Origin of the sequence: Pseudomonas shirazensis, assembly GCF_014268785.2 — a bacterium.
Taxonomy (GTDB): Bacteria; Pseudomonadota; Gammaproteobacteria; order Pseudomonadales; family Pseudomonadaceae; genus Aquipseudomonas; species Aquipseudomonas shirazensis.
Genome location: NZ_JABWRD020000001.1, coordinates 2,365,108 through 2,421,121 on the forward strand (window position 1 = coordinate 2,365,108; position 56,014 = coordinate 2,421,121).

General features: G+C 62.6%; 55 protein-coding genes, 1 pseudogene and 1 riboswitch (2 of these 57 running past the window's edge). Of the genes and pseudogenes, 20 read left to right on the top strand and 36 right to left on the bottom strand.

All coding sequences use genetic code 11. The features are described 5' to 3' along the window. On the top strand, positions 1-2,576 hold the 3' portion of the coding sequence (locus HU736_RS10855; RefSeq protein ID WP_186701508.1) for a hybrid sensor histidine kinase/response regulator. 901 nt of this gene lie to the left of the window's left edge; 2,576 of the gene's 3,477 nt are visible here — the last part of the coding sequence; its start codon lies beyond the left edge, outside the window; the stop codon is at positions 2,574-2,576. On the opposite strand, the gene HU736_RS10860 is transcribed toward HU736_RS10855, so the two are convergent. Next, the gene (locus tag HU736_RS10860; RefSeq protein WP_178080838.1) at positions 2,548-3,906 is read right to left on the bottom strand and encodes a DNA recombination protein RmuC; all 1,359 of its coding nucleotides are present in this window, start codon (positions 3,904-3,906) and stop codon (positions 2,548-2,550) included. The genes HU736_RS10855 and HU736_RS10860 overlap by 29 nt on opposite strands. Positions 3,907-4,087: 181 nt before the next feature. Beyond that, a pseudogene (locus HU736_RS10865) lies at positions 4,088-4,417 on the bottom strand (sel1 repeat family protein); the annotation flags it as partial. Positions 4,418-5,373: 956 nt separating this feature from the next. On the opposite strand from HU736_RS10865, the gene HU736_RS10870 reads away from it, so the two are divergent. The 3 genes from HU736_RS10870 (at position 5,374) to HU736_RS10880 (ending at position 7,771) form a co-directional block, all read left to right on the top strand. After that, complete coding sequence (locus HU736_RS10870) at positions 5,374-5,598, top strand: hypothetical protein (protein ID WP_101321718.1); 225 nt, start codon at positions 5,374-5,376, stop codon at positions 5,596-5,598. 248 nt (positions 5,599-5,846) lie between these two features. Further along, complete coding sequence (locus HU736_RS10875; protein ID WP_103438260.1) at positions 5,847-6,329, top strand: hypothetical protein; 483 nt, start codon at positions 5,847-5,849, stop codon at positions 6,327-6,329. A 146-nt stretch (positions 6,330-6,475) separates the two neighbouring features. Beyond that, positions 6,476-7,771 carry an OmpP1/FadL family transporter gene (locus HU736_RS10880; protein WP_103438261.1) on the top strand — a complete coding sequence of 432 codons (1,296 nt, stop codon included), beginning with the start codon at positions 6,476-6,478 and terminating at the stop codon, positions 7,769-7,771. Between the two features lie 35 nt (positions 7,772-7,806). Here HU736_RS10880 and HU736_RS10885 read toward each other — a convergent pair whose 3' ends face one another. Beyond that, positions 7,807-8,736, bottom strand: coding sequence for a LysR substrate-binding domain-containing protein (locus tag HU736_RS10885; RefSeq protein WP_186701507.1), 930 nt, complete (start codon positions 8,734-8,736; stop codon positions 7,807-7,809). 122 nt (positions 8,737-8,858) lie between these two features. On the opposite strand from HU736_RS10885, the gene HU736_RS10890 reads away from it, so the two are divergent. Next, positions 8,859-9,119 (top strand): DUF2798 domain-containing protein, encoded by a 261-nt coding sequence (locus HU736_RS10890; protein ID WP_186701506.1) that lies wholly within the window; start codon positions 8,859-8,861, stop codon positions 9,117-9,119. A gap of 2 nt (positions 9,120-9,121) precedes the next feature. Here HU736_RS10890 and HU736_RS10895 read toward each other — a convergent pair whose 3' ends face one another. The 15 genes from HU736_RS10895 to cobO all read right to left on the bottom strand — a co-directional run bounded on the left by HU736_RS10895 (position 9,122) and on the right by cobO (position 21,662). After that, entirely contained in the window at positions 9,122-9,673 is a 552-nt protein-coding gene (locus tag HU736_RS10895) for a glutathione peroxidase (RefSeq protein ID WP_186701529.1), read from the bottom strand. A 45-nt stretch (positions 9,674-9,718) separates the two neighbouring features. Then, positions 9,719-9,841, bottom strand: coding sequence for a hypothetical protein (locus HU736_RS21955; protein WP_256585591.1), 123 nt, complete (start codon positions 9,839-9,841; stop codon positions 9,719-9,721). Next, positions 9,838-11,040 carry an MFS transporter gene (locus HU736_RS10900; RefSeq protein WP_150572528.1) on the bottom strand — a complete coding sequence of 401 codons (1,203 nt, stop codon included), beginning with the start codon at positions 11,038-11,040 and terminating at the stop codon, positions 9,838-9,840. Before HU736_RS10900 ends, HU736_RS21955 begins: the two co-directional genes overlap by 4 nt. Before the next feature lie 65 nt (positions 11,041-11,105). Next, positions 11,106-11,510, bottom strand: a complete 405-nt coding sequence (locus HU736_RS10905; RefSeq protein WP_186701505.1) for a MarR family winged helix-turn-helix transcriptional regulator — start codon at positions 11,508-11,510, stop codon at positions 11,106-11,108. A 54-nt stretch (positions 11,511-11,564) separates the two neighbouring features. Continuing rightward, on the bottom strand, positions 11,565-12,764 hold the full coding sequence (locus HU736_RS10910; RefSeq protein ID WP_437180452.1) for a glycoside hydrolase family 5 protein: 1,200 nt from the start codon (positions 12,762-12,764) through the stop codon (positions 11,565-11,567). Between the two features lie 126 nt (positions 12,765-12,890). Then, positions 12,891-13,631 carry an adenosylcobinamide-GDP ribazoletransferase gene (locus HU736_RS10915; protein WP_186701504.1) on the bottom strand — a complete coding sequence of 247 codons (741 nt, stop codon included), beginning with the start codon at positions 13,629-13,631 and terminating at the stop codon, positions 12,891-12,893. A gap of 1 nt (position 13,632) precedes the next feature. Continuing rightward, entirely contained in the window at positions 13,633-14,199 is a 567-nt protein-coding gene (cobC, locus tag HU736_RS10920; protein WP_186701503.1) for an alpha-ribazole phosphatase family protein, read from the bottom strand. Next, positions 14,196-15,251, bottom strand: coding sequence for a nicotinate-nucleotide--dimethylbenzimidazole phosphoribosyltransferase (gene cobT / locus HU736_RS10925; protein WP_186701502.1), 1,056 nt, complete (start codon positions 15,249-15,251; stop codon positions 14,196-14,198). The genes cobC and cobT overlap by 4 nt, the downstream gene beginning before the upstream one ends. After that, the gene (gene cobU, locus HU736_RS10930) at positions 15,248-15,769 is read right to left on the bottom strand and encodes a bifunctional adenosylcobinamide kinase/adenosylcobinamide-phosphate guanylyltransferase (protein WP_186701501.1); all 522 of its coding nucleotides are present in this window, start codon (positions 15,767-15,769) and stop codon (positions 15,248-15,250) included. Before cobU ends, cobT begins: the two co-directional genes overlap by 4 nt. After that, positions 15,762-17,225: a cobyric acid synthase gene (locus tag HU736_RS10935; protein WP_186701500.1), complete on the bottom strand. Its 1,464-nt coding sequence runs from the start codon at positions 17,223-17,225 to the stop codon at positions 15,762-15,764. The genes cobU and HU736_RS10935 overlap by 8 nt, the downstream gene beginning before the upstream one ends. Next, positions 17,222-18,214: a threonine-phosphate decarboxylase CobD gene (gene cobD / locus HU736_RS10940; RefSeq protein WP_186701499.1), complete on the bottom strand. Its 993-nt coding sequence runs from the start codon at positions 18,212-18,214 to the stop codon at positions 17,222-17,224. Before cobD ends, HU736_RS10935 begins: the two co-directional genes overlap by 4 nt. Continuing rightward, entirely contained in the window at positions 18,207-19,115 is a 909-nt protein-coding gene (gene cbiB / locus HU736_RS10945) for an adenosylcobinamide-phosphate synthase CbiB (RefSeq protein ID WP_101321732.1), read from the bottom strand. The genes cobD and cbiB overlap by 8 nt, the downstream gene beginning before the upstream one ends. Beyond that, the gene (gene bluB, locus HU736_RS10950; RefSeq protein WP_103438274.1) at positions 19,112-19,762 is read right to left on the bottom strand and encodes a 5,6-dimethylbenzimidazole synthase; all 651 of its coding nucleotides are present in this window, start codon (positions 19,760-19,762) and stop codon (positions 19,112-19,114) included. Before bluB ends, cbiB begins: the two co-directional genes overlap by 4 nt. Next, on the bottom strand, positions 19,759-21,054 hold the full coding sequence (locus HU736_RS10955; protein WP_186701498.1) for a cobyrinic acid a,c-diamide synthase CobB: 1,296 nt from the start codon (positions 21,052-21,054) through the stop codon (positions 19,759-19,761). Before HU736_RS10955 ends, bluB begins: the two co-directional genes overlap by 4 nt. Continuing rightward, on the bottom strand, positions 21,051-21,662 hold the full coding sequence (gene cobO / locus HU736_RS10960) for a cob(I)yrinic acid a,c-diamide adenosyltransferase (RefSeq protein WP_186701497.1): 612 nt from the start codon (positions 21,660-21,662) through the stop codon (positions 21,051-21,053). Before cobO ends, HU736_RS10955 begins: the two co-directional genes overlap by 4 nt. A gap of 119 nt (positions 21,663-21,781) precedes the next feature. Next, positions 21,782-21,934, bottom strand: a riboswitch (cobalamin riboswitch). Positions 21,935-22,084: 150 nt separating this feature from the next. On the opposite strand from cobO, the gene HU736_RS10965 reads away from it, so the two are divergent. Both HU736_RS10965 and HU736_RS10970 read left to right on the top strand, forming a co-directional pair. Next, entirely contained in the window at positions 22,085-22,663 is a 579-nt protein-coding gene (locus tag HU736_RS10965) for a hypothetical protein (RefSeq protein WP_103438276.1), read from the top strand. An 81-nt stretch (positions 22,664-22,744) separates the two neighbouring features. Further along, positions 22,745-24,061, top strand: coding sequence for a PQQ-dependent sugar dehydrogenase (locus HU736_RS10970; RefSeq protein ID WP_186701496.1), 1,317 nt, complete (start codon positions 22,745-22,747; stop codon positions 24,059-24,061). Positions 24,062-24,522: 461 nt separating this feature from the next. Here HU736_RS10970 and HU736_RS10975 read toward each other — a convergent pair whose 3' ends face one another. The 5 genes from HU736_RS10975 to HU736_RS10995 all read right to left on the bottom strand — a co-directional run bounded on the left by HU736_RS10975 (position 24,523) and on the right by HU736_RS10995 (position 28,965). Next, entirely contained in the window at positions 24,523-25,059 is a 537-nt protein-coding gene (locus HU736_RS10975; protein ID WP_103438278.1) for a C40 family peptidase, read from the bottom strand. Between the two features lie 134 nt (positions 25,060-25,193). Continuing rightward, positions 25,194-25,829 (bottom strand): C40 family peptidase, encoded by a 636-nt coding sequence (locus tag HU736_RS10980; protein ID WP_103438279.1) that lies wholly within the window; start codon positions 25,827-25,829, stop codon positions 25,194-25,196. A gap of 127 nt (positions 25,830-25,956) precedes the next feature. Beyond that, positions 25,957-26,661, bottom strand: a complete 705-nt coding sequence (gene hda, locus HU736_RS10985; RefSeq protein WP_101321740.1) for a DnaA regulatory inactivator Hda — start codon at positions 26,659-26,661, stop codon at positions 25,957-25,959. A gap of 157 nt (positions 26,662-26,818) precedes the next feature. Further along, a complete protein-coding gene (locus HU736_RS10990) occupies positions 26,819-27,892 on the bottom strand; it encodes an AI-2E family transporter (RefSeq protein WP_103438837.1) in 1,074 nt (357 codons plus the stop codon). A 17-nt stretch (positions 27,893-27,909) separates the two neighbouring features. Further along, on the bottom strand, positions 27,910-28,965 hold the full coding sequence (locus tag HU736_RS10995; RefSeq protein WP_186701495.1) for a DUF2066 domain-containing protein: 1,056 nt from the start codon (positions 28,963-28,965) through the stop codon (positions 27,910-27,912). Between the two features lie 336 nt (positions 28,966-29,301). Between HU736_RS10995 and purM the strand changes: the two genes are divergently transcribed. The 3 genes from purM to HU736_RS11010 are packed head-to-tail and all read left to right on the top strand — an operon-like array spanning position 29,302 to position 31,729. Then, positions 29,302-30,360 carry a phosphoribosylformylglycinamidine cyclo-ligase gene (purM, locus tag HU736_RS11000; protein ID WP_101321742.1) on the top strand — a complete coding sequence of 353 codons (1,059 nt, stop codon included), beginning with the start codon at positions 29,302-29,304 and terminating at the stop codon, positions 30,358-30,360. Continuing rightward, entirely contained in the window at positions 30,360-31,010 is a 651-nt protein-coding gene (gene purN, locus HU736_RS11005) for a phosphoribosylglycinamide formyltransferase (RefSeq protein WP_186701494.1), read from the top strand. Before purM ends, purN begins: the two co-directional genes overlap by 1 nt. 8 nt (positions 31,011-31,018) lie before the next feature. Next, positions 31,019-31,729 (top strand): DUF3108 domain-containing protein, encoded by a 711-nt coding sequence (locus tag HU736_RS11010; RefSeq protein ID WP_101321744.1) that lies wholly within the window; start codon positions 31,019-31,021, stop codon positions 31,727-31,729. Positions 31,730-31,826: 97 nt separating this feature from the next. On the opposite strand, the gene HU736_RS11015 is transcribed toward HU736_RS11010, so the two are convergent. Then, entirely contained in the window at positions 31,827-33,023 is a 1,197-nt protein-coding gene (locus tag HU736_RS11015) for a DUF6708 domain-containing protein (RefSeq protein WP_186701493.1), read from the bottom strand. Further along, positions 33,023-35,671, bottom strand: coding sequence for a T6SS effector BTH_I2691 family protein (locus HU736_RS11020; RefSeq protein ID WP_217862382.1), 2,649 nt, complete (start codon positions 35,669-35,671; stop codon positions 33,023-33,025). Before HU736_RS11020 ends, HU736_RS11015 begins: the two co-directional genes overlap by 1 nt. 450 nt (positions 35,672-36,121) lie before the next feature. On the opposite strand from HU736_RS11020, the gene HU736_RS11025 reads away from it, so the two are divergent. Continuing rightward, complete coding sequence (locus tag HU736_RS11025; RefSeq protein WP_101321746.1) at positions 36,122-36,301, top strand: hypothetical protein; 180 nt, start codon at positions 36,122-36,124, stop codon at positions 36,299-36,301. A gap of 104 nt (positions 36,302-36,405) precedes the next feature. On the opposite strand, the gene HU736_RS11030 is transcribed toward HU736_RS11025, so the two are convergent. The 7 genes from HU736_RS11030 to HU736_RS11060 form a co-directional block, all read right to left on the bottom strand. Next, positions 36,406-36,945, bottom strand: coding sequence for a DUF2058 domain-containing protein (locus HU736_RS11030; RefSeq protein WP_103438285.1), 540 nt, complete (start codon positions 36,943-36,945; stop codon positions 36,406-36,408). Between the two features lie 26 nt (positions 36,946-36,971). After that, positions 36,972-37,805: a nucleoside triphosphate pyrophosphohydrolase gene (mazG, locus tag HU736_RS11035; protein WP_186701635.1), complete on the bottom strand. Its 834-nt coding sequence runs from the start codon at positions 37,803-37,805 to the stop codon at positions 36,972-36,974. Between the two features lie 115 nt (positions 37,806-37,920). Continuing rightward, on the bottom strand, positions 37,921-40,161 hold the full coding sequence (gene relA / locus HU736_RS11040; protein WP_101321749.1) for a GTP diphosphokinase: 2,241 nt from the start codon (positions 40,159-40,161) through the stop codon (positions 37,921-37,923). A gap of 99 nt (positions 40,162-40,260) precedes the next feature. Beyond that, entirely contained in the window at positions 40,261-41,616 is a 1,356-nt protein-coding gene (gene rlmD / locus HU736_RS11045) for a 23S rRNA (uracil(1939)-C(5))-methyltransferase RlmD (RefSeq protein ID WP_186701634.1), read from the bottom strand. After that, positions 41,616-42,515: a cysteine synthase CysM gene (cysM, locus tag HU736_RS11050; RefSeq protein ID WP_186701633.1), complete on the bottom strand. Its 900-nt coding sequence runs from the start codon at positions 42,513-42,515 to the stop codon at positions 41,616-41,618. Before cysM ends, rlmD begins: the two co-directional genes overlap by 1 nt. A 90-nt stretch (positions 42,516-42,605) precedes the next feature. Continuing rightward, positions 42,606-43,988 carry a sensor histidine kinase gene (locus tag HU736_RS11055; RefSeq protein ID WP_186701632.1) on the bottom strand — a complete coding sequence of 461 codons (1,383 nt, stop codon included), beginning with the start codon at positions 43,986-43,988 and terminating at the stop codon, positions 42,606-42,608. 3 nt (positions 43,989-43,991) lie between these two features. Continuing rightward, positions 43,992-44,705 carry a response regulator transcription factor gene (locus HU736_RS11060; RefSeq protein WP_103438289.1) on the bottom strand — a complete coding sequence of 238 codons (714 nt, stop codon included), beginning with the start codon at positions 44,703-44,705 and terminating at the stop codon, positions 43,992-43,994. A 221-nt stretch (positions 44,706-44,926) separates the two neighbouring features. On the opposite strand from HU736_RS11060, the gene HU736_RS11065 reads away from it, so the two are divergent. The 4 genes from HU736_RS11065 to HU736_RS11080 all read left to right on the top strand — a co-directional run bounded on the left by HU736_RS11065 (position 44,927) and on the right by HU736_RS11080 (position 49,628). After that, positions 44,927-47,683: a response regulator gene (locus tag HU736_RS11065; protein ID WP_103438290.1), complete on the top strand. Its 2,757-nt coding sequence runs from the start codon at positions 44,927-44,929 to the stop codon at positions 47,681-47,683. Between the two features lie 85 nt (positions 47,684-47,768). Beyond that, on the top strand, positions 47,769-48,758 hold the full coding sequence (locus HU736_RS11070) for a 2-hydroxyacid dehydrogenase (RefSeq protein ID WP_186701631.1): 990 nt from the start codon (positions 47,769-47,771) through the stop codon (positions 48,756-48,758). A gap of 31 nt (positions 48,759-48,789) precedes the next feature. Next, positions 48,790-49,227 (top strand): hypothetical protein, encoded by a 438-nt coding sequence (locus HU736_RS11075; RefSeq protein ID WP_101321755.1) that lies wholly within the window; start codon positions 48,790-48,792, stop codon positions 49,225-49,227. Beyond that, positions 49,224-49,628, top strand: a complete 405-nt coding sequence (locus HU736_RS11080) for an META domain-containing protein (RefSeq protein WP_101321756.1) — start codon at positions 49,224-49,226, stop codon at positions 49,626-49,628. Before HU736_RS11075 ends, HU736_RS11080 begins: the two co-directional genes overlap by 4 nt. A 45-nt stretch (positions 49,629-49,673) precedes the next feature. On the opposite strand, the gene HU736_RS11085 is transcribed toward HU736_RS11080, so the two are convergent. Further along, positions 49,674-50,141, bottom strand: coding sequence for a TlpA disulfide reductase family protein (locus tag HU736_RS11085; protein WP_186701630.1), 468 nt, complete (start codon positions 50,139-50,141; stop codon positions 49,674-49,676). 87 nt (positions 50,142-50,228) lie between these two features. Here HU736_RS11085 and arsC point away from each other — a divergent pair, with 87 nt between their 5' ends. Genes arsC through HU736_RS11100 form a run of 3 tightly spaced genes read left to right on the top strand, consistent with a single transcriptional unit; the run spans position 50,229 to position 51,584 of the window. After that, positions 50,229-50,582, top strand: a complete 354-nt coding sequence (gene arsC / locus HU736_RS11090) for an arsenate reductase (glutaredoxin) (protein WP_101321758.1) — start codon at positions 50,229-50,231, stop codon at positions 50,580-50,582. Then, positions 50,579-51,184 carry an NAD(P)H:quinone oxidoreductase gene (gene wrbA / locus HU736_RS11095; RefSeq protein ID WP_186701629.1) on the top strand — a complete coding sequence of 202 codons (606 nt, stop codon included), beginning with the start codon at positions 50,579-50,581 and terminating at the stop codon, positions 51,182-51,184. The genes arsC and wrbA overlap by 4 nt, the downstream gene beginning before the upstream one ends. Next, positions 51,177-51,584, top strand: a complete 408-nt coding sequence (locus HU736_RS11100; protein ID WP_186701628.1) for a DUF2069 domain-containing protein — start codon at positions 51,177-51,179, stop codon at positions 51,582-51,584. The genes wrbA and HU736_RS11100 overlap by 8 nt, the downstream gene beginning before the upstream one ends. Before the next feature lie 24 nt (positions 51,585-51,608). Here HU736_RS11100 and HU736_RS11105 read toward each other — a convergent pair whose 3' ends face one another. Next, positions 51,609-52,280, bottom strand: coding sequence for a DNA-3-methyladenine glycosylase I (locus HU736_RS11105; RefSeq protein ID WP_103438293.1), 672 nt, complete (start codon positions 52,278-52,280; stop codon positions 51,609-51,611). 3 nt (positions 52,281-52,283) lie between these two features. Beyond that, positions 52,284-53,108: a tRNA 2-thiocytidine(32) synthetase TtcA gene (gene ttcA / locus HU736_RS11110; protein ID WP_181089940.1), complete on the bottom strand. Its 825-nt coding sequence runs from the start codon at positions 53,106-53,108 to the stop codon at positions 52,284-52,286. 285 nt (positions 53,109-53,393) lie between these two features. On the opposite strand from ttcA, the gene HU736_RS11115 reads away from it, so the two are divergent. Then, positions 53,394-53,993: a Yip1 family protein gene (locus tag HU736_RS11115; protein ID WP_101321762.1), complete on the top strand. Its 600-nt coding sequence runs from the start codon at positions 53,394-53,396 to the stop codon at positions 53,991-53,993. A 124-nt stretch (positions 53,994-54,117) separates the two neighbouring features. Then, positions 54,118-54,618, top strand: coding sequence for a SprT family zinc-dependent metalloprotease (locus HU736_RS11120; RefSeq protein ID WP_347402159.1), 501 nt, complete (start codon positions 54,118-54,120; stop codon positions 54,616-54,618). Between the two features lie 71 nt (positions 54,619-54,689). Here HU736_RS11120 and HU736_RS11125 read toward each other — a convergent pair whose 3' ends face one another. Continuing rightward, a protein-coding gene (locus HU736_RS11125; protein WP_103438296.1) for a dicarboxylate/amino acid:cation symporter crosses the window boundary here: on the bottom strand, positions 54,690-56,014 show its 3' portion. Its footprint extends 1 nt past the window's final position; 1,325 of the gene's 1,326 nt are visible here — the last part of the coding sequence; only part of the start codon is in view: it crosses the right edge, with 2 bases visible at positions 56,013-56,014; the stop codon is at positions 54,690-54,692.

The following is a 56,014-nucleotide window of genomic DNA, read 5'->3' on the forward strand; positions in this document are numbered from 1 at the left end:
CTGGGCAGATGCTGCTGCCGGGCACAGTGATCTCCGACTCGTTCGTGATCAGCCTGCCACTGGCCGAAGCGCATCCAAGCCTGGCCTTGCTGGCCTTTATCGGCGGCGCCTCGGCGGCCACCGGCATGGTCATCGTCGAGGCTGTGGCGCTGTCGACCATGGTCTCCAACGACATGCTGCTGCCGTGGCTGCTGCGGCGCAAAAACGCTGAACGCCCGTTCGAAGCGTTCCGCCACTGGATGCTCTCGGTGCGCCGGGTGACCATCGTGGTAATCCTCTTGCTGGCGTATGTCAGTTACCGCCTGCTGGGCTCCACCGCGAGCCTGGCGACCATTGGCCAGATCGCCTTTGCTGCGGTCACCCAGCTGACCCCGGCGATGCTCGGCGCGCTGTACTGGAAACAGGCCAACCGCCGTGGCGTATTCGCCGGGCTGGCGGCGGGGATCTTCCTCTGGTTCTACACCCTGGTGCTGCCGATTACCGCGCACAGCCTGGGCTGGTCGCTGCAACTGTTTCCGGGCCTGACCTGGCTCGACAGCAACCCACTGAACCTGCCGATCACGCCACTGACCCAAGGTGTAGTGCTGTCGCTGGCGGGCAACTTCATCCTGTTTGCCTGGGTCTCGATTCTGTCGCGCACGCGCGTGTCCGAGCACTGGCAGGCGGGCCGGTTCATCGGCCAGCAAACCAGTGAGCGGCCAAACAGCCGTTCGCTGCTGGCGGTGCAGATCGACGACCTGCTCAACCTCGCCGCCCGCTTTGTCGGCGAAGAACGCGCCCGGCAGAGCTTCATTCGCTTCGCCTACCGCCAGGGCAAGGGCTTCAACCCCAACCAGAACGCCGATGGCGACTGGATCGAACACACCGAACGGCTACTCGCCGGCGTACTCGGCACCTCCTCGACCCGCGCCGTGGTCAAGGCTGCCATCGAAGGCCGCGACATGCAGCTGGAAGACGTGGTGCGCATCGCCGACGAGGCCAGCGAGGTGCTGCAGTTCAACCGTGCGTTGCTTCAGGGCGCCATCGAGAACATCAACCAGGGCATCAGCGTGGTCGACCAGAACCTGCACCTGGTGGCCTGGAACCGGCGTTATCTGGAGTTGTTCAACTACCCTGAGGGGCTGATCAGCGTGGGTCGGCCGATCGCCGATATCATCCGCTACAACGCCGACCGCGGCCTGTGCGGCCCGGGCGAGGCGCAGGTGCATGTGGCGCGCCGGCTGCACTGGATGCGCCAGGGCCGGGCGCACACCTCCGAGCGGTTGTTCCCCAATGGCCGGGTGATCGAGCTGATCGGCAATCCGATGCCGGGTGGTGGTTTTGTCATGAGCTTTACCGACATCACCCCGTTCCGCGAGGCCGAGCAGGCCCTCAAAGAGGCCAACGAAGGCCTCGAACAACGGGTCGCCGAACGCACCCATGAGTTGTCCCAGCTCAACCAGGCGCTGACCGAGGCGAAGAGCCGGGCTGAGGCCGTAAGCCAGTCGAAAACCCGATTCCTCGCTGCGGTCAGCCATGACCTGATGCAGCCGCTCAACGCTGCACGCTTGTTCTCGGCCGCGCTGTCGCAGCAAGCCGAGGGCATGAGCAGCGAGTCCCAGCAACTGGTGCAGCACATGGACAGCTCACTGCGTTCGGCTGAAGAGCTGATCAGCGACCTTTTGGACATCTCGCGCCTGGAAAACGGCAAGATCACTCCCGACGTGAAAGCCTTTGCCCTGAGCGATCTGTTCGACGCGCTGGGCGCCGAGTTCAAAGTGCTGGCGGCAGAAAAGGGCCTGGAGTTCCGTGTCCGTGGCAGCCGCCTGCGGGTGAACAGCGACATCAAGCTGCTGCGCCGGGTGCTGCAGAACTTCCTGACCAATGCCCTGCGTTACGGCAAAAGCCCGATCCTGTTTGGCGTGCGCCGCCAGGGTGGCCGGCTATGGCTGGAAGTGTGGGACCGCGGCCCCGGCATAACCGACGACAAACTGCAGGTGATCTTCCAGGAGTTCAAGCGCCTGGACAGCCACCAGACCCGCGCCGAAAAAGGCCTGGGCCTGGGCCTGGCGATCGCCGATGGCCTGTGCCGGGTACTCGGCCATGCCCTGGAAGTGCGCTCGTGGCCGGGCAAGGGCAGCGTGTTCCGCGTCAGTGTGCCGATTGCCAGCGGCAGCGTCGCGCCGGCTGCAGCCGTTGAACAGCAGCCAGGGCAACCGCTGGCGGGCCTGCAGGTGCTGTGTGTCGACAACGAAGACAGCATCCTGCTCGGCATGAACAGCCTGCTCAGCCGCTGGGGCTGTCAGGTCTGGACTGCGCGCAGTCGTCAGGAATGCGAAACGCTGCTGGCCAATGGCATGCGCCCGCACCTGGCGCTGGTCGACTTTCACCTGGATGAAGGCGACACCGGCACCGAGCTGATGGCCTGGCTACGCACGCGCCTCGGTGAGCCGATGCCCGGTGTGGTGATCAGCGCCGATGGCCGCAGCGAAACCATTGCCATGGTCCACGCCGCCGGCCTCGATTACCTGGCCAAGCCGGTCAAGCCAGCCGCCTTGCGCGCCCTGCTCAACCGCCATCTGAGCCTGGTTCAGTAAGCGCTTCATCACTCAAGGCGCGCTCCAGCAAGTCCGCCGGCAGGCTCTTGCTGGCCCGCGCGCCGAGCAACTTGAGCTGCTCACTTCGGCTGATCAGGTTGCCACGCCCTTCACAGAGCTTGTTGCGCGCGGCGGAGTAAGCCTTGTCGACCTGCTGCAAGCGACTGCCGAGCTCGTCCAGATCCTGGATGAACAAGACGAACTTGTCGTACAGCCAGCCGGCCCGCTCGGCGATTTCCCGCGCGTTCTGGCCCTGGCGCTCCTGCTTCCAGAGGCTGTCGATCACGCGCAGGGTGGCAAGCAAGGTGGTAGGGCTGACAATCACGATCTGCCGATCGAATGCCTCCTGGAACAGGTTCGGCTCGGCCTGCAATGCCGCGGAGAAAGCCGCTTCGATCGGCACGAACAGCAGCACGAAATCCAGGCTATGCAGCCCCTCGAGGCGGCTGTAGTCCTTGCCGGACAAGCCTTTGACGTGGCTGCGCAGCGATTGCACATGCTGCTTGAGCGCCGCTTCGTCATTGCCGCTGACCCACTGCTGATAGGCCGTCAGGCTGACTTTGGCGTCGACCACCACCTGCTTGTCGCCGGGTAGCATGATCAGCACGTCCGGCTGAAAGCGCTCGCCGTCGGCGCTTTTCAGGCTGACCTGGGTTTGGTACTCGCGACCCTTCTCCAGCCCTGCGTGTTCGAGGACCCGCTCAAGAATCAGCTCGCCCCAGTTGCCTTGAGTCTTTTGCCCTTTGAGCGCCTGGGTGAGGTTGGTGGCTTCATCCGACAGGCGCAGGTTGAGCTGCTGCAGACGCTCCAGCTCCTTGCTCAGCGAGAAGCGCTCACGGGCCTCCTGCTGGTAGGTTTCGTCGACGCGCTTCTCGAAGGCATGGATACGTTCCTTGAGCGGATCAAGTAACTGTCCGAGTTGCTGCTGGCTAGTCTGGGTGAAGCGCTGCTCGCGCTCGTCGAAAATCTTTGTAGCCATTTCGGCGAACTGCGCGCGCAGCGTGTCGCGGGCCTCTTGCAGGTCTTCCAGGCGCTGCTGATGGCTCTCCTGCTGCTCGCGCAGCTCGGCTTGCAAGCCGGCGGCATGGGCTTCCAGACGGCGTAGCTCGGACTCGCGGTTGCTGCGTTCGAGTTGCCAGGCATGGGCGGCGTCGCGGGCATTGTCACGCTCGACCTGCAGCAGCTCGACCTCGCGGCCCTGGGCGGCCAGGCTGGCCTGCTTGGCGCTATTGGCCTCGGCCAGGTCGCTGATTTCGTCACGGCTGGCATCAAGCTGGGCCTGCAGCCCTTGCTGGGCGAGCAATGCCGTGCTCAGGCGCTCTTCGAGCAAGGCCCATTGCCGTTGCTGGGCAGCATGGCGCTGCTGTAGGTGCCAGACCCAGCCCAGGCAAGGAATTGCCGCTGCTACAAGGCCCAGCACGATGCTGAGCAGATCCACCGCCATAGCTACCTCAATTGCGTCTATCCAGAGGCAGGCAGCTTAACAGGCCGGCGCAGCGGCTTCAGGAAGGATTGTGCTCGCTGGCCGGATTCAACCGGGCGTACTCGGCCTGAGCCTGCGGATCGCCGGCACGTGCGGCCTGGCGCAGCAGCTCGTGGCCGATACGCCGGTCGCGGGCATTGCCGCAGTCACGACAGAGCATCTGCCCCAGACGACTCTGGGCGACCACCACCCCTTGCCGCGCAGGCTGCTTGAGCAGGCGTCCAGCCAGGTGTTTGACGCTGTGCTTTTCGCCCAGGCGCGGGCTGTCGAGCAACCACAAGGCGACCTTCAAGGAAAAACGCTTGGGTGCGGGCGCAGATACAGGCGATGGAGCGAGGTTTTTACCGCGAAAATTCATAACCGACAGCGATGGCAATTCGTGAGGCGCGCCACTCTACCGGATTTTTCAACGGAAGGGCTGCGCCTCTGTTGATGAAATTTTCACAAAATCTGCCATTCCTTTATTGACCTTTTCAAACGGGCCACACTGCCCCGGGTATTTCGACAGGATTGTCCGACAGCAATCGAAAGTGCTGGCACGCCCGTGCTAGAGCGAACGCGCGGGACAATCCACAGAACCTGTGGATAACTCGGTGGACAACCACTTCATGATGTCTTCAAACCCTTGTGAAATGGGGGCTGCAGTCAAGTTGACGATTTTTTCACCAGCTCAAATAAGTGTTTTTTTTCATTGACTTAAGGACGCGGCCCAGGCATTGCCCGAGCTATCCGAACGAATGGCGCAGCCTGACAATAGCTGCGCTGAATGTGTACAAGTGCACCGCAATGCTGCAACCAAATGAGCCAAAGTGGCCCATCACGGCTCACGAAGGCTACACAATTGCCCCTTCACAGGCGTGTGCATAACCACCATAATGATCGGCTTCGCGGGTCATTCTCTAAATAAATTTGCTAGCCTCGGATTAATCCTGTAGGGTGGCCCTCGTTAGTACCCAGCTGAAAGTCAATTCTGGCCAGTAAGGTCCCTGCAGTGTCCGGCTCCCCCCAAGAGCACGAACTGCTGAAACAGGACCGGCCCTTTCGATGATTCACTCGGCAGCCAAAGCTGCTCAAGCGCGAATCACCCTTGCAGATTGATCGGGATCTTCACCCAGAGGCCATGAACCTTTGCCTCGGTGTGCCTGCCCGCCTTTTGACGTACCTACCAGTCAGCCAAGCGCCTACCTATTTTGATGCGCCACCTCTGGCTGCCCTGTTCCAGTCAGGTTCAGCGCCACTTTAATAAAGGCGTCACTGGAACGTTTATAAGATGCACGGATCGAATCCCGTGTCCAAAGCAGGAACCTCCACATAATGACAAATCATCATCAGTTTCACAGTGCCGTTGGCACGCTTTCTCAGGCCTTCGCTCCACTGAAGTGTCTTATCGTTGCCCCGCGTAAGGGCAGCTTCAGCTTCACCCTGGTTGACGAGCATGGCATTGCTTGCCACAGCGAACGTCTGTATCCAGAACAGTACAACCGCGCCGGCCCACTGCAGGCAGTGATCGACCGCACGCGTCAGTCGCTGGTCGCGTAAGGGCTGAATATCAGCCCATTCGCGCGCTGAATTTGCCATCGAAACTACTGCCGGTTGGCTCTTGGCTTAATTGCTGCAAAGCATATGGCCCCCAACCTCTGGCAGTAATCGATTTAAAAACAGGCCTTTACACCGTGATTATCACACTACACTTCAACTCGAGCGGTGCGATCCGCTTCCGACGGGCCTGACCCTTCCCCAGCTGCCAAGCTCCAGCGCCCGTCGGCCCTTAATTGAATGAGGGCATCATGGGTATCGCTGCCAGTGAATTGTGTCGCTATGTAATCAAACCCACCCTGGTTTACCTCGGCCGGCATTGCGCCAGCGCCGAAGCTTTGCTGCTGGGCGTTGCAGCCAGCCAGTCGGCTTTGGGCTCTGCCCTGCACGACCGCCGCGGGCACGGCCTCTACCGAATCGGCGAAAGCCGCCACCAGGCGCTCTGGGACGAATTTCTTGCCCACGACCCGGAACTAGCCAGCCTGATCCGCGGCCTGGCCAGCCAGCATGCCTTCCTGCGCGGGCCGCACCTGGAGCTGGCTGTCAACCTGCGCTACTCCACCGCCATCGCCTGGATGCTGATCGAACAGCGTGCGTTGCCCTTACCGGCGGCAGACGACCTGCTCGGGCACGCGCGAATATGGCGGCAGATTTTCCATCCGCAGGGACGGCTACGTGACTTTACCCATGCCTGGCATACCTGTATCGAGCCAGTGATGGCGCCGGAGTCGTAGGACTGCTCCTACAGAAATCGAGAAAAAACACGATTCTGGTCGGATTGTCCTACAAAACCGCTCTATCTCCTGCGTTTGGGGCTATAGCGCAGCGCGCGATTTGTTGGTAGCTTTTCGCCCCGGAGATCCCAAGGAGTTTCACAATAATGAAAAAATCAATGCTCAAAACCTCCCTCGGCGTTGCTGTTGCCCTCGCTTCCAGCCAATTGCTGGCCAGCGGCTTTGCGCTCAACGAGCAGAGCATCAGCGGTATGGGGACAGGTTTCGCGGGTCGTTCTTCTTCTGCCGAAGACGCCAGCACCGTGTTCGGCAACCCTGCCGGCATGTCGCGGCTCAAGCGCGAACAAGTCACCGTCGGTGGTGCAGCCGTGATTGCCAAGTCCAAGATCAGCGGTCAGGGCAGCTATGGCGGTGAAACCGATGGCGATATGGTGCCGGTCGTCGGCGTACCCATGGGTTACTACGTCAAGCCGATCGATGATCACTGGAGCGTCGGTTTTGGTGTCTATGTGCCGTTTGGTCTGGTTACCGACTACGGTAGCGACGACGCTGCGCGCTACTGGGGCAAGAAAAGTCACGTAGAAGTGGTCACCTTCCAGCCGACTGTTAGCTACGCCTTCAACGACAAAGTGTCGGTCGGCTTCGGCCCAACCTTCAACCGCATCGAAGGTGAACTGGGATCGAATCTGCGTAATCTGGTTCCAGGCGGCGCAGATGGTGAGGTCAAGATCAAGGGCGACGACGTTGCCGTAGGCTACAACATTGGCGTGATGGTGCAGGCGACCGATCGCACTCGCTTGGGTCTGACTTACCATTCGATGGTCGACTACAAGCTCGAGGGCAAGACCAAGGTCGGTTATTCGGTGCCGCCGCTGGGCATCAACATCGACGACAAGTTCGATGCGACTTTGAAGATCAAGACGCCTGAGTCAGTCGACTTCTCCGTTACCCACGAGTTGGACGATCAGTGGACCTTGTTCGCAGGCAGCACCTGGACTCGCTGGAGCCGACTGGAGGCCATTACCGTCAACAACGAGCTGCCAGCCGGTCTGGCTGCCAACCCGATTGGCGGCGCCTTCGGCACCATCAGCGAAGAGCAGCACTGGCATGACACCTGGGCGCATGCCATCGGCGCATCGTACAAGGTCAACAAACAGTGGACCCTGCGTACTGGCTTCTCGGTCGATCAGTCGCCGACCAACAACGAAAACCGCTCGCCGCGGATCCCGACTGGTGACCGCAAGATCTTCAGCCTTGGCGCAGGCTGGAGCCCGAACGACGACATGACCATCGACGTGGCCTACTCCTACCTGTGGGAAGAAGACACCAAGGTCAACAACCGTCCGGATACCCCGCAGGAAGGCGCCTTGAAAGGCTCGTACCAGGCCAAGTACGAAAACAGCGCTCATGGCGTAGGTGCATCGCTAACCTATCGCTTCTGAGGTTGAGGTAGGGGGGCCGCTCTGCGGCCCCCAATTCACGCTGGCACAGGCCAGACATCACCTAGACACTCCTGCAGATAATCCATGAATGCACGCACCTTGGCGGTCATGGCAGAGCGGTCCGCCACGCACACAAACACATCCATCGGCTCGGTCTGCGCGTAGGCCTGGCCTGCATCGCGGTTTTCAAACAACGCCACCAGCGCCCCAGACTGCAAATGCGGCCTGACGATAAACTCGGCCAGGCGAGTGATACCCCCGTCGTTCAAGGCCATTTGCGCCAATGCATCGACGTCATCGCTGACCAGCACCTGGCCAAACTCGGCGTCAAAGCGCAAGCCGTCACGGATGAACCCCCAGCGCAGGTAACGGCCATCCACCGGATACCGGAACACCAGGCAACGGTGCGTGCGCAGCGACTCGGGCGCAGGCGGCATGCCCATCTTGGCCAGATAACCGGGCGATGCACAGCAGACGAAAGGAATCTGCGCCAGATGCCGGGCGACCAGATTGTCTTCAAGCTGAGCGCTGATTCGCAGACTGACATCGACCCCTTCCCGAGCGTGGCTGACGCGTCGATCAGTCGTTATCAACTCTATTGAAAGATGTGGGTATCGCGCACTGAACGCCGGGATCAGCGGCGCCAGCACATGCCGGCCAAACGCCGAGGTTGAGGCAACGCACAGCCGCCCCTGAGGCTCGCTGTCCGGCGTGGTCACCGCCAGTTCGGCCAGCGCCAGATCATGCTCGATTTGCCTGACCCGCTCGTAATAAAGGCTGCCCGCGGGCGTCAGGCTCATGCTGCGCGTGGTTCGTGCCAACAGCCGCACCTGCAGGTGCGCTTCCAGCCGGGCCAGATTCTGGCTGACCGCAGCAGGCGAAAGGCCCAGCGTGCGAGCGCCAGCGGCAATGCTGCCGGCTTCGACCACCTTGATGAAGCTGCGAATGGTGTTGAGCAGGTCCACAGTACAGATCCCCGTATTCGTAAGATTCTCTTTATAAAGAACTCAACGAACCCGGTCTACAGGAGCAACCGAGCACTTGCTAATCTGCAGGCCTGAATCGGCTAACCAGCGAGAGCTCTCTCATGCAAGAACTGTCTCAAACCCGCTCTAAACGCAAATTGCGCCCCGCCGCCACGCCTTATGTATTCGCTCTGTATATGTCGGCGATCATGGCGTGCCTGATGTGCTTCGTCATCACCGCTGCCAACTCCGGCATCAATGACGAATACCTGCGCAACGTGTTCAAGGCCTACCAGCTGGCCATGCCGGTAGCCTTCCTCTGTGTGCTGATGGTACGGCCAGTGGTAGTGCGCCTGGTTGCAATTACCGTGCACCCGCACTGACATCACGGCTTGGACGCGATGGCCTTGGCGATTGCGGCCTTGAATTCCGGATCGTCCGGTTTGGTCAGACTGGAGAAGTTACCAATCACCTTGCCCTGGCGATCAACCACGTATTTGTAGAAGTTCCACTTTGGCGCGCTGCTTTGCTCGGCCAGCTTGACGAACAGCGGCGTCGCGTCGCTGCCGCGCACATGCTGCGCCTGGGTCATGGTGAAGGTGACGCCGTAGTTGGCGTAGCAGACCTTGGCGGTCTTCTCGCTGTCCTTGTCTTCCTGCTTGAAGTCATTGGAGGGCACGCCGAGGATTTCCAGGCCTTGCTCTTTATTGGCCTTGTAGACGGCCTCCAACCCTTCGAACTGCGGAGCGAAACCGCAATAGCTGGCAGTATTGACTACCACCAGCGGTTTGCCGGCGAAGCGCTGGCACAGGTCGATCTGCTCTTTGCCGCCCAGCTTGGGCAGGCTGCCCTGCAGGAGTTCGGGGCAGTCCGCCGCCCAGCTCGCGGCCAGCGGAGCCAGGCACAGCAACGGTATCGATAGCCAGCGTGCGCGCATCATTGTCAGTCACTCCTGCAAGTTCTTGAACCTGCAGGGTAGCCCTTAACAGACGCCCATGCCCAGCTGCATCAATGCCAGACCGCCCTGCTGCCATCCCCACCAGGCCACCGCCAGCAGCAGCAAGCCTGCCCCGGCCAGCAAGCCCTGCAGCACATAGCGCCTCATGCCGGCTGCGCCTGCAGGCGCGCGACAGGCCGTTCGCGTACTGGCCAATTGAGCCCAGCCGCGACCAGGCTGAGCACAATCGCGATCTGCCAGACCAGGTCATAGTTGCCCGTCTGGTCGTAAACCACCCCGCCCAACCAACCGCCGAGGAACGCCCCGATCTGGTGGAACAGGAAGACGATCCCGCCCAGCATCGACAGATTGCGCACGCCAAACAGGGTTGCCACCGTGCCGTTGGTCAGCGGCACCGTCGACAGCCACAGCAGGCCCATGGCGATGCCAAACAGGTAGGCGCTGAACTGGGTCACCGGCGCCCACAGGAACAGAACAATGACCACCGCGCGCAGCAGGTACAGCGCGGTCAACAGGCGTGGCTTGGACATCCGTCCACCGAGCCAGCCGGCGGTGTAGGTGCCGACAATATTGAACAAGCCGACCAGCGCCAGCACCGTTGTCCCGGTCGCGGCAGGCAGATGTTGGTCAACCAGATACGCCGGCAGGTGCACACCGATGAACACTACCTGGAAGCCGCAGACGAAAAAGCCCAGCGCCAGCAGCCAGAAGCCCGAATGCGAACAGGCCTCGCGCAGCGCCTGGCCGAGTGTCTGATCGACGCCCTGGCTGGGCATGGGGCGATCCTTGAGCATGGCCACGAACGGCACGATCAGCGCCACCATCAGGCCCAGCACCAGCAGCGCCGCCGACCAGCCCAGCCACTGAATCAGGCCTTGGGTGCCGGGCAGCATGGCGAACTGGCCGAACGAGCCGGCGGCGCTGGCGATACCCATCGCCATGCTGCGCTTTTCCGCTGGCACCGCGCGGCCGACCACGCCGAGGATGACCGAGAACGAGGTGCCGGACAGGCCGATACCGATCAGCAGGCCGGCGCTCAGCGACAGCGACCAGAGCGAGTCAGCCATGCTCATGGTCAGCAGGCCAGCGGTATAAAGGATGCCGCCAATGATCACCACTTTCGCCGCGCCGAGGCGGTCCGCCAGGGCGCCGGCGAAGGGCTGGGCGAGGCCCCAGATCAGGTTCTGCAGGGCAATGGCAAAGGCAAATACCCCACGCCCCCAGCCAAATTCCGTGCTCATGGGGTTGAGAAACAGGCCAAAGCCATGCCGCACGCCAAGCGACAAGGCCAGGATCAATGCTGCGCCGAGAAGCACCCAGCCGCTGGTTCGCCACACCGATGTCATTATTGTTATCTCCAGCAAGTCGCAAGGTTAATTACAGGTATATACCCGTTTATAGTCGAACCACGTCAGGCCAAAATGCCCAGCAAGCGCACCAGTTCGTCACGTTGTCCAGCGCCGAGCTTGTCCAGCAATGACAGTTGCGCCTGCTCCCAGGCCGGACCGGCGTCATGCAGGCAGGTCGCTCCCGCCTCGCTCAACAGCACCACCCGATTACGCTGGTCGGCACCCTCGGCCAACGTCACCAGGCCTTCAGCCTCGAGCACCTTGAGGTTGCGTCCCAGGGTACTCCGGTCCAGGCCCATGACTTGCGCCAGAGTGGTTATGCTCGGGCGGTCCAGCCGCTGCAGCTGACGCAACAGGGAAAACTGGGCGACGTTGATGCCGAAGTCAGCCAAGGCCTCGTCATAGTGTCGGCTAACCCCGCGGGCGGCACGACGTAGGTGGGTGCAGATGCATTCACTGGTCAACATGATTACGTGTATATACCCGCACCCCATTTGTTGCAACAGGTTTCATCTGCGCCGCTAAGCACCGGGGGCGCCTGCCTGCGGCTGCAAGCGTCGTCGAATCGGCTCGAATGCGGGGGTAGCCTTGCGCGCTATTGGATCTGCCGCGCCCTCATCAATGGCTTGCCAGTAACGCCATGGCACCTTGCCGGTGCCCAGCTCATAGTCCATGCCATCCCAGCTGTCTTCACGGAAGCTGTAGAAGGCCCAGTGCAGCGCGTTGCTGTCGGTAACTGCGAGCACGTCTTCTAGATATTGCTGGCAGCCGGGCAGACGGCGCATGCAACCGAACTCGCCGACCACCAGCCGCGAACGCGGCAGCTGCACGGCATCGGCCCAGTCCAGCGACTGCTGCAGGTATGCCGCCACTCGCTGGCCGTCCCAATACTCTTCGCGCCCGGCGAACGGCACCGTACCCGGATAGGCCAATGGCACCTTGCGGGTCATGTTGGGCGCGCTGGTGGCTGCGTACGGTTCGTACATATGCACGCTGTAGAGCAAGCGCTGATCAGCCAACGGCTCTGGCCAGTAACTGAACCCATCAGCCGCAGCAAACCAGCCGGCATCGAGCATGATCGGGGTGACGCTATCAACTTCTCGGACGGCTGCAATGATCTGCTTGTACAGCGCTGGCAGGTCGCGTGCGCCGCCCTGTTGCGCGGCGTACCACTGGCGCATCTGCTGGCGGTCGGCATGCTCGGCCAGCCCGCCCTGCTTTTCTGGCGCTGGTTCGTTGATCAAGTTGTAACCAGCGACTGCCGGATGGTCCTTGAGCACGTCCGCCAAGTCACCCCAGAACGCAGCGGCCTGGTCCCAATAGCGTTTGTCTTGCCACAGGCGGTCATCGAATTGGCCTTGGTTGTTCTGCGACCAGCGCATACCCGGCAACGACAGCGGCGCGATAACCACCTTGAGCCCGGCGGCATGGGCGTGGTCGAGCACCTGACGTAACTGACTCACGTCAGCAGCCGCCAAGCCTTGGTAGGCGTCGGCATCGCCGAGCAGGAAGTCGCGTTGCTCCGGGCGCCATTTGTCGTAGGACAACCGCACCCAGGTGGCGCCGTAGCCATGCAAGGCTTCGAAGTAGGCTTGGGTCGGTGGGAGCCGATTGAAACTGTTGCCGCCATGGCGCGGTGTATCCCAGAAACTCATCAGATCGGCCGCAGTAACGTGCGCGCTGGTCAGGAGCAACAGGCTGGCGAGAATCCACTGACGCATGAGCAGTGCCTCCAAGGTAGAGGTTAACGGGCGGCCGAGGATACGCCCGCCCCTGCTCAGCGGCATCTAATGAACGATTGCCGCAAATTGCGCGATATTTCCAAACATGTTCCGACCGCATATGACTCAGGCCAGTGGCATCAAGGCCAGGCTCAGCACCACTGTCAGCTCCAGCAATTCCAGTACGGCACCGGCGGTATCGCCGGTAGTACCACCCAGCCGACGGCACATCGCCCGGCGCAGGCCGATAAACACCAGCAACGCCAGCAGCCCTGTCCACAGCGCAGCCCAGCCGCCGAGCCAGACGCAGCCCAGCACGGTGGCGAGCAGGACTCCGTTGCCGGCGCGACGCGGCAAGTGCTCTGCCAGGGCTTGCCCCAGGCCACCTGCGCGCACATACGGAGTACTCAGGAACAACCCAAGCATCGCCGCCCGCCCAACTACAGGCGCCAGCAGCAGCCAAGCCCCCGCGCCGCGCTCGATCAATACCCACAGCGCGCAGAATTTGAGCAGCAGCACCAGCATCAGGGTGACCACTGCAATCGGCCCGCTGCGCGGGTCTTTCATGATCAGCAGCGTGCGTTCACGATCACCGAAGCCGCCCAGCCAGGCATCGGCGCTGTCGGCCAGTCCATCCAGGTGCAGCGCCCCGCTGAGCAGTACCCACAGTGTCAGCAGCAGGGCAGCCTGCAACGGCGCGGCGGTGCCTTGCAAGAGGTAGCTGGCCAGCCACAGCAGCACGCCAAACAGCAAGCCCACCAACGGATAGAACAGCAACGAGCGGCCCATCTGACGCGCCTCGGGCATGCCTGCCAAGGTCACGGGCAGGCTGCTGAGAAACTGCAGGGCGATCCACCAGGGCAGCATCTCAGAGCACCTCGTGAAGGATGCCGGCCTGCCACTGCAGGCGCGCCCGCGCACCGTGGCCGACCTCGACCTGCAGCAACTGCTCACGCGGCAAGCCCCGCGCCCGCGCCAGCAGCAGGCGCATCACACCGCCGTGGGTCACCAGCAATACATGCCGCCCGGCATATTCGAGCGCAAGGCGGTCGATGGCCGCCAGCACCCGTTCAGCGAAGTCAGCCACGGGCTCGCCGCCGGGCGGCGTGTAGGCGTAAGGATCGGCCCAGAACCGGCCGAGCTGATCGGCCTGGTCCTGCATGATCTGCAGCGCGGTGCGCCCCTCCCAATCACCGAAGTGCAGTTCACGGATACCCGCTTCGCGCTGCACCGGCAGCGCCAGTTGCTGCCCCAGCTCGTCGGCAAACAGTGCACAGCGCTGCAATGGCGAGGTGATCAGCGCCTGCCACGGAGCGGTCTGCTCCACTGCCGTACGCATCTGCGCCCACCCCTTGGCCGTCAGGGCGTCATCCAGGCTGCCACGCAGGCCGCCGCCCAGTTCGGTTTCGCCATGGCGCAGCAGGTCGATGATCATGCCGGGCGATCCGCGACTGCCGCTTCGGCAAAGGTCGCCATTTGCCCGTGCAGCGCGCAGGCCAGCCGCAGCAGCGGCACCGCCAGAGCTGCGCCACTGCCCTCGCCCAGACGCAGGCCGAGGGCCAGCAACGGCTCGGCGTGCAGCGCCTCGAGCAGCACCTGATGGCCCGGCTCGGCGCCCTGATGGGCAAACAACAGCCAAGGCCGGCACTGCGGATTGAGGCGCACGGCGACCAGCGCCGCGACGCTGCAGATAAAGCCGTCGACCAGAACTGCAACACCCTGCTGGGCACAGCCCAGATAAGCCCCCACCAGCGCGGCAATTTCAAAGCCGCCGACACAGGCCAGCGCCCGCAGCGGGTCATCTGCCTGCAGGCCATGCAGTTTCAGCGCGCGCTCGATCACGGCGGCCTTGTGTTGCACGCCGGCACTGTCCAGGCCAGTGCCCGGGCCACTCAGTTCACGCGCTGGGCAAGCCAGCAGCACGCTGGCCAGGGCCGCCGCAGCAGTGGTGTTGCCGATGCCCATCTCACCGCCAATAAACAGCTGAGTACCCTGCTCGGCAGCACGCTGGGCGCTGTCGCGGCCGGCCTGCAGGGCGGCCTGCAATTGCGCGTCGGTCATCGCTGGCTGCTGAGCGAAGTTGGCGGTACCGGCCCCCAGTTGCAGGTGGCGTACACCTGGCAGCTGCAGGCTTGGCTCGATGGTACCGAGGTCGACCACCTCAAGGCTCGCACCCAATTGCCGCGCCAGTACGCTGATCGCCGCACCGCCGCCGACAAAGTTACGCAGCATCTGCCCGGTCACTGCCTGCGGGTAGGCCGAGATGCCCTCTGCGACTACGCCATGGTCACCGGCAAAAATGCTGATGGCGACCTGCTCCAGGCTTGGCCGCTCGCGGCCCTGCAGGCCGGCCAGGGTCAGCGTAAGGGTTTCCAGCTGACCGAGTGAGCCGGCCGGTTTGGTCAATTGCTGCTGACGCGCACGGGCCTGTTCGATGGCGGCGTGATCAACAGCTTGGCAGGCATCACGCCACCAGAAAGTGTTCATAGAGCAGGTCCTTTAAGCATGAGAGGGAGGCCGGCGACCGTCAGCACTACGCGCTGGCAGCGCTCGGCCACTGCCTGGTGCAACAGGCCGGCCAGATCGACGTAGCGGCGGGTCAGTTCGCCCATGGGCACCACGCCCAGGCCGCTTTCGTTGCTCACCAGAATAAGCGTGCCCGGCAATCTCGGCAGGCACTCGAGCAGCGCATCGCGCTCGGCGGCGAGGCGCTCGGGGTCGTCGAGCATGAGCAGGTTGGTCAGCCACAGGGTCAGGCAGTCGATCAGCAGGCAGCGGCCTTCGGCGGCTTCGGCGCGCAGCACAGCGGCGAGCTGCACGGGCTCTTCGATCAGGCCCCAATGTGCCGGACGGCGCTGGCGATGCAACTGCACGCGCTCGTTCATTTCGCCGTCGAGGGGCTGGCTGGTGGCGATGTAAGTCACCGGCAGTCCGCAGCTGTCTGCCAGTTGCTCGGCCAGGCGGCTCTTGCCCGAGCGGGCACCACCCAGAATCAGACTATGCATGGGCGGCGACTCCACACAGTTGGCGCAATTGGTCAGTGTCCAGGTGCTTTTCGATCAGGTCAGCCAGGCGCTCGATATCGCGCTCGCGCAGTGCTTCATAGTCGATGCTCTGCACGGCTTCCAGGCCCGCCCAGCGCAGCAGCGCCGCGCAGGACTGGCTGCCTTCGAACAAGCCGTGCAGATAGGTCGCGAGGATCTGCCCATCAGCGCTGATTGCGCCGTCGCAGCGGCCGTCGGCCAAGACCACCGCAGGTCGCTCCAGCGCCGCGCCCTGGGTGACGCCAGCGTGGATCTCGTAGCCGGCCACCGGTGACTGCTCCAGCAGCAGTCTGCCGGCAACATTGCGCAATTGTTTGTCGGCTGCAAGTTCGGTGACGAAGTCGAGCAGGCCCAGACCCGGGCTGGTGCCTGCCGGACCCTCCAGCCCGAGCGGATCGCGCACTTCATGGCCGAGCATCTGCAAACCTCCACAAATGCCGATCAGCTTGCCGCCGTAGCGCAGGTGACGCTCGATGGCCGTGGCCCAGCCACGCTCGCGCAATTGAGCGAGGTCGGCGCGCACGCTCTTGGAGCCGGGCAGGATGATCAGGTCGGCCGGCGGGATCGGCTGGCCGGGCCCGATGAACTGCAGATCGACCTGCGGATGCAGGCGCAGCGGGTCGAAATCGGTGTGGTTGCTGATCCGCGGCAGCACCGGCACGATCACCTTGAGCGCCCGCTCGGCCTTGGCCGGCTGGCGCGCATCGATGGCGTCCTCGGCCTCCAGGTGCAGATCGGTAACGTACGGCAGCACGCCCAGCACCGGTTTGCCGGTGCGCTGCTCGAGCCAGTCGAGGCCCGGCTGGAGCAAAGCGATGTCGCCACGAAAACGATTGATGACAAAACCTTTGACCCGCGCCTGCTCGCTGGCCGAGAGCAGCGCGAGGGTGCCCACCAGATGGGCGAACACGCCACCACGGTTGATATCAGCCACCAGAATCACCGGGCAGTCGACCGCCTCGGCAAAGCCCATGTTGGCAATGTCGCCAGCACGCAGGTTGATCTCGGCCGGCGAGCCGGCGCCTTCGACCATCACCACCGGATATGCCGCTTGCAGGCGTTGGTGCGAGGCCAGCACGGCCTGCATGGCGATGGCCTTATAGTCGTGATAGGCGACCGCATTCATGCTGGTCACGGCGCGGCCATGGATAATCACCTGGGCACCGGTGTCACTGTTGGGCTTGAGCAGCACCGGGTTCATGTCGGTGTGCGGTGCCAGCCGGCACGCTTGCGCCTGCACAGCCTGGGCACGACCGATTTCGCCGCCGTCGGCAGTGACAGCACTGTTGAGCGCCATGTTCTGCGGTTTGAACGGCACCACGGCAACGCCCTGGCGCAGCAGCCAACGGCACAAGGCAGTCACCAGGGTGCTCTTGCCGGCGTCGGAGGTGGTGCCTTGCACCATGAGCGTGGTCATGCCGATTCCTTTTGATAGTCAGCCAGCGCCTGGGCCAGGCGCTGCTCTTCTGCCGCGCAGGCGGGCAGGCCGAAGCGCAGCGCTGCGGGGTGCTCGAACAGGCGCACGAGGATGCCGCGGCGGGCGAGAAATGCATGCAGATGACGGGCTTGTTCAAAACGCAGGTACTGAAACAGCTCGCAGCCGCCGGTTGCGCTCAGGCCTGCGTCGTCCAGCACAGTCGCCAGGCGCTGGCTGGCCTGCGCGCAGCGGACGGTCTGGGCCAATTGCGCAGCGCTGTCGTTGAGGCAGGCCTGACCCAGCACGCGGGTCGGCCCCGGCACGGTCCACGGCCCGAGCAGTTCGGCCAGGCGGGCCAACAGGCTTGGTTCGGCCATGGCAAACCCCAGCCGCACACCGGCCAGGCCAAAGAATTTGCCGAACGAACGCAGCACGATCAGCCCCGGTCGCTCGGCACAGTCGACCACGCTTTGGGCTGGGCCGGTATCGATGAACGCCTCGTCGATCACCAGCCAAGCACCACGCCGAGCCAGCCGTGCATGCCAGGCAAGCAACTGCTCGCGCATGAACAGCCGGCCGCTGGGGTTGTTGGGGTTGACCACAACAAGCACGTCGAGGCTATCCAGCACCTGCTCGACATCATCCTCGGCCAGCTCGATCAGTTGGTGCCCGGCACGCTGCCAGGCGTAGGGATGTTCGGCATAGCATGGCGTCAGCACCCCTACCCGGCCCGCCGCGCGCAGGTGTGGCAAGGCTTGAATGGCGGCCTGCGAGCCTGCCACGGGCAGCAGCTGCGTGGCGCCGTAGTAGTGACGCGCAGCTTGCTCCAGACCATCTTCGCTCTCCGGCAAGCGCGCCCAGGCAGCCTGCGCAATCGCCGGGATTGCAAAGGGCCATGGGGCAATACCGCTGGACAGGTCCAGCCACTGCTCGCGGGCAATCCCGTACTCACGCACTGCGCGTTGCAGGCGGCCGCCATGTTCAAGCATTCAGATACGCTCCCAGACAGATCAGCAGCAGCCACAACCAGACGCCGCGTTGCACCAGGCTCCAGCCGCGCTCGATGGCGTCGGCATCGGCCGGTGGCCCCTCGCCCAGCTGCGGCCGCTCGTGCAGCTCGCCGTGATAAACCGCAGGGCCACCCAGCTCGACACCGAGCGCACCGGCACCGCTGGCCATCACCGGGCCTGCGTTGGGGCTGTCCCACAGCGGCGCCTGACGCCGCCAGCAGGTCAGCGCCAGGCGGGTCTTGCCGAGCAGCGCGTAAGTAAGGGCGACCAGCCTTGCAGGAATGTAGTTGAGGACGTCGTCGATGCGCGCCGCCGCCCAGCCGAAGCGCTCGAAGCGTTCGTTGCGATAGCCCCACATGGCATCGAGCGTGTTGCTCAGCCGGTACAGCACCACCCCGGGCGCACCGGCGATGATGAACCAGAACAAAGCAGCAAACACTGCATCGCTGCCGTTCTCCAGGACTGATTCGCTGGCAGCGCGGGCGACGGCAGTTTCGTCCAGTTCAGCGGTCTCGCGGCTGACCAGGTAGCCGACCCGACGCCGGGCTTCGGCCAGATCACCGCGGCGCAGTGCGTCAGCCACCGGCATTACGTGCTCACCCAGGCTACGCAGCCCCAACGCACAGTACAGCGCCAGCACATCGACCAGCCAGCCGATCAGCGGCAGCCAGGACAGCAACAGTGCCAGCAAGGTCAACGGCACCACGGCCAGGAACCAGGCGCTGACGCCATGGCTGCGCCAGCCGCGACCACCCGCATTCAGGCGCTGCTCCAGGCGTGCGGCAAAATTGCCGAAAGCAACCAGCGGGTGGCGCCGTTTCGGCTCACCCAGCAGCGCGTCGAGGGCAACACCGGCGACGGTCAGCAAGGCCACGCTCATGCGCGTTCTCCCCATTGGTTTTCGTAGAGCATGGCGCTCAGTGGCTGTTGTTCGGCCCAGTTTTCCAGGGCCAGCATCGGTGCTGGGTAGAACGCCTCGACCGGGCCCAGGCAGAGCACCGCCACCGGCTTGGCATCGGCTGGCATGGCCAGCAGCTCGGCCAGTGCCTGCGGGTCGAACAACGATACCCAGCCCATGCCCAGGCCTTCGGCGCGCGCGGCCAGCCAGAGGTTCTGGATCGCGCAGGCGAGCGAGGCCAGGTCCATTTCCGGCAGGGTGCGGCGGCCGAAGATGTGCGCTTCGCGCTTGTCCATCAGCGCTGCCACCCAGAGCTCGGCGCAGTCGTTGATGCCTTCGACCTTGAGCTTCATGAATTCGTCGGAGCGCTCGCCAAGGGCTTCGGCGGTGCGCGCCCGCTCCTGCTCGACCAGTGTCTGGATGCGTCCGCGCAAGTCGCGCTGACTGATGCGGATAAACCGCCACGGTTGCATCAGGCCAACACTGGGGGCCTGATGCGCGGCCGCCAGCAGGCGTGTAAGCACCTGCGGCGCTACTTCGCCACCGGCAAAGTGGCGCATGTCGCGGCGCTCACCGATCGCCCGGTAGACCGCGGCGCGTTCGGCATCGGAGAAGGCATGCTCGCTCATGGTCGCAACAGCGCCGCCGCCGCGTGTGGGTCGGAGGGGAAATAGAAGTGCACGTAAGAAGCCGTCAGCCGGCCCAGGCGGTACACCGCCTCGTTGCCGCGGCCGCCGTTGGGGCTGAGGCCACGGGCGATTGGCTCCAGCTCGCTGGTGGTCAACGAGTGGTGATAGGTGTGTCCGCGCAGGGTGCCTTCGGGCAGTTCCACCGCTTGCAGGGCCAGTGCTGCCAGGCGCTTCTGCATCACCGCCTCGCCAGTCAACAAACCAACCAGCGCGGCGCGTTCACCGGCAACATCGGTCAGGTTTTCAAGCAGGTAGAGCATGCCGCCGCACTCGGCCAAAAGCGGCTTGCCAACATTATGGTGAGCGCGAATCGCGTCCAGCATCGGCGTATTGGCGGCCAGCGCATGGTGGTGCAATTCGGGGTAGCCGCCTGGCAGATATAGGCTGTCGACCTGCGGCAGCTCGCTGTCGTGCAGCGGCGAGAAAAACTCCAGCTGAGCCCCCATGGCCCGCAGCAAGTCGAGGTTGGCGCCATAGATGAAGGCAAATGCTTCGTCTTGCGCCACACCGATGCGCACCCCGGCCAACGAGGGCAACGGTGCTGGCAAAGCGGGGCCATCGAAGCTCACCGCTGGCGGCAGCGCTGCATCGCAGCTGCCAGCCAGGGCCTCGGCGGCGGCGTCGAGGCGCTGGTCAAGGTCGTTCAGTTCGCTGGCTTGCACCAGGCCCAGGTGGCGACTCGGCAGCTCGATGCCGCGCTCGCGCGACAGCCCGCCGTACCAGCGCAGGCCTTCGGTCAGGCTGCCTTCAAGTAGTTGCGCGTGGCGCAGGCTGCCAACCCGATTGGCCAGCACCCCGGCGAACGGCAAATCGGCCTGGTAGCGTGCCAGGCCCAGGGCCAGCGCACCAAAGGTCTGGGCCATGGCGGTACCGTCGATCACCGCCAGCACCGGAACGCCGAAATGGCGCGCCAGATCAGCGCTGGACGGAGTGCCATCGAACAAGCCCATGACCCCTTCGATGAGGATCAGGTCGGCCTCGCCGGCAGCTTCCCAGAGCAGTCGCCGGCTCTCTTGCGCGCCAATCATCCACAGATCGAGCTGGTACACCGGTGCGCCGCTGGCCCGCTCCAGAATCATCGGGTCGAGAAAGTCCGGACCGCACTTGAACACCCGCACCTTGCGCCCGAGGTTGCGGTGCAAGCGCGCCAGGGCTGCGGTCACGGTGGTCTTGCCCTGCCCGGAAGCGGGCGCTGCGATCAGCACCGCCGGGCACCGGCGCGGGTCACTCATAGTTCCACGCCCTTCTGCGCGCGGATACCGGCCTGGAAGGCGTGCTTGAGCATGCCCATCTCGGTGACGGTGTCGGCCAGTTCGACCATTTCCGGTTTGGCGCCGCGGCCGGTGACGATCACGTGCTGCATTGGCGGACGAGCCTGAATGTCACTGAGCACCTGGTCCAGATCGAGGTAACCATGCTTGAGGGCGATGTTCAGCTCATCCAGCACAACGAAATGAATCGACGGGTTCTGCAGCATTTGCCGCGATACTGCCCAGGCGGCTTCTGCCGCGGCGATGTCGCGCTGGCGGTCCTGGGTTTCCCAGGTGAAGCCCTCGCCCATCACGTGGTAGCGCACCTGCTCAGGGAAACGGCGGAAGAACAGCTCCTCGCCGGTGCTGTTGCGGCCCTTGATGAACTGCACCACGCCGCACTGCATGTCATGGCCCAGCGCGCGGGCGAGCATGCCGAAAGCCGAGCTGCTTTTGCCCTTGCCATTACCGGTCAGCACCAGCAGCAGGCCGCATTGATTGGGAGAGTTGGCGATGCGCTCGTCGATGATCGCCTTTTTGCGCTGCATGCGCGCCAGGTGGCGTTCGTCGCGTTCGGGGTTGTCGCTCATAAGGTTCTCCGCAAGTGCCTGCGCGCGCACCGGGCGGCGACAGATCGAAAGGCAGGCAAACGGAGAACGCGCAGGCGCCGTGGCGCAAACCACAGTGAACTGTGCATCACCCTCCGTGATGCCGTTGGCAGTAACAGGCCGGTCTCCGGGCTCGTGAGCGCTACGTACGCGGCTCACCTACCGTTGCGGGGGCAGCGCCGGACTGGTACCGGCTTCCCAGTTTCACCCCGCCAGACCGCAGTCCGCAGGGCACCTGAAACACGCCGCGAAGGTTAGAGGGTTGCACCGGGAGCGTCAATGAAACAAGGCCGGTTTGGCCTGGATCAATGGCCGATTCGACAGTACAGCGCAGACTGCTAGCATTGATATCATATCGCCATCACTGTAGCTGACCGCGATAATCACAATAAGGAGTGCGCAGCATGCAAGGTCTGATCATCAACAACCCGCGCCTGGAGTTTTTGCGTCCTGCCCTGGAGCGCTGGGTCGACTGCATCGATCGCTTCGCCGAACTCAACCATGCCAGCGACGCGCCGTACTGGCATGGTGCAGCGGCCAACGTCGGCCTGCTGGCTGCGGCCGCCTGGCAAGCCGAGCTGGTCGCCCTGACCCAGTTTGCCAGCAGCAAGCAACGCGAAGAAGGCGAGCGCGAAGGCCGTTGTGACCTGGCCATCAGCACCGCCGAGGAGTCGATCCACCTGCACGCCAGCCAGCGCTGGCCGCGCATCGCCCGGCTCGACCTGACCGCCGCCCTGCATGAAACCACCAGCGCCGCCAAGCCAGTTGCCTATGCCAGCCAGCTCAAAGCCGGGGCGCTGTTCGTCAGCCCGTGGAAAGCCGGCCAGCACGCCAGCCCGGAAGAACTCCAGGACCTGGTCGATGACCTGCAAAAGCACACCGCCTGCGCCGTTGCCTGGTACTTCCCGTACGCCTATCGCAAACTGCACAACGAGCTCGGCCAGTATTTCCCAGGTGTTGCATTGCTGTTCAAGCAAGCGTGAAGCACCCCTGCGCCGCGCCGGGTTGAACCTCGCCCGGCGGCTATGGTTCTGTATGCCATAGCCCTTGTCGAGAGCCCGCCCATGAACAGAATGCGCAGTGCCGTTGTGCTCGCCTTGCTCGCAGGCCTCGGCGGCTGCGGCGAGACCGCCAGCCTCAGGGTCAACGATGGCATCGGCCCCACACCGCAGTTACCGGCGCCAAACAAAACCCTGCTGCCAACCGTCAACGTCGCGCCGGCGGTCGGCTGGCCGCAGGGTGGCAAACCGGTTGCAGCGGCCGGCACTCAGGTTGCGCTATTTGCTGACCACCTCGACCATCCGCGCTGGCTGCATGTGCTGCCCAATGGCGACGTGCTGGTCGCCGAAACCAACGCACCGGCCAAGCCGGACGACGGCAAAGGCCTGCGCGGCTGGTTCATGAAACGAGCCATGTCCTTGGCCGGTGCAGGCGTCCCCACCGCCAACCGCATCACCCTGCTGCGCGACCGCGATCATGACGGCGTTGCCGAAACCCGCAGCCGCTTTATCGAAGGGCTCAACTCGCCCTTCGGCATGGTGCTGGTAGGCAAGGACCTGTACATCGCCGACACCGACAAGCTGCTGCGCTTCGATTACGTGACCGACGCGTTGCAGATCGACGGGCGCGGGCAGAAGGTCATCGACCTGCCGGGTGGCACCCTCAATCACCACTGGACCAAGAACGTGATTGCCAGCCCCGACGGGCGCAAGCTGTACGTCACGGTAGGCTCCAACAGCAACGTGGCAGAGAACGGCATGCAGCAGGAGCAAGGCCGCGCGGCGATCTGGGAAGTGGACCGCGCTACCGGCAGCCACCGCATCTTCGCCTCCGGGCTGCGCAACCCGAATGGATTGGCCTGGCAGCCGCAATCCGGGGCGCTATGGACGGCAGTCAACGAGCGCGACGAGATCGGCAGCGACCTGGTCCCGGACTACATCACCTCGGTCAAGGATGGCGGTTTCTACGGCTGGCCGTACAGCTACTACGGGCAGCACGTAGACGTGCGGGTGCAACCACAAGACCCAGCCAAAGTCGCCCAGGCGCTGGTACCGGATTACGCCGTGGGGCCACATACCGCTTCGCTTGGCCTGGCGTTTATCGAGCCAGGTTTATTGCCCGCACCGTTTGGCCGTGGCGCGCTGATTGGTCAACACGGCTCGTGGAACCGCAAGCCACACAGTGGTTACAAAGTGATCTTTGTGCCGTTCGATGCGAATGGCAAGCCGGCAGGCCAGGCAATAGACCTGCTGAGCAGTTTCTTGAATGAACAGGGTGAGGCAATGGGCCGGCCGGTTGGCGTGGTCAGCGATCAGCGCGAAGGCGTGCTGGTGGCTGATGATGTGGGCAACGTAATCTGGCGAGTGAGCGCAGCGAAGTAACTGAAAAAGCCACTCAGCCACTGCTTTTGACTCTCGCCCTTGATCTGCGCCAGCGCAGCGAGGCGTGCTCTTGACCTTGATCTGCTTTTGATCTTGATCCACCGGCGACTCAGGAGGCCGAGCGCAGGTCTTGCGAAGGGAGGTGCCGGCCATGGATGGCCGGCAAGCGCTGCGGCCCAGGATGGGCCGTACAGCGCGGTCCTCCCGGGAGCAAGACCGGAGCGAGGGAACCCCGCAGCGCAGCGGAGGGGCCGGATGTGGAGCCAAGCATTTTTTTGGTTACTTTTTTGGGGCGTTTGCCAAAAAAGTGACTCGCCGCAAGGGCGAAAGGGGCCCGCAAGGCCACCACAGAGAATGGATAAGCACGCAGCAATCGTGAACGACCCGGACATCGCTGGGGCCGCTACGCAGCCCTTTCGCGACACAAGGCCGCTCCTACAGGGGCCGCGCAGGTCGCTAATTCAGGGATTCTGCGCCAAATGCCCAGCCGGCAATATCCGCTTGGCCTGCAAATACGCCTTGGCCCAATAGCTATTACTCAGATAATCCAACCGCACAGTCCCGCCAGTCCGCGGCGCATGCACAAACCGCCCTTCCCCGACATAGATCCCGGCATGGCTAACCTGCGAGCCACCCCCGGTAGCAAAGAACACCAAATCCCCCGACTGCAGCGAATTGACATCAATGCTAGGCGCCCGCATCACAATCATCTCGCGAGTCGACCGCGGCAAGCTGATACCAGCAGCATCCCGGTACACATAGCCAATCAGCCCACTGCAATCAAAGCCCGAATCCGGCGTATTGCCGCCCCAGCGATAAGGCGTGCCAACCAACCCGATAGCCCGGAACAACACATCCGCCGCAACCGGCGAAGAGCTGGGTTGTTGATTGAAGGTGATTTGTGGCTGAACCACAGGCGCCGGTGCCGGAGCACGGCTGGAGCAGGCAGCGAGCATCGCCACCAGCGAAAGAAATGCGAAGCGCGCCACTGTCACCATGGCTGAAACTTCCTGTAAGAGGCCGATCGACCGCAGTCGAAAAGAGTTGAGAAATTAGATTAGACGCTTTCTGTAAATGCGCACGGCGGCGAGCTTTATAAGCATCGCCGCCGTGCGAATATAGCAACTGGCTATCAGTTACGCGAGATCATCGTTGGCGCCATGGCCAGGGCGCGTTTGGCCTCGATAAAGGTCTTGCTCCAGTAGCGATCCTGGAGATTATCGATGCGCACACCACCGCTGCGACGGCTGCTCGAGTGGATGAACTGATTGTCACCCAGGTAAATGCCGGCATGGCTTACCCGACCGCGACCGTTAGTGCTGAAGAACAGCAGGTCGCCTGGCTTGAGCTTGTTGCGGGCTACTTTGGGTGCGTCGACATTGATCATTTCGCGGGTCGAGCGTGGCAGGTTCATGCCAGCCTCTTCGCGGAACAAATAACCGATGAAACCGCTGCAATCGAAACCGGACTTCTCCGAAGTGCCGCCAAAGCGATAGCGGGTGCCGATCAAGGCCATGCCGCGCTCCAGAATGCTGTCGGCAAGGACAGGCAACTGGTAAGGCTTGCTGCTGGAGAATGCCTCGAGGTCATCCTCGGTAGCCATTGGCTCTTCGCCGAAGACCGAAGAAGCAGAAGGTTTGATCAGGTCCGCAGACTGTGCGGCAACCTGTGGGTGATCCTGGGGCTCGGAAACCGGGCTATGCGCCGCGCAGCCAAAAAGCAGGGTCACAAGTGCGAGTGGCACGAGGGGTGCGAAGTGCTTGAGCATGTGCACGACCGTGTCTTTAGTTCTAAAGGAGGCTGCGACTATGCCTTCTATCAAGGTTATTTGCAAATTTTATCGAAAAAAATGTGACTTTTCCGTTTTTCCGCTGTAGCCCGCTGGTTTCAGGGCTTTACCAGCCCAGAGTTTCTTTCAGAAAAGGGATGGTCAGCTTGCGCTGAGCCTGCAGCGAGGCCTGATCAAGCCGCTCAAGCAGATCAAACAACGCACTCATGCTGCGCGCGCCGCGGGTGAGGATGAAATGGCCGACCTCGTCGGTCAGGTGCAAACCGCGGCGCGAGGCACGCAGTTGCAGGGCGCGCAGCTTGTCTTCATCGGACAGCCCGCGCATCTGGAAGATCAGCGCCAGGGTCAGGCGCGACTTGAGGTCGGCAAGCTTGATCGGCAATTCGCGCGGCGAACTGGATGCGGCCAGCAGCAAGCGTCGGCCGCTGTCGCGCAGGCGGTTGAACAGATGGAACATGGCCTCTTCCCAGTCGGCTTTACCAGCGATCACATGCAGATCGTCGATGCACACCAGCTCGTACTGTTCGAGGTGATCGAGCAGCTCGATACCGCGATCGAGCAACTGCGCCAGGGGCAGGTAGACCGCCAGCTCCCCGCGCTGCTGGAAACGCTGGGTGGCAGCCTGCAACAGGTGGGTGCGACCCACACCCTGCTTGCCCCATAGATAGATGAGGCTCTCGGTCCAGCCGGCGTCGGCTTCGCACAAGCGCTCGACATAGCCCAGTGCTGCGGCATTGGCGCCCGGATAGTAGTTGATGAAGGTGGCGTCATCTCGCAGACGCACACCCAGGGGCAACTGGATCGGTTTCATGCTGGGCTGACGGTCACGAGGACCACGGGGCCTTGGAGGAAAGTCTGCAAAGTCTATACCTGCAGCGCGGGCGGCACAATCAGCGCCGGCGAGAGGGCAAGTAAAATCAAGGGCTTGCACCGAAGCGGGGGCTGCACTCGCAGCCCCCTCCCCCGCGTTAAAGCTGAGGGTCTTCTTCGCCGCCGTACAGGTCCGACTCCTTGTACATCTCGTGGGCATGGCGCAGCAGCACCATGATCACCGCGGCTACCGGCAAGGCCAGCAGGACACCAGTGAAGCCAAACAGCTCACCGCCGGCGAGGATCGCAAAGATCACCGCCACCGGGTGCAGGCCAATCCGGTCGCCTACCAGCAGCGGAGTCAGCACCATGCCTTCAAGCGCTTGGCCGATCATGAACACAGCAACGATACCCAGCATCGGATAGAGGTCACCGCCGAACTGGAACAGCCCGGCAATCAGCGCCGCGCCAATGCCGATGATGAAGCCCATATAAGGCACGATTGCAGCAAGGCCGGCCAGCAGGCCGATCAACAAGCCAAGCTCGAGGCCGACCAGCATCAGGCCACTGGCATAGATCACCCCCAGCGCCAGCATCACCAGCAACTGCCCACGAACAAATGCACCAAGCACTTCGTGGCATTCGCCTGCCAGCTCGACGATCTGCTCTTCGCGCTGACGCGGCAGCAGGCTGCGCAGCTTGGCCATCATCAGGTCCCAGTCACGCAGCAGGTAAAAGCCCACTACCGGGATCAGCACCAGATTGGCCAGCCAGGCCAGCAGGGCCAGGCTCGACGCCGTGGCCTGACTCAGTACCGCACTGACAATGTCGGTGGTCTGGCCCATATGCTCGCTGATGGCGGCCTTGATCTTGTCAAACTTCCAGAAACCATCGGCCAGCCCCAAGCGGGTTTGCACCCACGGCAGCGCCACATGCTGCAGCCAGTCGAGCATCTGCGGCGTCAGCTCGTACAGGCGTACCAGCTGCTTGGCCAGCATCGGGATCAGCACTAGCAGCAAGGCCATGAAGATCAGCGTGAACAAGGCGAACACCACCACTACGCCCCAGGTGCGAGACAGACCCGCCCGCTCCAGGCGGTCGACCAACGGGTCAGCCAGATACGCCAGAAGGATGCCGACCAGAAACGGCGACAAGATGTTGTGCAGGCTATACAGCAGTACCGCCACTACCAGGGCCACGCCCAGCCATACCCAGCGACGCTGATCAGTCATCATGTTCATGTTTTCTCTTACCAGGCAAAGCGCAAGCCATCGAAAGGTTTCGCTGCCGGAGCTCGCGCAGCCCCGGCTGGTTCATTTGTAACAGGGGCTGCAGGTGCGGCGGCGGCCGGTTCGGCTGGCAGTTCACGGAGTTTGGCCAGGCCCAGCTGGGCGCGCAGTTGCTCGCGGTTGCCGCTGACCTGATAGGTCAGCTTGTCGCCATCGGCCAGTTGCAGGCGCGGACCGTAGGGTTCGAGCACGCGGCTGAGCTCGGCATAACGTTTGAGATTCATGCCTTGTACCTGCACCAGCAGCTCGCTGCTGGCACCCGGTCGAGTGACATAGCGCGGCGCCAGACGAGTACTCACCGCCAGCATCACCGCGTCGGCCAAGGCAGCCTGATCAGCGCCTTCGGCATCGCCTTGCTCACGTTGGTCACCCAGCCACAGCTGCCATTTGCCCTGCCACTTGCCGTCGGCTTCATGAGCGTGGACGGCCAACAGCGCATCGGCAGCGTAACGCTCGGAAGCTTCGCGCAGCGCGCTCGGATCCTTGCCTTCCAGCTGCTTGGCATTGGCGACTAGTTGCTCCTGCAGGTCGGCCAACGGCAAGCGCAGCGGCAGGCCGCGATGTTGCGCAGCGCGGCGTAGCGGCTCAGCGGCGCTCTGGCCATCGCCGACCAGGCTGCTGCCGTCGACGCTGTCGTTCAGCCACCAACTGAGGATCGACGGCCGATTGCTGCCCCACAAGGCCAGGCCAGCCTGACGCAAGGCACGTTCGGTACTGCCTGCGTCAAACTCGACCAGCACGCTCTCGGGCGGGCCGGCCTCGTTGCCGACCTGATTGATGATCTGTTGCGGGTCCTTGCGCAGCGCGGCCAGGGCTGGCGACTGCGGCGCCTTTGGATCGCCGGTCAGACGCAGGATCAACGTGTCGAGCGCACGTGCTGTGGCCTGGGTGCGTGCCTCGCTGCCCTGGCCGTCGACCGTTTCACGTACTTGATAAAGCCCGGCAACACTTTCGGCCTGGGCCGCACTCGCCAGCAAGGCGAGGCAACCGGCAGCCAGGTAATTGAGAAGACGCATGGAGGATTCCTGTCCAGATGAACGAGGGCGCGGAGCCTGTACCTGCTGGCGGTGACCGCAGCGCCTGTCGATCGCTCCGTCCGCCGGCAATTTTGTCCCCGCGCCATACCTATACCTTATACAGCGACCGGTCAGGCAACCAGTCGCGGCCCATGAAAGGATGTTTTTAAACATTTACCGCCCTGCCCGTCGGCCTGAGGATGGCCGCTGCCCGGCAACCCTGATAAAATCGCGCGCCTTCGCAGACCAGTGACGAACAGGCAGCCGCCGCTGCAACAGCCGGCCTTGGCCGTCGCGGTCGTTTTTCCGTATCCCTACCTCTAAAGGCCTGGATCAATGAGCAAGCAACCCTCCCTGAGCTACAAAGACGCCGGTGTAGACATCGACGCCGGCGAAGCACTGGTCGAACGCATCAAGGGCGTGGCCAAGCGCACCGCACGCCCTGAGGTCATGGGTGGCCTGGGCGGCTTTGGCGCCCTCTGCGAGATCCCGGCCGGCTACAAACAGCCGGTGCTGGTCTCCGGCACCGACGGCGTCGGCACCAAGCTGCGCCTGGCACTGAACCTGAACCGCCACGACAGCATCGGCCAGGATCTGGTCGCCATGTGTGTAAACGACCTGATCGTCTGCGGCGCTGAGCCGCTGTTCTTCCTCGACTACTACGCCACCGGCAAGCTCAACGTTGACGTTGCAGCGACCGTGGTAACCGGTATTGGCGCAGGTTGCGAGCTGGCTGGCTGCTCGCTGGTCGGTGGTGAAACCGCCGAGATGCCTGGCATGTACGAAGGCGAAGACTACGATCTGGCCGGCTTCTGCGTCGGTGTGGTCGAAAAAGCCGAGATCATCGATGGCTCGAAAGTCGCCAGCGGTGACGCCTTGATCGCCCTGCCTTCGTCCGGCCCGCACTCTAACGGCTACTCGCTGATCCGCAAGATCCTCGAAGTCTCCGCGACCGACATCGAGAGCACCCAGCTCGACGGCAAGCCGCTGGCCGACCTGCTGATGGCGCCAACGCGCATCTACGTCAAGCCGCTGCTCAAGCTGATCAAGGACACTGGCGCCGTCAAGGCCATGGCCCACATCACCGGTGGTGGCCTGCTCGACAACATCCCGCGCGTCCTGCCGAAAAACGCCCAGGCGATCATCGACGTGGCCAGCTGGCAGCGTCCGGTAGTGTTCGATTTCCTCCAGGAAAAAGGCAACGTCGACGAGCACGAAATGCACCGCGTCCTGAACTGCGGCGTGGGCATGGTCATCTGCGTTGGCCAAGACCAGGTCGAAAACGCCCTCAACGTGTTGCGTGCAGCCGGTGAGCAGCCATGGGTGATCGGTCAGATCGCCGATGCCGCCGAAGGCGCACCTCAGGTCGACCTGCAGAACCTCAAGGCGCACTGATGCCGGGCAAGACCTGTAATGTTGTGGTGTTGCTGTCGGGTACCGGCAGCAACCTGCAGGCGCTGCTCGACAGCTGTAAGCCAGACGGCCCGGTGCGCATCTGCGCAGTGATCTCCAACCGCGCCGATGCCTATGGCCTGGAACGGGCCAAAGCGGCCGGCATCGCGACTGCGGTGCTGGAGCATCAGGGTTTCACCGGTCGTGAGGCATTCGATACAGCGCTGATGGCGCTGATTGACGGCTTCACCCCGGACCTGGTGGTGCTCGCCGGTTTCATGCGCATCCTCAGTGGCGGTTTCGTGCGTCACTATCAAGGCCGCCTGCTGAATATCCACCCTTCGTTGCTGCCCAAGTACAAAGGTCTGCATACCCACCAGCGCGCCCTGGAAGCGGGTGATGGCGAGCACGGTTGCAGCGTGCACTTTGTCACCGAGGAACTCGATGGCGGGCCTCTGGTCGTACAGGCAGTGGTTGCGGTGGCAGCAGATGACACCGTGCAAAGCCTGGCAGCCCGGGTTCACCACCAGGAGCACCAGATCTACCCGCTGGCGGTGCGCTGGTTCGCCGAAGGACGCTTGCGTCTGGGCGAGCACGGTGCGTTACTGGATGGCCAGCCGCTGGCGGCCAGCGGTCACTTGATTCGTCCCTAGGAGATTTTATGCGTCGCGCCCTGCTGATGGCTCTCGCCGTGCTTGCCCTGCCTCTTCAGGCAGCTGATCTGAAGCCCTTCTCGGCCAGCTACACCGCCGACTGGAAGCAGCTGCCCATGAGCGGCACCGCCGAGCGTAGCCTGGTGAAGAATGCCAACGGGACCTGGAGCCTGAACTTCAAGGCTTCGATGATGATTGCCAGCTTGACCGAGCAAAGCACCGTTCGGGTGGACAAGGATGCGTTGTTGCCGCAGACCTACCACTTCGAACGCGGTGGCCTGGGCAAGGCAAAGAAAGTCGACCTGGACTTTGATTGGGCAAGCAAGAAGGTCACCGGTAGCGATCGTGGTGATGCGGTGAGTCTGCCGTTGAATCGTGGCGTGCTGGACAAGTCTTCGTATCAGCTGGCGCTGCAGCATGACGTAGCGGCGGGCAAGAAGAGTGTGTCGTATCAGGTGGTCGATGGCGATGAGATCGATACCTATGACTTCCGGGTTTTGGGCACTGAGAAGGTGACTACCAAGACTGGGCAGGTCGATGCGATCAAGGTCGAGCGCGTGCGTGATCCTAGCCAGAGCAAGCGGATTACCGAGCTTTGGTTCGCCAAGGATTGGGATTATCTGCTGGTGCAGTTGCGTCAGGTTGAGACTGATGGCAAGGAATACGTGATCGTGCTGCAGGATGGTACGGTTGATGGGCGGTCGGTGAAGGGCAATTGATTTTGTCTTGAGCTGAATCCGCTGTGAAACGACCCCACTTTGATGTGGGGTTTTTTATGGGTTGAATATGAGTGCTTTTGCGCTGGACTTGGGGGGCTTACCGAGAGTGTCCATCAGAACGGTGGAGTTCATCGGTGAAAGACGCCTCAGCTGTGGTGCATCGATTGTCGGCTTTCGCTGGCCTACGGGCAGCGCGTGGTTTTTTCGCCGGCCGCTGGCCTGGGCGCACGGCCCATAGATGGGCGTTCTCACGCAGGCGTTCCTGAATGTGAGGCGGCCTGTCGGCCAAAGTGGTTAGCGGCGGGATGGGTTTACCAGGCAGTCCTGCTTCGCGGATGATTTTTGGCCAGCGCGGTTTCCAGCACAGCAGTAGGCTTAGCCAGTGGCTTAGACCGAGAATTAGGAAGGCGGGCGAAATAAGAACAAGGCCTATCTTGATGATCCGCGAAGAATGACGGAAGTAGTGGGTAAGCCCCTCGAATTGCGGGGTGAATGCCTGCCATGGCCAAGGGAAGTGTGAGGTAATTCGTGGGCGCGGGAGGCCTTCGGGGCCTCCTTCCATGAATCGGCGGATGAATTCCCATTCATGTCGTAATTCAGCCTGACTGTTGGCGGCTTTGCCAACCCAAGCAGTTTCTATATGTAAGGTTCCAGTCCAGCGCGGGAGCCAGTAAAGCGCAAGGGGCATTCCGATACTGTCATCAGTGAAATGTATCTTGTCAGTAGCTGAGGCGTTAATCCCGGCCCAGGGCAAAGTCACGATCCCGCCGCAATTGGCCGGGCGATGCAAATGTACTTGCTGTGTTTTTCGATTGAAACGAATCAATAAGTGGCGAGATGTGAATAATTCAAGGCGGGAGAAGGTAAGTCCATATTTCGCATAAAGCCATGAGACGAACGAAACAAGAATAGTTAGGAACGCTGAAATATACCAGTGCATGAACGACCATCTGTTCTGCTCGTATAGGATATCAATCGCGGTGTTTAGAAAGTCGGCCGCCCCCACGCCTCCTAGGATTAGTGCTGCGATCAGTGGCGCGGAGATCGTTGTAATCAGCCCTCTTTTGCTCTCCCACATGCCGCATCTAATTTCGAGTGCGTAGTCGTTGAAAGTGTACACCGGACCTCGACTTTTTGGAGTGTTGCTCACAACTTTTCGAGCGGCTGCCAGCGCTTCAGTCTCATCGCTTTCATAAATATCTGGAACGCGCTGGGTGCTGATATGCTCGTATTTCTTTCGAGTTTCTGCTGGTTCTAAAATGCTTTTCCACATCATCCACTCAATAAGGTACATTATAAGAGCTCGCTGGTGGCGTTGAACAAGGCTGACAGCTCATCCGAGTCTTTCTTGTATCTGTCCACTTCTTTTTTTGCGCTGAAGCAGCATCTGTCGCACCACTTTTCAAAAGCATCATCATCCAGCACTATTATGATTACAGTGGCCGCGAGGATGATCAAACCTGCTTGCCAGCCTATTCGGCCGAGGAGTGTTAGAGCTACACGATTGGCTGCTAGGCGCGCAGAAGTGTTTGACAGGCCTTGGATTACTGCTGTGAGTGCGGGGTTTCCTGTTCTGGATGCCCACCATGTGAACAGCGGTCCAGCTTGAGAGAAAGCCAGAGTACTTTGTGCGCCTAGTAATAAAAAGGTCGCTGTCACTCTGGACGCGTATGCAGTGAAAAGTAAACCTTTTCTCGGTGTTAAATCAGTGCTCGCCTCTCCTGCTAGTTTTATACTGTCTTGGATATCCCACCAAATACTTATCAGCCCGCCGGCGTTTGCCATCGCTGCCCCCCAAAAGCGATAACGACCCAAACTGATATATGCTCCCCGCGCTGATGCGCTCCTTTGGCCGAGAGTTGCTAATACCTGCTCTGTCCCCACCGCCAACAGCTCCATCCCCGCCGCCGCGCTCGTCAACGCCCCCGCAGCCACTTCGCTCCAGAACCGTCGATTCTTATCTTCTCGCCTGCCTTGCAGCAGCAACAGACTCGCTTCCAGCAACAGCAGCGCGCTGCTTACCCTCAGGCGGTAGAAGCTGTTGCTGTGCGCGCCGCTCAGGCTGTCGACATAGGCCTGATCAAGCCGGCGCATGATCGGTGCGGCAACGCGGCCCGGTGAGGGGGTGTGGCCGGCTTGGGCGTGTTCGGCCATGCGCAGGTTGAGGGCTTGCTCACCCAGCGAAGCAGTGAGGAGGGTTACCAGACGCCTATGCAGTGCTCGGTCTACAGCGTTGGGCGCACCGGCGCTCAGGGCTTCACGCCCTAGATGACCAATCCAGGCCAGTGCGCCGGCAGTATTGACGTGACCGTGTTGGGCTAACTGCTCCAAATGGCCGTCGATTGCACTGAATTGCGCCGCCAGTGCCTTGGCTTGTTGCAGTGCGGTTTCCAGTTTTTGCCAGTCGTCCGCTGGCCCGTGGAGAATGCGCAGATCGCTTTGGGTCTTTGCCAGTACCTCGGCAACCGATTTCTGATTGAACACATAAGCGCGCATGGCCAAGTTGCTCGCTTCAACTTCGCCGCTCTGCCACCAGCGGCTGAGCAATTGCGCGCCTTTGACGGTGCCTTCCATACCCAGCACGCAGAGGCCGGTCTGGTGCGCAAAGCACAGACCGCTGGTGAGGTCTTCCTGGTCATAGAGATCCAGCGCTGCAAGCAGTCGCGGATGTTGCAGCCACATCAGGTGGTCGCCTGCCCGAGCATCAGCCTGGCGTTGCGCTTCGCGGCTGACGGTCTCGAACCAGCCCAGCTGAACGTGCATGGCGGGCAGATCGACCCTTGGCAAGTAGCGCTCTTCGAAAGCCTTGGCAAACTCGCCAGTGGCAGCACGCGCCTCGAGATCCTTGCGCTTGAACTGCGCATCAACTTCAAGAATGCCTTCGCGTGTATGCGCCCACCATTCGCGGGTTTGACCGGGCGGCAGGCTTTGTTCGCCGTCTGTCAGGTACTCACGCAGGGTCTGGGTATGGCGGCTCAGCAGGGCGCCGACCTTGCGCTCACTGAACTCGGCGTGCAATTGAGTGAACGCTTGTGCCACCAGCACCTTGCGCTCGTTGCTGATCCCCGGCTGGCCCGGTTCCGCGCCGGGCGTGGTGGTTTCCAGCCAGCCTTTGAGGTGTTCCAGGCCCGCGTTGCGCCAGGCATTGAGATCTTGGGTAATGCCGATCGCGTCCTCGACCACAATGGCGATACCTCGCGGCGTATCGCTGTTTGGCTTTGGCTTGAGCATCTGCCGAGAGGCCACCAGCGACATGATCTTCGGCGTCGAAGATAGCTGTGCGTCAAGCATCTTGCGCAGGTCTGGATCGTTCTCTGCGGCGAAATCGGCCACCAGGTCGAGTTGACCGTAAGTCAGTACATGGGACTCAGGGACTGAGCAGGAAGAGGCGGCATACTTGGCTACGTTCACGGCCGGCAAGCTGGAAGCCTGGTGGAACAGCCGCATCAGCGTAGCTCTGCTCAGTGGGTCAGGGCTGTAGAACAGCCGCAGCCCGACCAGGTCATCCACATCGTGGATAGTCAGAGCCCATGCCAGGTTGCGCATCACGTCCTGCGCCGTCAGCGAGGCCGGCGGGGCTTGCCAGGGATCATCGAAGCTGGAGATGGCCAGTGAGCCATCTGCCGAAATGCGGAACGGGTCAAGAAATAACAACCTGTTGCCTATTCGGCGAGCTTCCATGACGTAAAGGAATCCTTCACGCAGTGGCCGTATCGCGTAGGCAGCCTGAGTCAAGGCGCCAGCCTGATGCGCGTGATGCAGGTTGTCTGGCAATTGCGGCAGGCGCTCGCGCAAGCCGGAGTTGCCGCCGACGGCGGCGTAGCGCAGCGGGAGAATGGTGAAAGTGCGGGTGCAGCTGACTGCAGGGCCTGCGGCTAGCGGCACGCTGAGGGCGTCGCAGGCAGCCTGATTAATAGCGAAGAGCTTGTCCATGCTGATCATGGTGGCGTCCTTTTCAGCGTCTGCAAGCGTCGCCGATAGGGTCGATGAGTTGCCGACGGGGCGGGGGGCGGGCCGCGTTTTTTCACGGCTTTTTTTGCCTGCCAACCATACCGAGCTGACGCTTTTCAGGGACCTAGACGTTTTCTGATAAGGGTGTAGGAAAGTTCGCTACCTAAGGCAAAGTGCTGCCCAGCCGGACGCCTGATCCCGCCGCACAGGAACCAAAACCAGCGCTGCCCACAGCAACAGTAAGTAGCTCAGAGATAGCCAAGGACGCTGCGTAGCCGCTTCCGACCGGCTCGGCGCCCGGCAAGGCTGCTCAGAAAGCGCGCGACCCTAGGTCGATGAAAAATCCTTCATGCCGAGTTTATTTACTTAGCCTGCTAATAAACCCTATAACTAAGTCCTGCGACACTCTGCCGCAGCCAACTCAAAGTGGAGTTTTCAACGATGACAGTCCAAGTAACCGAACGCGACGAATCGAAAATGTCCCATGAAGGCCTGGCCGCCGGTGTGCGGATCTGGGACGTCCACCAGCAAGGCGAACTGGTCGGCATGTTCCACCAGGAACACGAAGCACAGCAATACCGCGCCGAACTCGAAACCCTCGAGAACCAGCGCCAGCAATAACCCCTGTATCGATCAACGCGCCTGGCAGTTTCCCCACCAGGCGCCGCATGAAAAAGGGCTGCCAAGCAGCCCTTTGTAACTAAAGACACCACCCGTGACGGGTGTTACCACATTAAATCATCAGGAATCTTGTAAGCCGCATACGGATCATCCTCATCGGCCTCCTCGACATGCGTGTTGAGCAACAGAATCCGCCCAGGATCACGCTCCTGAATCTTCACCGCCGCCTCCCGCGGAATCACCTCGTAACCCCCACCCAACGCCACTACAGCCAACGAGCCATTGCTCAGTTTGCTGCGCATCAGCGCGTTCACCGCAATCCGCTTGACCTTCTTGTCGTCAACGAAATTGTAGTAATCCTCGGTGGTCAACTTGGGCAGGCGGGTCGCCTCGATCAACTGTTTGATCTGCGCCGCCCGGGCCTTTTGCTCAGCCTTCTCCTGCTGCTGGCGATTCAGCTCCTGATCACGCTTGGCTTTTTCCGCCATGGCCTCTTTGGCCAGACGCTGCTGGGTGTCGTCCACCTCGACCTGGCCTTTTTGTTCCAGGCGCTTCTGTTTCTTTTCTGCTTTGTTGGTCTGCTGGACCTGCTTCTGGTTAACCAGACCGGCCTTGAGCAATTGGTCGCGAAGGGAAAGGCTCATGGATGTTCACTCACTTATGCAACAGCTCAGCCGCAGCTGGGCAGGTTCTTTTCTTGGCGTTTGGCTTCACCCCAAAGGGCGTCCAATTCATCAAGGTTACAGGATTCGATAGGCTTGCCGCTGTCGCGCAAGGCCTGTTCGATGAAGCGAAAGCGCCGCTCGAACTTGCGATTGGCGCGACGCAGGGCGTTTTCCGGGTCTTGCTTGAGATGGCGGGCGAGGTTGACCGTAGCAAACAGCAGGTCACCGATCTCGTCTTCCAATGCATCGGCGTCATTATCCGCCATGGCCTGCAGCACTTCATCCAGCTCTTCACGGACCTTGTCCAGCACCGGCAGCGGGTCGGGCCAGTCGAAACCGACCGTAGCCGTGCGCTTTTGCAGCTTGGCGGCACGCGACAAAGCCGGCAAGGCCGCGGGAACGTCGTCAAGCAATGACAACTGCTCGGGCACGCTGTGTTCGGCGCGCTCCTGGGCCTTGATCTCTTCCCAGCGCAACTTGACCTGGGCTTCGCTCAGGCTCGGCGTGTCCAGCGGCGCGTACAGCTCGCCGGTGGGGAACACATGCGGGTGGCGGCGGATCAGCTTGCGGGTGATGCCGTCGACCACGCCGGCAAACTCGAAACGGCCTTCTTCGCGGGCCAGCTGGCTGTAGTAAACCACCTGGAACAGCAGGTCGCCGAGTTCACCTTGCAGGTGGGCGAAGTCGCCCCGCTCGATGGTGTCGGCCACCTCGTAGGCTTCTTCGATGGTGTGTTGGACGATGCTTGCGTAGTCCTGCTTCAAGTCCCATGGGCAGCCATGCTGCGGGTCACGCAGACGGGCCATGAGGTGCAGCAGGTCTTCAAGGGTGTAAGTCATGGCAGGTCCTTCGGTTGCGCTCTTTTCGCGGCGGTCCGGCGTCCCGGTAAGCCCGCTCCCAGGGCCCTGATCGACCTGTGGGAGCGGGATAACCCGCGAAGGGCTCACCGCGGTTTCAAGGGGTACGGTTACGCCGCGTCTCGATGATGTTGGGCAACTGCGAAATCCGCCCGAGCAGACGCCCGAGGGCATCCAGACCGGGGATTTCGATGGTCAGCGACATCAAGGCGGTGTTGTCTTCCTTGTTCGAGCGGGTGTTGACCGCCAGCACGTTGATCTTCTCGTTGAGCAGCACCTGCGACACATCCCGCAGCAGGCCTGGGCGGTCGTAGGCGCGGATGATGATGTCGACCGGGTAGGTCAGCACCGGCACCGGGCCCCAACTGACCTGGATGATCCGCTCCGGCTCACGCCCGCTCAGTTGCAGCACCGAGGCGCAGTCCTGGCGGTGAATGGTCACGCCGCGGCCCTGGGTGATATAGCCGACGATCGCCTCGCCGGGCAGCGGCTGGCAGCAGCCGGCCATCTGCGTCAACAGGTTGCCGACACCCTGGATCTGGATATCGGCACGCTTGCCGTTACGCACGCCAGACGGCTTGCGCGGTGTCAGCTCGATCTGCTCGATCCGTTCCGGCTCAAGCAACTGCTGGGCTGCGTTGACCAGATGCGCCAGGCGCAGGTCACCGGCACCGAGGGCGGCAAACAGGTCTTCGGCGGTTTTCACGTTGGCTTTTTCGGCCAACCGATCGAAATCGACCTGAGGCAGGCCGAGCCTGCTCAGTTCGCGCTCGATCAGGGTCTTGCCGGCGGCGACGTTCTGATCGCGCGCCTGCAGCTTGAACCAATGGACAATCTTCGCCCGTGCACGCGAGGTGGTGACGTAGCCAAGGTTCGAGTTCAGCCAGTCGCGGCTTGGGCTGCCGTGCTTGCTGGTGATGATCTCGACCTGCTCACCGGTCTGCAGGCTGTAGTTGAGCGGCACGATGCGGCCGTTGATCTTGGCGCCACGGCAGTTGTGGCCGATCTCGGTGTGCACGCGGTAGGCGAAGTCCAACGGCGTCGAGCCCTTGGGCAGGTCGATAGCGTGGCCGTCGGGGGTAAAGATATACACCCGATCAGGCTCGATATCGACACGTAGCTGCTCGGCCAGGCCGCCGATGTCGCCCAGTTCTTCGTGCCACTCCAGCACCTGGCGCAGCCAGGAAATCTTTTCTTCGTAGTGGTTGGAGCTGGCCTTGACGTCGGTGCCCTTGTAACGCCAATGCGCGCAGACGCCGAGCTCGGCTTCTTCGTGCATGCCGTGAGTGCGGATCTGCACCTCGAGCACCTTGCCCTCCGGGCCGATCACTGCGGTGTGCAGGGAGCGGTAGCCGTTTTCCTTGGGGTTGGCGATGTAGTCGTCGAACTCCTTGGGAATGTGTCGCCAGAGGGTGTGGACGATGCCAAGTGCGGTGTAGCAGTCGCGGATCTCCGGGACCAGCACGCGCACGGCGCGCACGTCGTAGATCTGGCTGAACTCCAGGCCTTTGCGCTGCATCTTGCGCCAGATCGAATAGATATGTTTCGCCCGGCCACTGATATCGGCGTTGACGCCGGTGGCCAGCAGCTCGTTCTGCAGCTGGTTCATCACATCGTTGATGAAGCGCTCGCGGTCCAGCCGGCGTTCGTGCAGGAGCTTGGCGATCTGTTTGTACTGGTCAGGCTCAAGATAGCGGAAGGACAGGTCCTCCAGCTCCCACTTGATATGCCCGATACCCAGCCGGTGCGCCAGTGGCGCATAGATGTCGAACACCTCGCGGGCAACGCGCAGGCGTTTTTCTTCATCGGCGGCTTTCACCGCACGAATCGCGCAGGTGCGCTCGGCCAGTTTGATCAGGGCGACGCGGACGTCGTCGACCATGGCCACGAGCATCTTGCGCAGGTTTTCGACCTGCGCCTGCGAACCGAGCACCAGCGACTGGCGCGGGCTCAGGCTGGCACTGATGGCGGCCATGCGCAGCACGCCGTCGATCAGCTTCGATACTACCGGGCCAAAGCGTTGACCGACCTCGGCCAGGGTGACCTTGCCTTCACGTACCGCGCGGTAGATCACCGCCGCGACCAGCGAATCCTGGTCGAGTTTGAGATCGGCGAGGATCTCAGCGATCTCCAGGCCCGCCTGGAAACTGGACGTACCGTCCGCCCACGAATGCTTGGCCGGGTTGCCCTTCTTCTCGACTTCCTGGGCGAACTCGCAGGCTTCTTTCAGGTTCACCCGGTCCAGCGCCGAATCGACGCTCACCACATGATCCAGCCACGCTTCGAGATTGATACTGCCGTCGCTGTTGACCGGCTGGTGCACTCTCACCTGTACCATCTTTGCTTTACCTTTCCATACAGCGCAGCCCATGGCCGCACTGACAATCACCGTGCGCCTACCATTCCCTGGAAGCCGCACCAAGAGGGCCAGCGTTGGCTAGCCCACTTCGAATAACGCCATGGCTTCGACATGCGCCGTCTGAGGAAACATGTCGAGAATCCCGGCCCTTGTTAACCGGTACCCTTGGGCGACCAGCACCTGCGCGTCACGCGCCAGCGTCGCCGGGTTACACGAGACATACACCAGCCGCTTGGCCTTGAGGCGGGCGATGCCTTGCACCACCTCGTAAGCACCGTCGCGCGGTGGGTCCAAGAGTACCGCAGAAAAACCCTCGGCGGCCCATTCGGCACCTGCCAGAGGTTGAGATAAATCGGCCTGAAAAAACGCCGCGTTATGCACATTATTGTCACGAGCATTGGCTGCCGCCCGCTCGACCATCGCCTGCACGCCTTCCACCGCCACCACTTCGCGGGCCTGCCTGGCCAGCGGCAGGGCAAAGTTGCCCAGGCCGCAGAACAGGTCCAGCACACGCTCGTCAGGCTGCGGTGCGAGCCAGGCCAGGGCCTGCTCGATCATGGCCGCATTGACCTGGGCGTTGACCTGAACAAAATCGCCCGGGCGCCACGCTAGCTGCATCTGCCACGGCTGCAAAGTGAAACCGAGGCTCTGCCCGGCCTCGACCGGCGCAGGCTCACCCTCCCCTTGCAACCATAGCTGGGCGCCCGCCTCTTTGCAGAAGGCCTGCAGCCGTGCAAGGTCGTCTTCCGGGAGCGGCGCCACATGGCGCAGCAAGACGGCCTCGGCGCTGCCGCTGAACAACTCGACATGGCCCAGCGCCTGCGGTTTGTTCAGGCTGCGCAACACCGTCGGCAAATGCCGCAGGATCGTTTGCAAGGGCTGTACCAGCACCGGGCATTCGTCGATGGCGATGATCGCCTGGCTGGCCTCGGCACGGAAACCGACTTCCAGCTGACGGTTCTTGACGTCCCAGCGCACGGCAATCCGCGCGCGTCGGCGGTAGCCGAATTCAGGCCCGGACAACGGCGCTGCCCATTGCTCTGGCTGGATCCCGGCCACCCGCTGCAACTGCTCGGCGAGCATGCGCTGCTTGAGCGCCAGCTGCTCGGCGTGCGGCAAGTGCTGCAGGTTGCAGCCGCCACAACGATCATAGTGCCGGCACGGCGCCGGGCGCCGCTCGGGGCTGGCTTGCAGGACCCGTTCAAGGCGCGCATCGACGATCTTGCCACGGGCACCAAGCACCCGCGCTTCGACCGCTTCGCCGGCCAGGGCGCCGCTGACGAACCAGGTACGCCCTTCATGAAAACTGATGCCGCGGCCATCACCGGCCAGGCGCTCAATGTCCAGGCGCTGCTTCTTGCCTACGGGAATTTGCGCAGCACGATCGCCGCCGGCCGGTTGGAAGCGCAGGCCGCCTTTACTTTTCTTGGTCATCAGGTCGCGTCGAACAGGCCAGTGGAAAGATAACGATCACCGCGGTCGCAGACGATCGCGACCATCACGGCGTTTTCCACCTGCTGCGACAGGCGCAACATGCCGGCCACCGCACCACCAGAGGACACACCGCAGAAAATGCCCTCTTCACGGGCAAGGCGGCGGGTGACGTGTTCAGCTTCAGCCTGGGACATGTCGATCACCTGATCAACTCGAGTGGCGTCGAATATCTTCGGCAGATATTCCTCAGGCCAGCGCCGGATGCCGGGGATCGATGAGCCGTCCATGGGCTGCAGACCAACGATCTGCACCGCCGGGTTCTGCTCCTTGAGGTACTGCGAGCAGCCCATGATGGTGCCGGTGGTGCCCATCGAACTGATGAAATGAGTGACGCTGCCCTGGGTCTGCTGCCAGATCTCTGGGCCGGTGCTGGTGTAGTGGGCCAACGGGTTGTCGCCGTTGGCGAACTGATCGAGGATCAACCCGCGGCCTTCGGCCTGAAGCTTTTCGGCCAGATCGCGGGCGCCTTCCATGCCCTCTTCCTTGCTCACCAGAATCAACTCGGCGCCATACGCGGTCATGGCTGCCTTGCGCTCGGCAGTGGAGTTGTCGGGCATGATCAGGATCATTTTGTAGCCCTTGATCGCCGCAGCCATGGCCAGGGCGATGCCGGTGTTACCGGAGGTCGCTTCGATCAGGCTGTCACCGGGCTTGATCTGGTTGCGCAGTTCGGCGCGGGTGATCATCGACAGTGCCGGGCGGTCCTTGACCGAGCCGGCCGGATTGTTGCCTTCGAGCTTGAGCAACAAGGTATTGCTGGTCGCACCTGCGAGGCGCTGCAGGCGAACCAGAGGCGTATTGCCGACGCAATCGGCGATGGTTGGGTACTGCAGAGTCATGGTGTCTTTCGCAATCAAAACGACAGGGGCGCCTATCATACCGGCATTCCCTTGCCGGCCATATCACGCAATCTGTGGTCGATATAGCTGTCAGCTATATAGCAGCTGTGCCGGCGCCGATTCGCTCGCTTCGACGTGTGCAGGCAGGCGCATGCACAGGCGCAGGCCGCGTTTGCCGTTCTCGGCCCACAGCGTCCCGCCCTGGCGTTGAATGGCGCCGCGGGCGATGCTCAGGCCGAGGCCAAAACCGCCGTCGCCGGGGCGCGATCCGTCCAGTCGCGAAAACGGCGCGAAGATACGCTCCAGATCGTCCTCGGCCACGCCGCCGCCCTGGTCTTCCAGCCAAATCCGCCAGTAACTGCCCTCACGCCGGCCGCCGAGGGTGATCACGCCGTCGCCAGGCGAATGACGAATGGCATTACGCAGCAGGTTTTCCACGGCCTGAGCCAAATGGTTGAGGTTGCCCTGCACCCAGCACGTGGCCGGCAATTCACAGCGCAGACGTGCAGGCTGCCAGGCGCTTTCGTAGCAGGCATCCTCGGCGAGCATGTCCCACAGCGCCTGCAGCTGGATCGGTTCGAGGTTCATCGGCGCCCGTTCGGCGTCCTGCCAGGCCAGTTGCAGGGTGTCTTCGACCAGGTGCTGCATGCAATCGACCTCCCGCGTGACGCGCTCGCGCAGGCGCCCAAGGTCAGCCTCGCCATCGCCGGCCACCCGCAGGCGGCTCAGCGGCGTGCGCATTTCGTGGGACAGGTCGCGCAGCAGTTGTTGCTGCAAGGCCACTGTGCCTTGAAGGCGCTCGGCCATCTGGTCGAACGCACGCGCCAGCTCACCCAGCTCGTCATGCCGGCCCATGGTGGTCGCGTCCAGCCGCGCCGTGAGCTGATCGGCGCGCCAGGCATTGGCCTGCTCGCGCAGCTGGTTCAACGGCACGATCAGCATGCGGTACAAGCCGACGCACAGGAGCAAGGTGAAGAGGCCGGGAATCACGCCGTTGATCAGGATCCGCCACAGCCACAGGTACTGTCCAGGATTGAGCCGCTTGGGCAATTCGATGACCAGCATGGCCTGCGCGGCGGGGTCGGTGAACGGCAAGCGCAGCCACGGTTGATCGACACTGCGTCGGCTCATCGGCCAGTCGACCTGGCGCAGGCGGGTCAGGCGCTGGGTCTGTTCGGCCGTCAGCGGGATGCTGCTCAAGCTGTGCAGGTGGCTGTTGATGACGCCGACAAAGCCCTGCTCACGGGCGCGCATGCCTTGCAACCATTGATCGATGCCGGCCTGGCCGCCCTCGTGCCAGGCCTGCTCAGCCTCGACCGCGTAGGCCTGCAGCAGTTGCTGGGCGGGCTTGGAAAGAAATGCGTTCTGGGTTTCCATGTAGCGGCCCCAGCTGTAGCTCAGGCCGATCATCAACAGGCAAAAGCCCACCAGCAAAATCGCCAGGCGCCAGAACAACGAGTGTCGATCGAGCATGGTTCAGCCCTCGCCGGCGCTGAGCACATAACCTTTGCCCCAAACGGTGACGATCTGCCGCTCGTGGTAACCGACCGCCTTGAGCTTGCGGCGGATCTGGCTGACGTGCATGTCCAGGCTGCGATCGTGGCGGGAGTAACCCCGCTGCAACACTTGCTGATACAGCAGGGGCTTGCTCAGCACCTCGTCCGGACTGCGGTAGAGGGTGTCCAGCAGGCGATATTCGCTGGGGGTCAGGCCGGCCCAGTTGGAGCCGAGGCAAACATCGCTGATAGCGTCATCAAAGCGCAGCTCGCCTGGATCGACAGGTTGCGGTGCCTGGCGCCGGCGCTCCAGCTCAACCCGGCGCAGGATCGCCTCGATGCGCACCTGCAACTCGGCCATGCTGAAGGGCTTGGGCAGATAGTCATCGGCGCCGCGCTGAAAGCCGGTGATACGGTCCGCTTCAGCGCCCAGGGCCGACATCAGGATCACTGGCGTAGCGCTTTTGCGTCGCAGCTGCGCGAGTGCATCGAGGCCGTTCAGCCCCGGCAGGAGGATATCCATCAGGACCACATCGAACACCTGCCGGCCTGCTGTTTCCAGACCGTCAAGGCCGTTGCGGCACCAGGTCACCTGAAACCCACCGCGCTGCAATTCTTCGTGCAGGTAGGCGCCGAGGACCGGGTCGTCTTCGATGGCGAGAATGTTTGAGTGGTGAATGGCTACGGGATTCATTGGCTTCTGGCATTGATTCTCAATTACGCGATTATTGGCCAGTAACTCAAGGCTAGGCAACTGGATTACGACCAAACCATTAGCGCCTCCAGCTGCAAGCGCAGCCTGCCAGCCCGCCTGGGGCGCTGAAATGATCGCTTTACGCCCGCAGCCGGAGTAACGTTCGGCAACTATTCCGTCCCGCTCGGCGACGGCCATCAGGCACATCACAGGAGGCGAGTGTGCTCGATCGTTTGGGAATCAGAAGCCGGGTCATGTTGCTGGCGCTGCTGCCGGCTACCTTGATGGCACTGGTGCTGGGCATCTATTTCACCTGGCTGCAACAAAACGAGCTGCGTACCCAGTTGCTCCAGCGCGGCAAGATGATTGCCGAACAACTGGCGCCGCTGGCGGCGCCCGCCCTCGCCCGCCATGCCACTGACCAGCTGGAAAGGATTGCCGGCCAGGCGCTGGAGCAAAGCGACGTGCGCGCGGTGGTGTTCCTGACCCCACAGCGCACCCAGCTGGCCCATGCCGGGCCGAGCATGCTCAACCAGCCGCCCAGCGGCGGCAGCGGCACGCAATTGCTGCAACGCACTGGCAATGACGCCACCCGCTACCTGATGCCGGTGTTCGGCCATCACCGCGACCTGGCCGCTGACGCAGTGCCGGCTGAAGCCGAGCGCCTGCTCGGCTGGGTGGAAATCGAGCTGTCGCATGACGGCACCCTGCTGCGCGGTTACCGCAACCTGTTCACCAGCGTGCTGCTGATTCTCGCCTGCCTGATCGTGACCGCACTGGTCGCCCTGCGCATGAGCCGCACCATCAACGACCCGATCAGGCGGATCAAGGAGGCGGTCACTCAGCTCAAGGACGGCAACCTCGAAGCGCGCCTGCCGGCCATGGGCAGCCATGAGCTGGACGAGCTGGCGGCTGGCATCAACCGCATGGCCGAGACCCTGCACAGCGCCCATGAAGAATTGCAGCACAGCATCGACCAGGCCACCGAAGACGTGCGCCAGAACCTGGAAACCATCGAAATCCAGAACATCGAGCTGGACATGGCACGCAAGGAGGCCCTCGAGGCCAGCCGGATCAAGTCCGAGTTCCTCGCCAACATGAGCCACGAGATCCGCACCCCGCTCAACGGCATCCTCGGCTTTACCCATCTGCTGCAGAAGAGCGAACTGGCGCCGCGTCAGCTGGATTATCTCGGCACCATCGAGCAGTCTGCCGACAACCTGCTTGGGATCATCAACGAGATACTCGATTTCTCCAAGATCGAGGCCGGCAAGCTGGTGCTCGACAGCATCCCGTTCAACCTGCGTGACCTGATCCAGGACACCTTGACCATTCTCGCCCCAGCCGCCCACGCCAAACAGCTCGAGCTGCTCAGCCTGGTCTATCGGGATACGCCGCTGTCGCTGATCGGTGACCCGCTGCGCTTGAAGCAGATCCTCACCAACCTGGTCAGCAACGCGATCAAGTTCACCCGCGAAGGCACTATCGTCGTGCGGGCGATGCTCGAAGACGAACAGGGTGAACATGTGCAGCTGCGCATCAGCGTGCAGGACAGCGGCATTGGCCTTACCCCGCAGGACGTGCGCACGCTGTTCCAGGCTTTCAGCCAGGCCGACAACTCCTTGTCGCGCCAGCCCGGCGGTACCGGCCTTGGGCTAGTCATCTCCAAGCGCCTGATCGAGCAGATGGGCGGCGAAATCGGCGTCGACAGCGCGCCCGGCGAGGGCTCGCAGTTCTGGATCAGCCTCAATCTGCCCAAGGCCCACGACGATGGCTCGGAACTGCCGCTGCAAGCGCTGCTGGGTCGCCGTGCGGCCATCGTCGACGGCCATGAGCTGGCCCGCCAGGCGCTGGAGCACCAGCTGCAGGACTGCGGCTTGAGTGTCAGCGTGTTCGCCTCGTTCGAGCAACTGGTGCAAGGCGTGCAAGCCGCCCATCAGGCCGGGCAACCGTTCGAATTTGCCGTGCTCGGCGCCAACCTGAACAACCTCTCGCCCGAGCTGCTCGGCCAGTACAACCAGCAGCTGGAACGCCTGCAATGCCTGTGCGTGGTGCTCTGCCCGACCACCGAGCAGGGCTTGTATCATCCCAGCTTGCCCAACCCGCACGGCCAGCTGCTGTCCAAGCCTACCTGCACGCGCAAGCTGCGCCGGCTGCTGCTGGAGCTGATCCAGCCGCGCCGGCAGCTGAGCGAAGTGCGTATGCCGGGCAGCCAGCGCATGCCGAAGATCCTCTGCGTCGACGACAACCCAGCCAACCTGCTACTGGTACAGACACTGCTCGAGGGCCTCGGCGCCGAAGTGCTGGCGGTCGACAACGGCTATGCCGCGGTCGAGGCGGTGCAGGACGAAGCGTTCGATCTGGTGCTGATGGACGTGCAGATGCCGGGCATGGACGGCCGCGCTTGCACCGAGCAGATCCGCAGGTGGGAAAGCGGCCAGACCGGCAACCCGCTGCCCATCGTCGCCCTTACCGCGCATGCCATGGCCAACGAGAAACGCGCCCTGCTGCACAGCGGCATGGATGACTACCTGACCAAGCCGATCAGCGAGCGCCAGCTGGCCCAGGTGGTGATGAAATGGACCGGCCTCAACCTGGCCCCACCGCAGCAGGAGCAGCCGTTGGAGCGGTTGCCGGAAAGCAGCGAGCTGAAGGTGCTCGACCCCGAAGAAGGCTTGCGCCTGGCAGCCGGCAAGGCTGATCTGGCAGCGGACATGCTGCGCATGTTGCTCGATTCGCTGGAGTCTGATCGCGTAGCCATTCAGGTGGCGCGGGTGGCGGGTGATCGCGAGGCGATGATCGAGCGGGTACATCGCCTCAATGGCGCCTCGCGCTACTGCGGCGTGCCGCAGTTGCGTGCGGCCTGCCAGCGCAGTGAAACCCTGCTCAAGCAGGACAGCCCGCAGGCCATGCAGGCGCTTGATGAACTCGACCAGGCTATCGAACGGTTAGCCGAGCAGGCTCAGCTGAGCGTGTGACCCGCGCCAGCTACGCTGGCCTGGGTCAATACGCCCCACGCCAGGCTGGCTACACTGCCCTGCTCAGCCGCAAAGGACCTCTGCCATGCGCATTCTCTTGTTCAGCAGCCAGCACTACGACCAGGAAAGCTTCAGCCAGGTATGCCGCGACAGCGACCTGGACCTGCACTATCAGTCTGCGCGCCTGACCGTCGACACCGCGCCGCTGGCCGATGGCTACGAGGTGGTCTGCGCGTTCATCAACGACGAGCTGCACAGCGACGTGCTGGAGCGCCTGGCGGCCGGCGGCACGCGCCTGATCGCGCTGCGTTCGGCCGGCTACAACCATGTCGACCTGGTCGCAGCCGCGCGCCTGGGCCTGGCTGTGGTGCGGGTCCCGGCTTACTCACCGCACGCGGTGGCCGAGCACGCCGTAGCGCTGATCATGGCCCTCAACCGGCGCCTGCACCGGGCCTACAACCGCACCCGCGAAGGCGACTTCACCCTGCATGGCCTGACCGGCTTCGACCTGCACGGCAAGACCGTCGGGGTGATCGGCACCGGCCAGATCGGCCTGGCCTTCGCCCGGATCATGGCCGGCTTCGGCTGCCAGTTGCTGGCGTATGACCCCTACCCCAACCCGGCCATGCTCGCCCTTGGCGCGCGTTATCTGGAGCTGCCCGAGCTGCTGGCCCAGGCGCGCATCGTCAGCCTGCACTGCCCACTGACCGAGCATACCCGGCACCTGATCAATGCCCAGAGCCTGGCGGCGCTGCACCCCGGGGCCATGTTGATCAATACCGGCCGCGGCGCGCTGGTCGACACCCCGGCCCTGATTGATGCGCTCAAGAGTGGCCAGCTGGGTTATCTGGGCCTGGACGTCTACGAAGAAGAAGCCCAGCTGTTTTTCGAAGACCGCTCCGACCAGCCGCTGCAGGATGACGTGCTGGCGCGGCTGCTGACCTTCCCCAATGTGATCATCACCGCCCACCAGGCTTTCCTCACCCATGAGGCGCTGCAGGCGATCGCCAACACCACCCTGGACAACATCATCTGCTGGGCGGCAGGCAAGCCGCAGAATCTGCTCGCAAGTTGATGCTAGGATACGCGGCATTTCTGGAGGACCCATGGTCGAGCACGATTTCCGCTATACCCTATTCAACCCGCAACACACCCTGATCGAATGCCGCGCGCTGGTGCCGGGGCGCTACCAGGTGACCGGTAACGGTGGTTCGATCCAGAAGGACGATGTCCTGCTGGTGACGCTCAAGGGCAGCAAAGACCTGAGCATGCGCCTGACCGTCGAAAGCGTGCGTCACCTGATCAACCCGAGCGGCCAGTGGGTTGCCGTGGCCAGCGGCCCGGCGTTCAAGGAGCTGGCGATTCTCAACTGGCAGATCAAGTGCGACAGCTGTGAAGCCGTGCTCGACTTCGAATTTGCCGTGGACGCCAAGCTCGGCAGCAAAGGCCACAAGCCAGCCGCCAGCGAGCGCGTAGCGGCATTGGGTTGGGCCAGCAAGGGCGACAAGCATGTGTGCCCACGCTGCCAGGAGAGCGCCCAGTGAAAAACCTGCTGAGCGCGCTGTTGATCGCCGGCAGCTTGCTGGGCTGCGCCTCGCAGCCGTCAGCGCTGCGCCAGGACCAAGGCTATGTGCTGGAGTGGATCGGTGAGCGCCCGCTGATGGATTACAGCAACCTGACCCTGACTTTGGGTGAAGACGGCCGCGCCTATGGCAATGCCGGCTGCAACCACTGGTTTGCGCCGTACACCCTCAAGGGCGACGAGCTCAGCTTCGGCAAGGTCGGCAAGACCCGCAAGCTCTGCGCGCCCGCGCTGATGGAACAGGAGCAGCGCTTCCTGCAGGCGCTGGAGACCGTGCAGCGCTGGGATGTGTCGGCAATCGAGCAGATCCGTTTCTGGCCGGCTGAAGGTAAGCCGCTGCGCTTCTGGCCTGAAGAAAGCTGAGTGTGCTGGCTTGGGCGGGACCGCGCTGGCGGTCCCGCTTGATCGTCAGGCGCCGCCTTTGAGTGCCTTGATCTTGGCCTGCAGTCCACCCAGGGTCTGCTCGCCGAGCAGCTGCTCACGCACCTTGCCCTTATCGTCGATGATGTAGGTCACCGGCAAGGCTTCGCTGCGCGGCAGCTCGTAGCGCTCGGCCGGGTCCTGGGCGAGCACGGTGAAGTCGATGCCCAGGGTTTGCGAGGCTTGCTTGAGATCGTCGCCCTGCAACCCGTCGTAGTTGACCCCGATCACTTTGATGCCATCAGCCTGCCACTGCTTGGCGGCGGCATTCAGTTCGGGGATTTCGGTACGGCATGGGCCACACCACTCTGCCCAGTAATTGAGCACCAGCCACTGCCCCTCGATCTGCTCGGCCTTTACCGTATTGCCGTGCTGGTCCACGCCATAATCGGCACCGCAACCGCCGAGCAACAGGCTTGCAGTGATGGCCAGTGCCGCCGCCAAACGCTTTGCCATGGGTCAATCCTTCTCGAAGTATTTCAAACCTGTAATTCAGCCGCAGCGGTTAGAATAGCCGCCACACCCAGCTGGATGCGACCCGTCATGACTGATCTGACTCTCTATCATAACCCGCGCTGCTCGAAATCCCGCGGCGCCCTCGAGCTGCTCGAAGCACGCGGCCTTGCTCCACACATCGTGCGCTACCTGGAGACGCCACCGGATGCCGCTACCCTGACGGCGCTGCTGGGCAAGCTCGGCATCAGCGCGCGGCAACTGCTGCGCAGCGGTGAAGACGAATACAAAGCCCTTGAGCTGGCCAATCCGGCATTGACCGAAGCACAGCTGATCGCGGCAATGGTTGCCCATCCCAAACTGATCGAACGGCCGATCCTTGTGGCCGGTGACAAGGCTGTGATTGGCCGCCCACCGGAAAAAGTGCTGGAGATCCTGCCGTGAGCGAGCCCTATATCCTGGTGCTGTATTACAGCCGGCACGGCTCCACCAGCGAGATGGCCCGGCATATTGCCCGCGGCGTCGAGATGGCTGGCCTGGAAGCGCGCCTGCGGACCGTGCCGGCGATTTCCACCGAATGCGAAGCTGTGGCTCCCGATATCCCAACCAGCGGTGCGCTGTACGCCAGCCTGGACGACCTGCGCCACTGCGCCGGGATTGCCTTGGGCAGCCCGACCCGCTTCGGCAACATGGCGGCGCCGCTGAAGTACTTCCTCGACGGCACCAGCAGCCTGTGGCTGGGTGGTGAACTGGTCGGCAAGCCGGCCGGAGTGTTCACTTCCACCGCCAGCCTGCACGGTGGTCAGGAAACTACCCTGCTGTCGATGATGCTGCCGCTGCTGCACCACGGCATGCTCATCACCGGCCTGCCCTACAGCGAGTCGGCGCTGCTGGAAACCCGCGGTGGTGGTACCCCGTACGGCGCCAGTCATCATGCCGGCGCCGACGGCAAGCGCGAGCTGGACAGCCACGAAATAGCCCTGTGCCGAGCACTCGGGCAACGCCTGGCGAGCACGGCCAAGGCCTTGGGTGGCGCGCGTGGCTAAGCGTGCCAAGCCACTGCCAGCGCTGACCTGGCTGGCACCGCGGCTGCGCCTTACCCGCGCGCTGAGCCTGGCTTGCCTGGTCGGCCTGGTCGCCCTGCTGCTGGTCAATAACCTGTGGTTTGCCAACCTGCATGGGGCACGGGTCGAGGTGATCCTTGCGGTCGAATTGATCCCGCTGCTGCTGGTGCTGCCAGGCATGCTGATGGGCAGCGCACGGGCCCATGCGTGGACCTGCTTCGTGGTCAATATCTACTTCATCAAAGGCGTGCTAGCGGCGTTCGACCCAGCGCGGGCGCTGTTTGGCTGGATGGAGACCCTGGTGAGCCTGGGCCTGTTCGTCAGCGCACTGTTATACGTGCGCTGGAAGTTTCAGCATGAACGGCGGCTTGCGGGCGAATGACAGGCCGCTACCGATAGACGCGGCTCAATGGTTGACGGTGTGCGCCAGCATCACCGAGAGCTGACACAGTGGCCGGCCACTTTCGGCATGCCACTGATTGAACACCTCCTGCACCAGCGCACGATCACGCTGGCTGGTCGGCGCCTTGTCGATCACGCCCTGGGCGATCAGCGCGGCTGACATGTCGTCGGTGGGGATAAAGGTATCCTTGCCGACCATGCGCAGAAAGCGCGGTGCGGACAGGCCGCCGAGCTGATTGCCATGCTTGGCCAGGTACTTCCACAGGCCGACGATATCGGTCACCGGCCAGTCGGCGATAAAGCTGGCAAAGCTGCCGTGCTGTTTTTCGATGTCGAGGATCATCTGCGCGTTGCGTGGCACGCTTTTGAGCTTGCCCAAGTGGCGGATGATGCGCGCGTCCTGCATCAGCCGCTCTAGATGCTCGGCGCCCATCAGCACCACCTTTTCCGGCTCGAAGCCAAAGAACACCTGCTCGAAGGCCGGCCACTTGGCATCTACCAGGCTGTGCTTGAGGCCTGCGCGAAATACCCGCAGCGCCAGCGTCGACAAGTAGCGGTCGTCGCTGATGTCACGTAACTGCGCCGGGGTGCGCGGTTGTGGCAGGTACGCTTCGAGGGCCTTGGCCGAGCCGAAGCGATTCAGGCAGAACTCATGCAGCCACTGATAATCGCGCATGGGTCAGATGTTCACCACATCGAGGAAGCGCGGCGCCGCGGTTTCATCGATTTTCAGGCTGGTGAAATCGAACAGGTTGCGGTCGGCCAGTTGTGACGGCGCCACGTTCTGCATCGCGCGGAAGATGCTCTCGGTGCGGCCTGGGTGCTTGCGCTCCCAGTCGATGAGCATTTCCTTGACCACCTGACGTTGCAGGTTTTCCTGCGAGCCACACAGGTTGCACGGGATGATCGGGAATTCGCGCATGTCCGAGTAGGCCTGGATGTCCTTCTCGCTGCAGTAGGCCAGCGGCCGGATCACTACGTTGCGGCCATCATCGGCACGCAACTTGGGCGGCATGCCCTTGAGCGAGCCGTTGAAGAACATGTTCAGGAAGAAGGTTTCGACCATGTCGTCGCGGTGGTGACCAAGAGCCATCTTGGTCGCGCCGATTTCATCGGCAAAGGTGTACAGCGTGCCGCGGCGCAGGCGCGAGCACAGCGAGCAGGTGGTCTTGCCTTCCGGGATCAGTTCCTTGACCACCGAATAGGTGTCTTTCTCGACGATGTGGTACTCGACGCCCAGGGTCTTCAGGTAGGCAGGCAGAATATGCTCGGGGAAGCCTGGCTGCTTCTGGTCCATGTTCACCGCGACGATCTCGAACTGGATCGGCGCCACCTTCTGCAGGTGCAGCAGAACATCGAGCATGGTGTAGCTGTCCTTGCCGCCGGACAGGCAGACCATGACCTTGTCGCCATCTTCGATCATGTTGTAGTCGGTGATGGCTTCGCCGGCGAGACGACGCAGGCGTTTTTGCAGTTTGTTCTGGTTGACCGAGAGGGTGCCCATAGCGCTTGGAATCCGCGAGGTGTGACAAAAGCCGAGCATTTTACGCATAAAGCCGGCGCGGGCGAAGGCTTTCGCGACAATTAACCGCGCCAGGCCGACCAAAGACTGCAACGGAATCAACAACTGCGGCGACAGCGCGATTTGCTCTAAAAAGCGCCTATTGCGCAGGGATGTGCTTCCTATACTGCGACTTAAGGCCATATTACCGCTTGCTTCGGTGCCTGGCCGCGGGCCGCATGTGCTCCATCTGGGGTACGTCAGGCAACGACCATAGGAGTGACCGGTATGATCCATCACGTTCTTGGGCTGTTTACCCATCCCGACCAAGAGTGGCAGGAGATTCGTGGCGAGGAAGAATCGATCAGCCACATGTACTTGACCCATACCCTGATTCTGGCGGCCATCCCCGTCGTTTCAGCGTTTATCGGCACCACCCAGGTCGGCTGGGTGATCGGTGACCGACCGGCGGTCATGCTGACCGTTGAAAGCGCGTTCTGGATGAGCGTGATGTCGTACCTGGCGATGCTGATCGGCGTCGCGGTAATGGGCGCTTTCATCCACTGGATGGCGCGCACCTATGACGCCACGCCATCGATGGCACGCTGCATCGCGTTTGCCACCTACACCGCTACGCCATTGTTCGTCGCCGGGCTGGCGGCGCTTTACCCACACCTGTGGCTGGGCATGGTGATCGGCACGGCTGCCATCAGTTACACGGTGTTCCTGCTGTATGTGGGCTTGCCGACGTTCATGAACATCCCGGCGGATGAAGGCTTTCTGTTCTCAAGCTCCGTGCTGGCGGTAGGCCTGGTGGTGCTGGTGGCGATCATGGCGGCCACGGTGGTCATCTGGGGCCTGGGCGTGGGGCCTGTGTATACCAACTAGATCCAAACCAACACTGGGGCATCAAGTCACCGGCCGCCGCAAGGCGGCCTTTGACTGTGTGCTGACCGATGGCTCGGCAGCCTCTGGGGGGTTGCGGCATAATGCGCGGCTGAGGAGAACCTTGATCGCCATGCCCGAGTTGCTCGAATCCCGCGTTGAAGCCTGCTATCAGCAAGCCGAGGCGTTCTTCAAACGGAGCTTCATCCGCCCACAGGTGAGCTTCAAACTGCGCGGCCAGAAGGCCGGCGTTGCCCATCTGCATGAAAACCTGCTGCGCTTCAATCTGCAGTTGTACCGGGAAAACCACGAGGATTTTCTGCGCCAGACTGTGGCCCATGAAGTGGCGCATCTGGTCGCGCATCAGTTGTTTGGCGACAGTATCCAGGCCCATGGCGAAGAGTGGCAGTTGATCATGCGCGGGGTCTACGAGCTGCCGCCTAATCGCTGCCACAACTATGCGGTGCAACGGCGTACGGCGACGCGCTATATCTATCAGTGCCCGTGCCCGGAGAGTGACTTTGCCTTTACGGCGGTGCGGCACAAGCTGGTGCGCCAAGGGCGGCGGTATCTGTGCAAGCGCTGTCGGCAGGTGCTGGTGTATAGCGGGCAGACGCGGGTGGAGTGAAGCCGGCAGGGTTTTGTGGAGGTTGGACGAACTTGGGGCCGCAGAGCGGCCCCAGGTTATTGCCTGATGACTTAAGAGCGCGCTGGGCCTTCAGCTACACCGAGGTCATCGGTTGGACGAGTGTCGGTCAGCGGCGAGCCGCCCGAAGCCAGTTCAGCGTGCAGCTTGTCTTCGTCCAGCTCCTTGACCCACTTGGCAACCACGATGGTCGCTACGCCGTTACCAATCAGGTTGGTCAGGGCGCGGGCTTCGGACATGAAGCGGTCGATACCAAGGATCAGCGCCAGGCCGGCGACCGGCAGGTGGCCGACAGCAGACAAGGTCGCGGCGAGGACGATGAAGCCCGAACCGGTGACGCCAGCAGCACCTTTGGAGGCAACCAGCAGCACCAGCAGCAAGGTGATCTGGTGGCTGATGTCCATCTGCGTGTCGGTCGCCTGGGCGATAAACACGGCAGCCATGGTCAGGTAGATCGAAGTACCGTCAAGGTTGAACGAGTAGCCAGTCGGGATTACCAGACCTACTACCGACTTCTTCGCGCCCAGACGCTCCATCTTGGCCAGCATGCGTGGCAGGGCCGATTCCGAGGACGAGGTGCCAAGTACGATCATCAGCTCTTCACGGATGTAGCGGATCAGCTTGAGTACGCTGAAGCCATGCGCGCGGCAGATACCACCGAGGACGATCAGGATGAACGCCAGGCAGGTGATGTAGAAGCAAGCCATCAGGTAGCCCAGCTGCACCAGCGAGCCGACGCCGTACTGGCCGATGGTGAAGGCCATGGCACCGAAGGCACCGATCGGAGCCAGCTTCATGATCATGTTGATGATGTTGAACATGACGTGAGCGAAGCGATCGATCATGTCCAGCAATGGCCGGCCGTAGCTGCCCAGACGGTGCAGGGCGAAGCCGAAGATCACCGAGAACATCAGCACCTGGAGGATGTCGCCGTTGGCGAAGGCACCGACCACGGTGTTCGGGATGATGTTGAGCAGGAAGCCGATAGTGGTCTGCTGCGCGCCGGCGGCGGCATAGGCAGCGACACTGCTGGCATTCAAGGTGGTGACATCAATGTGCATGCCAGCGCCTGGCTTGACCACGTTGACGACAACCAGGCCGATGATCAGCGCGATGGTCGAGACAATTTCAAAGTACAACAGCGCGTAGCCGCCGGTCTTGCCGACCGATTTCATGCTCTGCATGCCAGCGATACCGCTGACGACGGTACAGAAGATGATCGGGGCGATGACCATTTTGATCAGTTTGACGAAGCCGTCACCCAGGGGTTTGAGCGCTACGCCGGTTTCAGGATAGAAGTGACCGAGCAGAATACCGACGGTGATGGCAACCAACACCTGGATATACAGCGATTTGTACAGCGGCTGACGAGTCGTCA

Coding starts and splice junctions, on each gene's coding strand:
- HU736_RS10870 (WP_101321718.1), top strand. CDS start 5,374: ATGACAAATCATCATCAGTTTCACAGTGCCGTTGGCACGCTTTCTCAG.
- HU736_RS10875 (WP_103438260.1), top strand. CDS start 5,847: ATGGGTATCGCTGCCAGTGAATTGTGTCGCTATGTAATCAAACCCACC.
- HU736_RS10880 (WP_103438261.1), top strand. CDS start 6,476: ATGAAAAAATCAATGCTCAAAACCTCCCTCGGCGTTGCTGTTGCCCTC.
- HU736_RS10890 (WP_186701506.1), top strand. CDS start 8,859: ATGCAAGAACTGTCTCAAACCCGCTCTAAACGCAAATTGCGCCCCGCC.
- HU736_RS10895 (WP_186701529.1), bottom strand. CDS start 9,673: ATGCGCGCACGCTGGCTATCGATACCGTTGCTGTGCCTGGCTCCGCTG.
- HU736_RS21955 (WP_256585591.1), bottom strand. CDS start 9,841: ATGAGGCGCTATGTGCTGCAGGGCTTGCTGGCCGGGGCAGGCTTGCTG.
- HU736_RS10900 (WP_150572528.1), bottom strand. CDS start 11,040: ATGACATCGGTGTGGCGAACCAGCGGCTGGGTGCTTCTCGGCGCAGCA.
- HU736_RS10905 (WP_186701505.1), bottom strand. CDS start 11,510: ATGTTGACCAGTGAATGCATCTGCACCCACCTACGTCGTGCCGCCCGC.
- HU736_RS10910 (WP_437180452.1), bottom strand. CDS start 12,764: ATGCGTCAGTGGATTCTCGCCAGCCTGTTGCTCCTGACCAGCGCGCAC.
- HU736_RS10915 (WP_186701504.1), bottom strand. CDS start 13,631: ATGCTGCCCTGGTGGATCGCCCTGCAGTTTCTCAGCAGCCTGCCCGTG.
- cobC (WP_186701503.1), bottom strand. CDS start 14,199: ATGATCATCGACCTGCTGCGCCATGGCGAAACCGAACTGGGCGGCGGC.
- cobT (WP_186701502.1), bottom strand. CDS start 15,251: ATGAACACTTTCTGGTGGCGTGATGCCTGCCAAGCTGTTGATCACGCC.
- cobU (WP_186701501.1), bottom strand. CDS start 15,769: ATGCATAGTCTGATTCTGGGTGGTGCCCGCTCGGGCAAGAGCCGCCTG.
- HU736_RS10935 (WP_186701500.1), bottom strand. CDS start 17,225: ATGACCACGCTCATGGTGCAAGGCACCACCTCCGACGCCGGCAAGAGC.
- cobD (WP_186701499.1), bottom strand. CDS start 18,214: ATGCTTGAACATGGCGGCCGCCTGCAACGCGCAGTGCGTGAGTACGGG.
- cbiB (WP_101321732.1), bottom strand. CDS start 19,115: ATGAGCGTGGCCTTGCTGACCGTCGCCGGTGTTGCCCTCGACGCGCTG.
- bluB (WP_103438274.1), bottom strand. CDS start 19,762: ATGAGCGAGCATGCCTTCTCCGATGCCGAACGCGCCGCGGTCTACCGG.
- HU736_RS10955 (WP_186701498.1), bottom strand. CDS start 21,054: ATGAGTGACCCGCGCCGGTGCCCGGCGGTGCTGATCGCAGCGCCCGCT.
- cobO (WP_186701497.1), bottom strand. CDS start 21,662: ATGAGCGACAACCCCGAACGCGACGAACGCCACCTGGCGCGCATGCAG.
- HU736_RS10965 (WP_103438276.1), top strand. CDS start 22,085: ATGCAAGGTCTGATCATCAACAACCCGCGCCTGGAGTTTTTGCGTCCT.
- HU736_RS10970 (WP_186701496.1), top strand. CDS start 22,745: ATGAACAGAATGCGCAGTGCCGTTGTGCTCGCCTTGCTCGCAGGCCTC.
- HU736_RS10975 (WP_103438278.1), bottom strand. CDS start 25,059: ATGGTGACAGTGGCGCGCTTCGCATTTCTTTCGCTGGTGGCGATGCTC.
- HU736_RS10980 (WP_103438279.1), bottom strand. CDS start 25,829: ATGCTCAAGCACTTCGCACCCCTCGTGCCACTCGCACTTGTGACCCTG.
- hda (WP_101321740.1), bottom strand. CDS start 26,661: ATGAAACCGATCCAGTTGCCCCTGGGTGTGCGTCTGCGAGATGACGCC.
- HU736_RS10990 (WP_103438837.1), bottom strand. CDS start 27,892: ATGACTGATCAGCGTCGCTGGGTATGGCTGGGCGTGGCCCTGGTAGTG.
- HU736_RS10995 (WP_186701495.1), bottom strand. CDS start 28,965: ATGCGTCTTCTCAATTACCTGGCTGCCGGTTGCCTCGCCTTGCTGGCG.
- purM (WP_101321742.1), top strand. CDS start 29,302: ATGAGCAAGCAACCCTCCCTGAGCTACAAAGACGCCGGTGTAGACATC.
- purN (WP_186701494.1), top strand. CDS start 30,360: ATGCCGGGCAAGACCTGTAATGTTGTGGTGTTGCTGTCGGGTACCGGC.
- HU736_RS11010 (WP_101321744.1), top strand. CDS start 31,019: ATGCGTCGCGCCCTGCTGATGGCTCTCGCCGTGCTTGCCCTGCCTCTT.
- HU736_RS11015 (WP_186701493.1), bottom strand. CDS start 33,023: ATGTACCTTATTGAGTGGATGATGTGGAAAAGCATTTTAGAACCAGCA.
- HU736_RS11020 (WP_217862382.1), bottom strand. CDS start 35,671: ATGATCAGCATGGACAAGCTCTTCGCTATTAATCAGGCTGCCTGCGAC.
- HU736_RS11025 (WP_101321746.1), top strand. CDS start 36,122: ATGACAGTCCAAGTAACCGAACGCGACGAATCGAAAATGTCCCATGAA.
- HU736_RS11030 (WP_103438285.1), bottom strand. CDS start 36,945: ATGAGCCTTTCCCTTCGCGACCAATTGCTCAAGGCCGGTCTGGTTAAC.
- mazG (WP_186701635.1), bottom strand. CDS start 37,805: ATGACTTACACCCTTGAAGACCTGCTGCACCTCATGGCCCGTCTGCGT.
- relA (WP_101321749.1), bottom strand. CDS start 40,161: ATGGTACAGGTGAGAGTGCACCAGCCGGTCAACAGCGACGGCAGTATC.
- rlmD (WP_186701634.1), bottom strand. CDS start 41,616: ATGACCAAGAAAAGTAAAGGCGGCCTGCGCTTCCAACCGGCCGGCGGC.
- cysM (WP_186701633.1), bottom strand. CDS start 42,515: ATGACTCTGCAGTACCCAACCATCGCCGATTGCGTCGGCAATACGCCT.
- HU736_RS11055 (WP_186701632.1), bottom strand. CDS start 43,988: ATGCTCGATCGACACTCGTTGTTCTGGCGCCTGGCGATTTTGCTGGTG.
- HU736_RS11060 (WP_103438289.1), bottom strand. CDS start 44,705: ATGAATCCCGTAGCCATTCACCACTCAAACATTCTCGCCATCGAAGAC.
- HU736_RS11070 (WP_186701631.1), top strand. CDS start 47,769: ATGCGCATTCTCTTGTTCAGCAGCCAGCACTACGACCAGGAAAGCTTC.
- HU736_RS11075 (WP_101321755.1), top strand. CDS start 48,790: ATGGTCGAGCACGATTTCCGCTATACCCTATTCAACCCGCAACACACC.
- HU736_RS11085 (WP_186701630.1), bottom strand. CDS start 50,141: ATGGCAAAGCGTTTGGCGGCGGCACTGGCCATCACTGCAAGCCTGTTG.
- arsC (WP_101321758.1), top strand. CDS start 50,229: ATGACTGATCTGACTCTCTATCATAACCCGCGCTGCTCGAAATCCCGC.
- HU736_RS11105 (WP_103438293.1), bottom strand. CDS start 52,280: ATGCGCGATTATCAGTGGCTGCATGAGTTCTGCCTGAATCGCTTCGGC.
- ttcA (WP_181089940.1), bottom strand. CDS start 53,108: ATGGGCACCCTCTCGGTCAACCAGAACAAACTGCAAAAACGCCTGCGT.
- HU736_RS11115 (WP_101321762.1), top strand. CDS start 53,394: ATGATCCATCACGTTCTTGGGCTGTTTACCCATCCCGACCAAGAGTGG.